Consider the following 57,671-nt stretch of genomic DNA (forward strand, 5'->3'; position numbering starts at 1 on the left):
AATTAAACCTAGATAACCCAGATCTTTACGAACAAGTTCAAAAATAGAAAACATAACTTCTGTTTTGCAAATAAACAGGTGTTAGATTAATCATGACAACATTATCTAAATCATTAACAGCAGGAGGCGTAGGTCTAGGAATTGCAGGTTCTGTAGCTACCTATCAATTAACTAAAAGCAATTCTGAAGAATCAAAACAACAAGTAAACACAGATGAAGATAATGAAAATGCCAGTCAAGATAGTTTACAACCTAAAGCAAAAGAAGCTCCACAAGAAGAACATAAAGCTCAAGCTGAACAACCAAGCGCTCCTGCTCAAAGAGGAACTTCTATTGCTGATATGAGAGTTAGTTTTTTCGATAGAACAATAGACAACAGACATTTAGAAAAAGAACCGATTAAATTTAAACCTATAAAAGGAAAAGATAGGCCAGACTGAATAAGTACATCAAGAAATGAAAGAGGAATCTGTAAAGATGATGATGGTTCTAGATGTGAATGAAGTGATTTCTTAAAAGCTAAAGTGCCTAAGGGAGAGAAAGAAAAATTAAGAAATTCCGCTACAAATCATGCAGAAAAAAAGTGTAAAGAAATCAAAGGTAAATTATCAAACGATCCAGAAAACAATCAGCAAGGATGAACAATATGTACTTACTCAGAAGGAGTAGAAAGCAAAACTACTGGTTTCTACGAATTAAATCTAGACAACGAAGATCTATATCAAAAAGATAAATAAAACAACATGATCACAACAACTAAGTCAACAATAGCAGGAACAACTACAGTATTAGGAGCAGGAGCAGCCGTAACTGCCTATCAGCTAACCAAAGATAACTCTCAAGATTCAACTGAAAAAATAGAAGCTTCTAAGAGTAATGAAAATAAAAATATTGATAACAAACCTAAACAAGAATTAGATAAACAACCAAAAGAAGTTGCAGTTGAAGACAAACAAAAATCTGAAGAAAAATTTGATATTTTCGACATAAGAAATAAATTCGGACCACAAAAAGAAAGCAAAATAAAACCAATTGAATTTAAACCTCTACCCGGAAAAGTTAGACCTGATTGAATAGATACATCAGGAAAAGACAAAGGAATATGTGCAACAAACAAAGATGAAAGTAAATGCGAATGAAGTGATCTACTAAGAGCCAGAGTTCCTAAAGAGAAGAGAGAACAATTAGAAAGATCTGCTCAAGATCATGCTGCAAGTAAATGTAGTTCTATTCACGGAAAAATGGAAGACGATACAAACTCAAATCCAAAGGGATGAATAACATGTACTTATTCAGAAAGTCTGTATGAAAAATCAGCCAATCTGTACGACTTAAACCTAGATAATGAAGCTCTATATTCAGAATAACAATAAATAAAAAATCAATTTACCCTCTATTCCTTTTTAGAAACTAAATAAGAAATAAAAATATATAGATGACAAAGTTATTAGACTGATCAGATCTTAAAAAATATCATGGCCATACTAACTAAATTAACGTAGTTTTCTTATTATTTCAGAATTGATTATTTCTAAAAACTATCCCTGTGTCATAAAGGTCTTCATTTCATAGAGAAGATCCAAATTCCTTTACCTGAGAAAGAAGAGCATTTATTCTGGACTGTAGACTTTTCTTTATATCTTTCTTGTTTTGAGATACATGATCATTAACAACAATATATTTATCTACATTAGTCAGATAGTCATATAGGTTAGTCTTTTTAAATTGATAAGGATAGTAATCCGGAGGAATCTGTAAGCTAAGTAGCAAGTCAGCTTGGCCATTGTAATTGACCATAATCTTGTACTCAACAGTAGATCCAGTTCCTCCAAAGATACCTATAGAAGAAGCTGAAGGAACTGCGATCTTGAGTATGGTTTTCTTATTTATTAAAAGTGAACTAAAAGGGAAATCCAAAAATACAAAGAAAAAACTCTTTAAATATTTAAATTAGTGCGAAATAAAAATTTATATAAATAAAGAGTTTGTTAATTGGGTTTAGATATGCAAATAGAACTGAAAGCTATTCAATAATTGAAGATGGTTTTGTACATTGTGATTATATCTTTATTTATAAGAACTTAAAAGATATATAAAACTAAAGTTGAATAAAGGATTTCAAAAAAATGAAATTAGACTTACTCAGCAAATAAACTCATTTTTCCCAGGATTTTAAAATTAGAAGTTTACTAGTATGAATAGTTTTTATATAGCCAAGAAAAATCTAAAAACTGCAGGAAGACTTGACATAGTCTGTGTTATCTGCTGAAGTATTCTTATATTTATATTTGCTGTATATCACTTTGCTTTTCTATTAAGAAATGGCCAATATCATACATTAAAAGATGGTTCAAACACATCTGGAGAAGGTACATCAGTACACACTTACTTAAGCACTTATGTAGCTTCAAAAGGATACAGTGAACTATTCAACGTAAAAATAATCGATTTCATAATATTTAGACTAACCCTTTGAAGCATAGTTCTTATACTATTCATAATTTCTGTTGCTGCCTTTATAGGAAAAGTATTATTGGGTTTATTTTCCTTAGTTAAATTCTTTAAAGCTAAAAGTATTCAACATATATATGCCGCATTAGCTGTTATGTTTTTCCCAGGATTAGGAGGAATTATTGCTATCAATACATACAAAGCAACAACAAGTAGATTGGCTCCTAAATATATTGCTTCTAATTCATCTATTAGATTTAAGTTAAGAGGTATGTGAAACAACTTCTCTAATAGTGATACTTTCTCTCCCGAAATTAGAAATAAAAAGAACTTAATTAGTAAATTAGAAAATGTCTAGTTACATAGGTGTTAACAGTAGACAAGACTTAGAGCTAGAACAGTACTTTGGAAAAATCAAAGCTACTTGTGCCAGAAAAATAATAGTCACTCTATTTGACCTTATCTATATATGTACAGTAAACCTACCTATCTTTGTTATGTTTGCTTACTTTGAACCAAAGGAAGGAATAATTCAGGCATTCCATGATCTAGTAGACAGAGAAAAGACAATTCCAGCTTGAAGATGCCTTCTCTTCTCTCTATGAATGTTCTTTTGCTGTTACATCTACTTTGTACTAATACCATCAAAAACTAGATACCAAACATTCTTCTCAAGTCACTTGGGAATGAAAGCTGTTACTCTAGATGACAGCCTTAACTGAAGAGGTAAATTAACTCAAGGACAACTATTCAGAGCTAACTTTATTCCTGTTTTAATTCTTCCTCTATTAAGTGCTTTATTCTTCTTTGGTGCTTGGATTACTAATGACAATAATTGATGAAGTCAATTGGTTCAAAATCAAGATAACCCAATAACTAACTTCAATGCAAGAAGATCATGAATCTACGGAATGAGAATAATTGTCGCAATTGTTTTCTTCCTGCAAATCCATCATTTATTCACAGTTGGAGCAAGCAAAAGAGCTTTAAATTGATTCACTAAAAGCAACAGAATAATCTATGTGAATGTAGAAAGAGCTCTTGTAATAATGAGCACAGAAGACTCAGCTCTTCCTACTGAAGAAACATTAGGAGAAAGAATCATAATTCCAAAAGAAGAAGAAGCAGAGTTAGAAGCAGAAGCTGCTCAGGCAGAAAACCCACAACTTGAATACTACGAAACAATCAATTTTGCGGAAGAAATAGAAATGGATAACGATGCCTTCTTAGAAAAAATCAAACTAGAAGAACAAGGAAGTTTAGAAGAAGGTGAGCAGGAAGCTAAATAAAGAACAGTTAGAAGCAATAAAAGCGCCTAAAAAGCCTATACTTGTCATAGCCGGCGCAGGAACAGGAAAAACAACAGTTTTAATATCAAGAGTAATCGAACTTATAGAAACAGGAATAGAACCCAGAAAAGTATTAGTTATCACCTTTACCAACAAAGCAAGAGATGAAATAGTAGGAAGAATTAGAGAAGAAATAGGTTCAGAAAAAGTTCCCTCAAATATATTCACCTTTCACGCTTTCTTCCACAAGCTATTAAAGAAAGATATGGAAAAAGTAAATCCCTATCTAAGAGACTTCAAACTATTAGATGAGAGTGACCAAAAGGGGATAATAAGAAGGCTAATAAAAGAACTATTAATAGAAAACCTAGAGACCAAAATAGCCTCTACAGCAATAAGCCTTCTAAAGATCAACAACTATGACCTATCAGACAAAGTCTATCTAAATCAAATAGTAAAGACATACAAACTAGATAGAGAAGATATAGAAACCCTATACAAGAAATATATAGAAGAACTAACTGTAAACAAATTTCTAGACTATGACGATCTAGAAGTCTACACACTTAAAGCACTAAATATTCCAGAAGTAAGAGACTACTGAAAGAACTGATTTAATGCTGTTCTAATTGATGAGTTCCAGGACACAAGTACCATCCAAATGGAAATCATCAAAAAAATAGTAGATAAATCTAATGGAAATATATTCTGTGTAGGAGATCCAGATCAATCTATCTACGGCTTCCGAGGAGCTAAACCAAAAGTATGCAGTGAATTCCTAGAGTACTTCGACAACTCAATATGCATAAAACTAGAAGAAAACTACAGGTCAACTAAAAACATACTTCAACTAGCTAACCACATAATTAACAAAAATCAACATGAACTATCCAAAAACCTATGAACCAGAAATTCTGAAGGGAACAAGATTAAATGCACTAAATTCAGAACAGATTGAGATGAAATAGAGTGAGTATTAAACGAAATAACAACTATAAGAGCAATCAACCCTAACTCATCCTTAAGGGACTTCGTAATTCTCTATAGAAACAACTCAATCGCAAAACTATTCGAAATTGCCCTAAAGAAAAAAAATATAGATTATGCAGTAACTAACTCAGTAGAGTTCTTCTCCAGAATAGAAATCAAATTTATAGTTGCTTTTCTAAGGCTCTTATTTTTCTGTGATGAACCAGGAAGTGCCATATACATAAAACCAATAAATGATGCTGTACCAATGGGCATAGGAGATTCATCTAGCTCAACTTTTCATAATTTCTTAAGTGAAAACAAATACTCATTCATGCAAGGAATAGAAAACATAGATGAATGCACAGCAATAAACACTAAATCTAAAAAAGCAATACTTCGTCTAGGAGAAATAATAGAAGAGCTAAAAGAATCTAGAAATAAAAGTCTACATCTAATAATTCAAGAGATAATCAAGAAAACAAATTACGAGGAATACGTAATAAACAAAAAAGAGGAAGGAAGGCTAGAAAACTTAAGACAATTTGGAACAGCTATATCAGAAAACTTAGAAGGAAAAACAAATAGGGAAATAGTTGAAGAGATCTCTCTAAGAGCCAAAGAAGTTAAGAGAAACAAGACAGATGATTTCCTTCTATTAAGTACAGTACATCAAGCCAAAGGTCTTGAATACAAGTATGTATTCCTAGTAAAAATGAGTCACACAGTCTTCCCTTCATTCCTAAGCAAAAGTCCAGAGGATACAGAAGAAGAAAGAAGATTAGCCTATGTAGCTATTACCAGAGCCAAAGAGAAATTGTATATGTCCTGTTCTCCAGTAATAATAAGATCATTAGATAAACCGAGTACAAAAGAATCTATATTCATGGATGAAGCAAAAGAATTAAGCAATATAGTTGAATTTATAGATAGATCCTATTCTTTCGCAATCTACAACAAAAAATAATTTTTTTCAATTACAACTGCTCATAAATATACGAGCATAGGGAAAATTAATCTCCAATTTCAAGAATCTATAAATTATTCTTCGCTTTAATGGTTAAATAATTATTGAAACATTTAATATAAAATTTAAATTGCTTTCTCTATCGCGGGGTGGAGCAGTTTGGTTAGCTCGTCAGGCTCATAATCTGAAGGTCGTAGGTTCAAATCCTACCCCCGCTACCATTATTTAGGGCTTTTAGTGTAGAGACCTAACACACCACACTGTCACTGTGGAGATCACGGGTTTGAATCCCGTAAGGCCCGCCATGATCGGCTTTATAGCTCAGTTGGTAGAGCAACGGTCTGAAGAACCGTGTGTCGGTGGTTCGAATCCGCCTAAAGCCACCATTAAAAGTTAAAATCACAATTAAACATGCCTAAATTAAAGTTCAGACTGAAGTGTAGTGATTGTTCAAGAATAGGATATTTGTCCAGAAAAAATCCTAAGAATAATCCTGACAAAATAGAACTTAAGAAATATTGCAAGTGATGTAAAAAATCTTGCTTGCATAAAGAAACTAAAGTTAAATAGTCCCCTAAAAAACGAAAATCTGCTACTTTGATAACGCTTCCTCTTCAAGGAGAAGTAAGTATTTCTGTGATGAATACAAAAGGGTTTTTGGTAAGGCTAGAGATCTAGAAACAACTGTCAAGCTATTCAGAAGAGCAGAAAAAAGAATAGCTAAGCTGTTTGGAATAACTAAAAGTGATGAACTTTATGTTACATTCCTACCAAATGCGACATATGCAATAAATGAAATTGCCTATTCTCTTACACCAAATCAATCATTAATAGAACCAGAAAAAATACAAAAACAAATATATTTAAGTGATGCGGAACATGCTTCTAATCATCTAATATGGCTTAAATTAGCTGAAAAACCAATCGAATATTTACCCCTAAAAGATTTTCAAAATTGAAAATTACCGGATACTCCCTCTATATTCTCATTCTCTCTACTCTCTAATCTAGAAGGAATAGAAGTTAATCCTTGAGATGTAGACAGAAAATTTAAAGAGCAAAATCACATATGCATTGTTGATGCTTCACAATACATGCAACATGAAATTCCAAGCCTTAAAAACTCATCAATAGACTATTTCTTTTTTACAGCCCACAAATTTTTTGGTCCAAATGGAATAGGGGTTATCTGCTCTAAATTACCAACAGATATAGGAATCAATCAATACAACTGCGAACAAAAATTAAAAACCTATCTACTAGATCTAGATGCTCTAGAAGCCTGAATCAAGTGTCTAAACGTAATAGAAGAATTGTTTATAAGTGGTTTTATAAGTAGAGAAGTAGAGAGATTACATAAATACTTTGTAGAAAACTTCCCAAAAAAAAATGAGTATGTAGAACTGGTAAATCCTGAGTCTAAGTACTGTATTTTCCTAATAAGAGTAAAAGATCCAAACATTTCATGTCATGACTACTGTCACTATCTAGAAAAATTTGGAATAATCACTAGATCCGGTAACTGCTGTTCATGGCTATCTCAAGAAAGATACGACGTAAACAAAATTTTTAGAGTGTCTTTGAGCGCTTTCAATCTAGTGGAAGAGATAGATAGATTCTTCTATGCCATAAATAATTTTTCACCTTCACTATGTCTTTAGTGTTATAATTTTTTACGTTAATATACAAAGACCTCATGAAAAAAATCGCAATCAACGGATTTGGAAGAATTGGTAGACTAGCTTTCAGAGAATTAATTAAAAAAAGTGATGTTCAAGTTCTAGCTATTAACGATTTAACAGATTGCAAAACTTTAGCTCATTTGCTTAAATATGACTCAGCTCATGGTACTTTAACAGATTGAGATATTTCTTGCGAAGGGGATAAGTTGGTTCTGAGACAAGAAGGGAGAACAATTGAAGTTAAAGTTTTTGCAGAAAGAGATCCTGCAAACTTACCTTGACAAGCTCTTTCAATTGATTGTGTAATTGAAAGTACAGGTAGATTCACAGATAAAGATTCAGCTTCTTCTCATATCAAAGCTGGTGCTAAAAAAGTAGTTATCTCAGCTCCTGCTAAGGGTGATCTTAAAACTATCGTTTACAACGTTAACCATAACGTTCTTGAGGCAAGTGATCAAATTATCTCAGCCGCTTCATGTACAACTAACGCTTTAGCTCCTGTTGTAAGTATTCTTCATGAAAAATTTGGAGTTGCTTCTGGATTCATGACAACAATTCATGCTTACACAGCTGACCAAAGACTACAAGACTCTCCTCACTCAGATTTAAGAAGAGCAAGAGCTGCTACTTTCTCAATTATTCCTACTTCTACTGGTGCTGCTGCTGCTATTGGTAAAGTAATTCCTGAATTAAATGGTAAATTAGATGGAGTTGCTCACAGAGTGCCTGTTATTACTGGTTCTTTAGTTGATCTAACAGTAAGACTAGAAAAAGCTGCTACAGCTGATCAAATTAACGATGCAATTAAAAAAGGTGCAAGTGAAACTCTTTGCTACGAAGCAGCTCCTATTGTTTCAGCAGATATTATCTGTCACACAGCAGCTTCAATTTTTGACTCTCTATTAACTAAAGTATTGCCTACTGGTGAAGTAAAAATTTACACATGATACGATAACGAATCTTCATATGTAAATCAACTAGTGAGAACAGTTTGCTACTTCTCCGGCCTGTAATCCCTAAGTGTCTATTTCATACAAAAATAAGAAAACTTTAGGAGACCTAAATTTAACACAATACAAGAAAGCTGTTGTTAGATTAGATCTAAACGTTCCTATAGATAAAAAAACTCTTGCTATTACTGATAAACACAGAATAACTCAAGCTCTTCCTACAGTTAAAAAACTACTAGATAGCAAATTAAAAGTAATTATTCTTAGCCATATTTCAAGAATCAAAAGCTTAGATGACATCAAGTCAGGTGCTAAGTCAATGAGTATTGTTGCTAAAGAATTACAAAATCAACTTTCAGATAAGAAAGTAGTATTTATTCCTTCCTTTGATAATTTTGAAGAAGTAAGAGGTGCTATTAACAATCAACCAGAAGCAGATGTGTATGTTCTAGAAAACACTAGATATTACGATATCGATACTTCTGGAAATATTGTTAAAAGAGAATCTAAAAATGATCCTGATTTAGCTAAGTTCTGAGCATCTTTAGGAGATGTATTTATAAATGATGCTTTTGGTACTTGCCATAGATCACATGCTTCTAATGTAGGTATTGCTGGTTTCTTGCCTTCAGCTATTGGTTTATTAGTTGAAAAAGAACTTCAATTCCTATCAAAAGCAGTTGAATCTAATGATCATCCTAAAGTATTGATACTAGGTGGTAGTAAAGTTTCAGACAAATTGAAATTAATAAATGCTATTACTCCTCAAGTAGATAGAGTATTGGTTGGTGGAGGTATGGTTTATACATTCTTAAAAGCTATGGGTAAACCAGTTGGTAAATCTATTGTTGAGGAAGACATGATTGAAGAATGTAAAGATATGTTGAATAAGTACAAAGATAAGCTTGTTCTTCCTGTTGATCATTTAGTTGCTCCGGTATTCCAAGATATTCCTGGAGAAGTTAAAGGCGTTGATGAGGCTGGATGAGATGATCAAATGGCTCTAGATATTGGCCCTGAGTCAGCAAATATTTATGCTTCTAAATTAGATGATGCGAGAGTAGTTATCTGAAATGGCCCAATGGGAGTATTTGAATTTGATAATTTTGCATCAGGAACTGCTGTTATTGCTCTTAAATTGGCTGAAATAACTAAAAAAGGTGCATACACTGTTATTGGTGGTGGTGATTCTGCTGCTGCAGTTCTTAAATTTGATTTAAGTTCTCAAATGAGTTTTATTTCTACAGGTGGTGGAGCTTCTCTAACTTTCTTTGAAGGAGCTCCAATGCCAGGAATTGAATGTATCTCAGATAAATAAATTCTTGTTATAAAGAATCTATCTGTACATAATAATCTCTCCCCAATTTTTAAGTTGATTGAGTTGTCTGCACGCTAATAAACCTTAATAAGGCTTTATAATTCAAATTGTCTATGAAATATTTTGATTTACAAGCTTTTGCTTCCAAAAAAGGGGTTGGTTCTACAAAAAACGGTAGAGATTCTAGACCTAAATATAGAGGTGCAAAACTAGCTGATGGCCAGTTTGCTAATGCAGGTCAAATTATCTACAGACAAAAAGGTAACTTAATATATCCAGGATTTGGAGTAGGTCAAGGAAATGATTTCACACTATTTGCTGTTAAATCAGGAATAGTCAAATACAAGAAATGAGGTAAAGATAAGAAAAGAGTAATAATAGAGGAAGTATTATCAGAACATGGCAGAAGTTAAAAGACCTAAGAAAAGAGTAGCTAAATTAGAGCTAATCGGAGGACAAGCAAAACCAGGGCCAGCGCTAGCTTCTCTAGGTATAAACATGGGTCAATTCACTAAAGATTTCAATGAAAAAACTAAAGAAAGAAATGGTGAAGTAATACCTGTAGTGTTTACTATTCTCCCTAATAAATCCTTCACCTTTGAACTAAAAACAACACCTGTTCCAATTCTCCTTAAAAAAGCTTTGAATATAGAAAAAGGAGCTTCTAACCAAAAAACTCCAATAGGTAAATTAAGTAGAGCAAAGTTAAGAGAAATGGCTGAATACAAAATGAAAGATACCAATGCAGCAAGTATAGAAGCTATGGAAAAGATGATAATTGGTACTGCAAAACAAATGGGAATTGAATTAGAGAATGAGTAAAACAAAATACACTATATCTTCAGCTATAGACATGCTGAGCGAAGTAAAAGAAAGAAAATTTAAAGAAACTGTTGAAATAGCTGTAAAGCTGAATCTAAATACTAAAAAACCAGAACATAATTTCAAAGACCTTTGTGTATTGCCTCATTCACTTGACAAAAAAAGCAAAATATTGGTTGTTGATGATTCTCTTTCAAATGAAGAAATAAAAGCTCTTGATGTTGATTACTGCGGAGGAAAAGAAATTATTGAACAGATAAAAGAAGGTTGAGTTGATTTCGATGTTGTATTAACAACAGCAAAAATGATGCCTATGTTTTCTAAACTAGGGAAAATACTTGGGCCTAGAAACTTAATGCCTTCCCCTAAACTAGGAACTGTAGTTACTGATATTAAAAAAGCAGTTGCTGAATTCAAAAAAGGAAAAGTATCGATTAAGAATGACTCATTCGGTAATGTTCACTTTGTAATAGGAAAAAGAGACTTCCCTAAAGAAAAATTAATAGAGAACTTTAACTTTGCTATAGATCTAATTAAGAATAAGAAACCTAAGACTTTAAAAGGTAAATATATAGAAAAAGTTTTCTTGACTACTACAATGGGACCTTCATTTTCTATAGACATAACAACAATTTAGTTGCTTAAATTAAAAGATCTTGCATTAAAAGAGAATTTGCAAGGTCATGTTTGGAATCTCCAATAGTAATCTCGGTTTCTTCTTATTATTCTGTTTAAGCTGTACTGGAAGCATCCTATTAGCTAAACATTTAACTAGTTCAGGTAGTAGTCCACAACACAGACAAATAACTTCAAAGACCTCAAATATAACTATCAAACCCTATGTACCTGAAACTAAAGAAACAGATCTTGTTCCTAGTTCACAATAAATACGTAATTAATGCTTGACTTTCATTGCTTTTATGAACTTAAATGTATATAGTTAAATTAAATATAGATAAATACTGATAGACTTACTTGTAAACATGTCAACACTAGCTAAAGCAGCTACAGGCTCCCTAATAATCGGTTCCGGAATTGGTGTAACTGCTCATCAATTGAGCGGAAAAACTGCTGAACCACAAGAAAACACTTCTTTAAATGAAGGTTTAAATAACACAAATATATCTGAAACATCTACAGAAATTAAAACTCCAGTTTTAGAAGAAGAAAAATTAGAAGAAGCAAGTCCTGCTCCTGCTGCAGTTGAATCTAAATCTACTGAAACAAAAAGAGATAACTCTTTCTTCATAAACAACACTTTCGGATGAAGAACAAGTGTAAGAACGCCAAAAGATAAAGATCCAGTTGTATTTAAAGGTTTATATGGAAAAAACAGAATTGATTGGCTGGATACAACATCAAACCCTAGAGGTATTTGTAAAGGTGATAATGGTTCTAAATGCGAATGGAGCGGATTCTTAAGAGCAAAAGTTCCTGTGGGTCAAAAAGCAAGATTAGAACAATCAGCTAGAGATCATGCTTACAAAAAATGTCGTGAAATTGGAGGAGGTCTTTCTGATAGTGGTGAAGGATATCCAAAAGATTGAAAAACATGTACTTACTATGAAGGATACAACAGAGAAACTGCAGGATTCTATGAATTAAACCTAGATAACCCAGATCTTTACGAACAAGTTCAAAAATAGAAAACATAACTTCTGTTTTGCAAATAAACAGGTGTTAGATTAATCATGACAACATTATCTAAATCATTAACAGCAGGAGGTGTAGGGCTAGGAATTGCAGGTTCTGTAACTACCTATCAATTAACTAAAAGCAATTCTGAAGAATCAAAACAACAAGTAAACACAGATGAAGGTAATGAATATGCCGATCAAGATAATTTACAATCTAAAGCAAAAGAAGCTCCACAAGAAGGACATAAAGCTCAAGATAAACAACCTGCTGAACAACCAAGTTCTCCTGTTCCAACAGGAACTTCTATTTCTGATATAAAAGCTAGATTCTTTAATATAGATCCAAACAAAAGACCTTTAGAAAAAGAACCGATTGAATTTAAAGCTCTAGAAGGAAGAGATAGGCCAGACTGAATAAGTACATCAGGAAAAGAAAGAGGAGTATGTGCAAATGACAACGACGACAAATGTGAATGAAGTGATTTCTTAAAAGCTAAAGTGCCTAAAGGAGAGAAAGAAAAATTAAGAAACTCCGCTATAAATCATGCACATAAAAAATGTGAATCTATAAATGGTAGATTGTCAAACGATCCAGAAAACAATCAAAAAGGATGAACAATATGTACTTACTCAGAAGGAGTAGAAAGCAAAACTACTGGTTTCTACGAATTAAATCTAGACAACGAAGATCTGTATCAAAAATAAATAAAGCGCCATGACCACAACAACTAAGTCAGCAATAGCAGGAACAACTACAGTGTTAGGAGTAGGAACAGCCGTAACTGCCTATCAGCTAACCAAAGATAACTCTAACGATTCAACTGAAAAAATAGAAGCTTCTAAAAATAATGAAAATAAAAATATTAATAACAAACCTAAACAAGAATTAGATAAGCAACCAAAAAAAGTTACAGTTGAAGGCAAACAAGAAGAAAAACCAAACAACATCTTTGATATAAAGCATAAATTCACTCGCAGAGAAAGCAGCATAAAGCCAATTGAATTTAAAGCTCTAGAAGGAAAAGGTAAACCTAAATGAATAGATACTACAAATCATCCTCAAGGTATATGCGCAACAGACAATAATGAAAGTGAATGCGAATGAAGTGATCTACTAAGAGCCAGAGTTCCTAAAGAGAAGAGAGAACAATTAGAAAGATCTGCTCAAGATCACGCTACTAAAAAATGTTCATCTATTAAAGGAACAATGAAAGACGATACAAACTCAAATCCAAAGGGATGAATAACATGTACTTATTCAGAAAATCTATATGTAAAATCAGCCAGCCTATACGACTTAAACCTAGATAATGAAGCTCTATATTCAGAATAACAATAAATAAAAAATCAATTTATCCTCTATTACTTTTTAGAAACTAAATAAGAAATAAAAATATATAGATGACAAAGTTATTAGACTGATCAGATCTTAAAAAATATCATGGCCATACTAACTAAATTAACAATTGGTTTGTTAACCCTAATAATTGGAACAGCTATCACTGCTCATCAGCTGACAAATAACAATTATGTTTCAGAACAACCAGCTATAACAAAAAAAATAGATTTAGAAATAACACAAGAAGAATTAGAACCAGATCCAATAGAACAAACTTCAGAAGATGACTCTGATACCAAAGAAACTAAATCTCAAAGACCAAGAGAAGGTTCAACCATAGATAAAAGTACCTTTTTCTTTAGACCAAACCACACTGTTGAAAAACAACCAATCAAATTTCAACCTATAGAAGGAAAAAAGAGACCTACTTGACTAGATCAACTAAATAACACTAAAGGAAGTTGTCAAGATAACAATACATGTGAATGAAGTGCTTTATTAAAAGCGCATGTGCCTGCAAATAAAAAAGACTTCCTAGAAAAATCAGCTATTGCTCATGCATATAAAAAATGTGAAGAAATAAAAGGAGTAATTTCTAATAGTAATGAAAGATATCCAACCGGATGAAAATCATGTACTTACTCTGATCTATCAAGAACTGAAGAAGCTACTTTCTATGAGTTAAATCTAGACAATCAAGATCTTTACGAGTAATTTAATAAGTAATTAATGCTTATGCTGCTGCCGCAGCAGCTGCTGGTGTTCCTGTTCCAGGAGTTGTTGTGCCACCAGTAGAACTTCCACTTACTTGATCAGTTGACTGTGATGAATCAACTACTGTTCCAGCTTCTCCTGTACTTCCTTGACCTGCAGATCCTGCGGCACTACCTTTTCCTGATGTATCTTGCGCATCTCCCTTACCTGTAGATTGACCTGCTTGATCTCCTGTATTTAAAGTTGCTGTATTAGCTGTGTTTGAAGTTCCGGGATTATCTGCTTGTCCATCTCTAAGAGTTGGATTCTTAACTTCCTCAGTTGAACTATCCTTTTTAAAAGCTTGATAAACTGCAAAAGAGGTAGCCCCTACTGCTGCTGTTCCGCCTACGACTCCTGCACCGACTGCTACTGGGGATGCCATAATTAATATTTGTCTTTAATAATAACTAAATCCTAAAAATCTAGTATTTATTTAACTACTTTTAGGAATTACACAAACTTCACTGAAGATCTGTCAATCTGAATTAGCTTTAAGAGTAGTTTTTGTTCACGCTTTACCGTCTTTATCAGTTTTCTTTTTAGTTACCTTGCATCAGGCTTTAGTGAAAGTTGAAATTTCGCCAGATTTCTCGAGAGCAGTATTGGAAGCGGTAAATGCCACTCCTGTTGGCTTAGTCTTGTTTGTTCCATCTGTAAGTGTCATAACTATTTAGAAATTAAGATGCTGCAGGTAAAGGATTGCTTGTCGGTTTTGGCGCTGGAGTAGTTACAGCAGGTATTGTTTCTTCCTGAGAATTTCCTTTCGTACCGGCAGTTCCTGGATCTGTAACTTCAGCATCATTCTGAACAGGTGTTTTAGGAGAAACAGGCAATTCCTCTGTATTACCATCTGTCGCTCCTTTTCCTGTCGCATCTGGTATAGCAGAACCTGCATCATTAGTTCTTTCTTGCAATTGAGTATCTGTTTGTTGTTCATTCTGAGTTTGGCCAGGTTGAGAATTTGGCGCTTCTTTAAGAGTTGGAGTTTCTTCGGATGTTCCTCCTTTATTAAAAGCTTGATAAGCTGCAACAGAAGTTGCTCCTACTGCTGCAGTCCCTCCTACTACGCCTGCTCCGACAGCTGCTGGAGATGCCATAATTGATTAATCTTTTTGTTTATAAAGTGCAGAATTTTTCCACATCTGCAGAAGGATAATTTTGTGTATCTGTTGTCCCAGATTCATACGCCTCCTTACAAATAACTCTTATTTCTGACCTAGAATTTTCTGATGATTTAACTTTAAATTCATTAGAAGAATTATCAGTTACTTTAGACTTAGATTTATCTCCATCTCCATCTGTGTAAAATTCTTCATTTCTTACTTGTCAAAATTTATCATTCCCATTTACAGCTACAAACTTTTTAACATTTGCATCTTCTTTACCTTTAGTATTGGAGCCATAAGCTTCTTTAGCTTCACTAATAGTTTTTACTTCTCCTAATACAGAACAGTATTTAAATAAATCTCTTTTTAATCTGGATTGATTGTCTGGAGAACTTTCTAAAGTAGTAATCGTACTCTTATTTTGCTTATAAACAGCTTCACAAACTTTGTTTAAAGCTTTAGGAGAGGTATTTGAAGTAGCAGTACTATCAGAAAAATCCGAACTTACTTTATCTTTATTTTTAAATTCATCACTTAAATCATTATCTGTCTTTCCAGAATCTGCTTGTCATCTTTTATAAGATCATTCTCATCATTTTTGATTATCGGTTTTTAGATTTCCTTCACCTTTAGAACCTATAGGAGCTACCAAATAATTCTTATATTCTTTTCCTATTCAATCAGCAGTGGAATATACTGAAGAAAAGTCAGTTTCATTTACCAAAAGAACTCTATTTGGTTCTACTTCAACTTCTGAATCGCCTTTACCTTCAAAAGCTCCTGCTAAATAAGCACCTCCAACTCCTATAGCTGCCGCTCCTAATGCTCCTCCTCCTATTGCTGCTGGGGATGCCATAAATATTTAATAAATTAGTAATATATAGATCTTCGTAAACAAAAAATAAATATATAGTGTTAAATGCAAACTTGGTATTAGTTATCCCTTTTTAAAAAGAATTTTTTGTTTATAAAGTGCAGAATCTACTTACTTCGTCATCAGGATAACCATTATCGCCTGATGTATTAGATTCATAAGCTTCTCTGCATATTTCTTTTATTTCTGGTTTAGGATTTCCTGCTGACTTAGTTTTAAATTTAGAAGATGAGCCTGTTGCTTGAGATTTAGATTTATCTCCTGCGCCTGCATAGAATTCTTCATTTCTTTTGGCTCAAAATTTATCGTTGCCTGTTGTAGCTATAAACTTTTTAATATTCGCATCTACTTTTCCTTTAGTATTGTCTTCATAAGTTTCTGTACTTACTTCACCGATAGTTTTTAATTCTCCAAATATAGAACAATATTTAAATAAATCGTTTTTCAGTCTTATCTTATTATCTGTAGTCCCTGGTTCGAAAGCTAATAAACTCTTATCCTTTTTATAAACAGATTCACAAACTCTATTTAAAGCAGTAGAAGAATCGGATTCAGTGGTACTATCTGAAAAAGCTTTACTTACTTTATCTCCATCTTTGAATTCGTTACTTAAATTCACTTTTGCTTGCTGATTTTCAAAATCTTTTTTTCATCTTTTATAAGATCACTCCCATCATTTTTTGTTGTCAATCGTTACTTTCTCTTTTGTTTTGGAGCCTATAGGGGAAACCAAATAATTCCCATATTCTTTTCCTATTAAACCAGCATTTGGATAAACTGAAGAAAAATTATCTTCAGAAGACAAAAGAACATTTGTTGGTTCCATTTCAACTTCTGAAGAACCTGATCCGTCAAAAGCTCCTGCTAAATATGCACTACCTACCCCAACCGCTCCTGCGCCTAATAAACCTGCTCCGGCTGCTGCTTGTGGTGTCATATTTATCTATAAAACGCAAAATTTATTTATCTCAGTATCAGGATAATTAGTAGAATCTGATTTCAAAGATTTATATGCTTCTCAACAAATATCTTTTACATTTAAATTTTTTTCTGAATCAGATTTAAATTTAGAGGAAGGGGTCTTTGCTTGAGATTTAGATTTATCTCCTTCGGCTGCGTAAAATTCATCATTTCTTACTTTTCAAAATTTGTCATTTCCTTCTACAGCTATAAACTTTTTAGAATTCGCGCCATCTTTTCCTTTAGTGTTATCGTTATAAACTTCTCCAGCTTCACTAATAGTTTTTACTTCGCCCAATATAGAACAGTACTTAAATAAATCTCTTTTTAATTTAGCTGTAGAAGTTATTTTGCTTTTCTCTTGTTTGTAAACAGCTTCACAAACCTTATTTAAAGCCTTAGAAGTATCATTTGAAAAAGCTTTACTTACTTTATCACTGCCCTTAAATGCATCACTAAAATCGTCACCCCGTTTTCCTGAATCTTCTTGTCATCTTTTATAAGATCATTCTCATCAATCCCTATTATTGATTGTTACACCTCCCTCTTCTCTAGAACCTATAGGGGATACCAAATAATTTCCATATTCTTTTCCTATTAAAGAACCAGTTTCATAATCTGAGATTAATGTAGAATCCTTATACAAAAGAACCCTTGCCGGCTCAGAAGGATCTAAACCTCCAAAAGCTCCAGCTAAGTATGCACTACCAACCCCTATAGCTCCTGCTCCTAGTAAACCTCCTCCTACTGCTGCTTGTGGTGTCATATATTATTGTTATTCCGTTGCTTTAGTTCAAAAACAAGCTTTATTAAATGCATCTCATGTATTCTTATCTCCTGAATCAACAGTAGGAACTGCAGATAAAGGTTTATTAGCAGTATGCTCGCATCATCTACTTGTGTAACCAGATATTTCTGTTTTTCTATTTTCATCTATTGCTTCTTTAAATAACGCATCTTTGTCTGTGCTCGGCTTATTTAAAGAAGTTCCTGAAGGATCTTCTGTCATTTTTTCTCACGCCCCTTTTAAAGTTTCTGAATACTTAGGAGTGTTGTTATCTCCTAAAAGAGTTTTAATTTTGTCGTTACTATTTCCAATATATTCTTTAATTGGACTTGAATTTTCTTTTAAAGCTTGAGATAAATATGTTGGTTCTTTATTATTAGTTGTTTTGTTTTCTGTTCCTTTAAAAGCTCCAGCTGCATAGGCAACAGCAGTACCTCCTGCTCCTGCGGCAGCTAAACCTCCTAATCCTGTTCCTATTGCTGCTTGTGGTGTCATATTTATCTAAACAGAAGATCCTTCAGGTTTAGGATTGCTTGCCTGTGCTGGTGCAGTAGGTTCTTCTGTTTTATTTACAGAAGGTGTTGTTTCTCCTTGAGGTTCTCCTTCTTGACCAGAAGTCTCTAGTGTTTTCGGAGCAGAATCTTCAGTACCTTTTTGCGCAGGCGTTTGTGACGAAACATCTGCTACTTCTTTATTCTCTTCAGTTACTTCCTTTCCTTTCGAAGTTGATGTATCAGCGTCTGCGTCATCAATTCTTCCTTGTGGTTGGACGCTTTCTTGTTGTACATCCTGAGTTTGGCCAGGTTCAGGAGTTGGCGCTGTTTGCAAACCTTTAGTAGTTGGAACTTCTTCAGCTGTTCCATTCTTATTAAAAGCATGATAAGCAGCAACTGAAGTGGCTCCTACTACCGCTGTTCCTCCTACCACTCCTGCTCCAATTGCTGCTGGGGATGCCAAAATTAATTAATTTTTCTGCTTATAAAGTACAGAATTTACTTACATCAGCAACAGGATAATTTGTTGTATCTGACGTTGAAGACTCATATGCTTTTTCGCAAATATCCCTTACATTTGGTTTTGTAGTTGTCTGTGGTTCAGTCTTAAATTTAGAACCTTCAGTTGCCGAAGAATTAGACTTGTCTCCAGAAGTTGCATAGAACTCTTTATTTCTCTCTTCTCAAAATTTATCATTTCCTTTTATAGCTATAAATGTTTTTTTGTTGGCATCTACTTGTCCTTTAGTGCTATTGCCATAAGTTTTTCCAACTTCACTAATAGTTTTTACTTCTCCCAATATAGAACAATACTTAAACAAATCTCTTTTTAATTTAGCTTGATTATCTGGAGAAGTCCCTGAAGAAGTTATTTCGCTTTTATTTTTTTTATAAACAGCTTCACAAACTTTATTTAAAGCAGTTGAAGAATCTGAAGCATCAGAAAAAGCTGAACCTACTTTACTTCCACCTTTAAATTCAGTACTTAAGTCGTTATCTTGTGGCTTAGAGTCTTTTTGTCATCTAGCATAAGATCATGCTCATCATTCCCTATTATTAGTTTTTGAACCCTCGGCTCCCTTAGAGCCTATAGGCGCTACTAAATATTTACTATATTTTTTTCCTATGAAATTATTATCCGTATAGTCTGTATTAAAGCCATCATCCTGATGCAAAATAACCCTTACAGTTGGTTCTGATCCTAAAACTTCCTCTCCTCCAAAAGCTCCAGCCAAATATGCTCCACCAACTCCTATAGCTCCTGCTCCTAGTAAACTTCCGCCTACTGCTACTTGGGATGCCATATATTATTGTTGTGCTGCTTTAGTCCAAAAACAAGCTTCTTTGAAAGCTTTTAATTTTTTACCTTCATCAGATTCGTTTGTTGGTTTAGTTGTTAATGTTTGCGCTGAAACAGCTTCACATCACTTGTTAATGTAATTTACAACATCATCCTGCTTATTGTTCCCTTCAATATCTGCTTTTTTAGGTTGTTCTATGGACATCCCGCCTTGTTTATTCATATTTTCTCAAGCTCCTTGCACGCTAGTCAAATAATTACTATCTTTTTTGCTTGCATCATATAAAAGTTTCTTAATTCTCTCGTCAGTATTTTTTCCTATGTACTCTTTATTTTCATTTTTTAATTCCTCTTCTGCTTGTGCTTTGTATGTTAAAGAAACAACACTAGTATTATCGGTATTAGTTGATTTATTTCCATCAAAAGCTCCAGCTGCATAAGCAATAGCAGAGCCCCCTGCTCCTGCAACAGCTAATCCCCCTATTCCAGCTCCAGCTGCTACTTGTGGTGTCATGAATATTTAAAAAACTAAGTCCCTTCAGGTTTAGGACTTTCTGAAGATTCTAAAGAAGTTTTGTCTGGCTGAGTTCCGCTAACAAGAGCTTGTGAATCTCGTTTTTCTGAATCAGCGTTTGTAACACTATTTGGTTGCGGTTGAGCAACTACATCAACCCCATTTCCGGTAGACACATTCGGTTTAGAAGATTCGCCAGACGATCCAGAACTTCCATCATCAGTTATTGCTTGTTTAGGTTCTGCCCTCGCATTATTATTTTCAGCAGCTGCTGCTTTCTTGCTAGGCTCTTTTGTTTGATTATCCGCTCCATTTTTATTGAAAGCATGATAAGCTGCCACTGAAGTAGCTCCAACTGCGGCTGTACCGCCTACCACTCCTGCTCCAACAACTGCTGGGGATGCCATGATTGATTAATAAAGTTAGTAATATACAGACCTATAAAAGTAAAAATTAAATATATAGTACCAAACGCAAACTTAGTGTCAGTTGCTCCCCTTTAAAAAGATTTTTTTGTTTATAAAACGCAGAATATATTTACATCCGCAATAGGATAGTTTGTTTGCTCTTCTTTAGTAGATTCATACGCCCCTTCGCAAATTTTTCTTATTTCTGGCTTATCAGTTTCTGCTGACTTAACTTTAAATTTAGAAGATTCTCCTGTTGCTTTAGATTTACTTTTCGCTCCATTGCCATCCGCATAAAATTCTTCGTTTCTTATTTTCCAAAATTTATCGTTTCCTGTTACGGAAATAAATGTTTTTTTGTTTGTAGAATCGCCACCTTTTTTATTGTCGTAATTTTCCCCAGCTTCGCTAATGGTCTTTACTTCTCCTAATATAGAGCAGTACTTGAATAAATCTCTTTTTAATTTAGTTGGATTATCTGGAGAACTTTCTGAAGTAATAATCGTGCTTTTATTTTGTTTGTAAACAGCTTCACAAACTTGATTTAGAGCTTTTGTAGAATCTTCTGTGGCAGTAATACCAGAAAAAGGAGAATTAATTTTCTGAGAATTTTTAAATTCAACACTTAAATTATTGCTTTCCTTTCCAGAATCTGCTTGCCATCTTTTATAAGATCACTCTCACCACTTTTGATTATTAATTGTTGTTCCCCCTGACTCTTTAGAATCTACAGGGGACACGAGATAATTTTCGTATAACTTTCCTACTGTATCACTTGTGTACGTTGAAGGAGTTCCATTATGAGACAAAAGAACGTTTGCCGGTTCCACTTCAACTTTTGAAGAGTTTGTTCCTTCAAAAGCCCCTGCTAAATATGCGCTACCAACTCCTATAGCTCCTGCACCTAGTAAACCTCCGCCTACTGCTGCTGGAGATGCCATGTATTGCTATTATGCTGCTTTAGTTCAAAAACATGCTTCGTTAAATGCATCTCATGCATTCTTCTCGCCGCTATCAGTAGCAGGAATTACAGATAAAGGTTTTTTAGAAATATGCTCACATCATTTACTTGTATAAGTAGATATGCTTTCTTTATTTGTCTCTTCTATTGTTTCTTTAAATAATTCGTTTTTGTCTGTACTTGGTTTACCTAAAGAATTTCCTGAAGTATCATCAGTCATTTTCTCTCATACATTTTTTAAAGCTTCTGAATATTTAGGTGTTTTGCTTTCGCCTAAAAGTGCCTTAATTCTATTGTTATCGTTCTTTCCAATATACTCTTTACCTTTTTTTGAAGCAACTTCTAAAGCTTGAGATAAATAAGTTGGTTGCTCTTGTTCATTAGTTTTCTTATTTTCTGTTCCTTTAAAAGCTCCAGCTACATAGGCAACAGCAGTACCTCCCGCTCCTGCAACAGCCAATCCACCCAACCCTGTTCCTACTGCTGCTTGTGGTGTCATTTCTATTTAAAAACTAAGATTCAAGATTTACCTGTGTTAAAGGTTCAGCTCCATTGCCTAATTCTCCTGTAGGTGTTGAGACTGATCCTGATTCTACACCTACAGGAGCACTTGATAAAGCGTTATCTTTTGTTTTTGTGTCTGCTACATCAGCAGGTTCTTTTTTTCCTTCCACAAGTTCTTTCGATCCAGGTTTAGATGCTTCTACGTCTGTCTGCTCTAAAGTTTCTTCTACTACAGCTGGCTTCTCAGGCGCTTGAATACCATCAACTAACTTATCGTTAGTTTGATCAGATCCAATAGTTGATCCTGTTTTAAGATCTGGACTTTTATTTTCTTCAGCTGTTCCATTCTTTTTAAAAGAATGATAAGCAGCAACTGAAGTGGCTCCTACTGCAGCCGTTCCTCCTGCTACTCCTGCTCCAATAGCTACTGGGGATGCCATAATTGATTAATCTTTTGGTTTATAAAACACAAAATATATCTACTTCTCCGGAAGGATATTCAGATGTATCTGATGTCTGAGAATTGTATGCTTCCCCACAAATATCTCTTATTTTGGGTCTAGGAGTTTCTGCTGATTTAGCTTTAAATTTAGAAGAGTCGCCAGTTGCTTTAGACTTTGATTTTGCTCCATTGTCATTTGCATAAAATTCTTTATCTCTTATCTCTCAAAACTTATCATTCCCTATTACAGAGACAAACTTTTTAGCATTTGTCTCGTCTTTTCCTTTAGTGCTATTGTTGTAATTTGGTTCTCCTACTTCGCTGATAGTTTTCATTTCTCCCAATATAGAGCAATACTTAAATAAATCGTTTTTTAGTTTGATTTTGTTGTCTGGAGTTCTGTCTGCAGGAGTTATTGTATTTTTATCTTTTTTATAAACAACTTCACAAACCTTATTTAAAGCTGTTGTTAAAGAACTTTCGGCAGAAAAAGCTGAACCTACCTTACTTGCGTCTTTAAATTCATCACTTAAACTATCCTTTTTTAACTTGAAATCTTTTTGTCATCTTTCGTAAGATCACTTCCACCATTTTTCATTATTTGCTGTTGCGTCACCTACTGCTTTGGATCCTATAGGAGCTACTAGGTAACGTCCGTATGTCTTTCCTATTCAAGAATCAGTTGTATAGGTTGAAAATGTAGAGTCCTCAGACAAAAGAACGTTCGCTGGTTCTGCCTCAACTTCTAAGGAACCTGAACCTTCAAAAGCTCCGGCTAAATATGCACTACCAACTCCTATAGCTCCTGCGCCCAATAAACCTCCGCCTACTGCTGCTGGGGATGCCATATATTACTGTTGTGCTGCTTTAGTTCAAAAACAAGCTTTTTTGAAAGCTTTTAATTTTTTACCTTCATTAGAAGATTCAGTTGTTGGTTTAGTTGATAATGTTTGCACTGAAACAGCTTCGCATCATTTATTTATGTAATCTACAATGCTATCTTGTTTATCAGAATTCTCTATATCATCTGATCCTGGTTGGTCTTCTTGCATCTTATCTTGTTTATTCATATCTGTTCAAACGCCTTTTACACTAGTCAAATAATTACTATCTTTTGTACTTGCATCATATAAAAGCTTTTTAATTCTGTCCTCTAAGTTGTTTCCTATGTACTCTTTTTTCTCAGTTTTTAATTCTTCTTCTGCTTGTAATCTGTATGTTAAAGAAGCAACACTAGTATTATCAGAATTAGTTGATTTATCTCCGCCAAAAGCTCCAGCAGCATAAGCAACAGCAGTACCTCCCGCGCCTGCTGCAGCTAAACCACCTAATCCTGTTCCTACTGCTGCTTGTGATGTCATGTAACCTAACTATTCAATAATCCTATATAGCACAAAATTTAGTTATTTCTGCTAAGCTAGGGCTTGCATCTGTAGATTCGGTTGAACTAGATTGTTTCCTATATGCCTCTTCACATCTTCCTCTTATATTTTTCTTTTCATTCTTATTATCGACATAAAATTTTTTAAAGAATTTGCTGGTATCATCATCTCCTCTTTTGCTCCCTTTGTTTGAATAAAATTCCTCGCTTCTTTTGTTTCAAAACTTATCATTGCCTGTTATAGCTACAAATTTCTTAGCATTCTCAGGGTTTCCGCCATAATTAGTATCATTTCCGTAAGTCTCTTTACTCACATCACTAATAGTTTTCACTTCTCCTAATATAGAACAGTACTTGAATAAATTATTTTTTAATTTAACCTCATTGCCTGCGGGATTGGCGCTTGGAGTTATTTTGCTTTTATCTTGTTCATAAACAAATTTACAAACCTTATTTAAAGAAGTAGAAGAATCTGATACAGAAGTACTATCTAAAAAAGCTTTACTTACTTTATTTGTACCGTTAAATTCTTCACTTAAAGTTCCTGGACTGTTTGCTAAATCTCTTTTTCAGTTCTCATAAGATCACTCTCATCATTTTTTATTATCAATCGTTACATTCCCTTTTGTTTGGGAACCTATAGGAGAAACTAAATAATGCCCATATCCTTTTCCTATTCAACCACTAGTTGCATAGCCTGAAGAAAAGTTAGCTTCAGAAGACAAAAGAACGTTCGCTGGTTCCGCCTCAACTTCTAAGGAATCTGACCCTTCAAAAGCTCCTGCTAAATATGCGCTGCCAACTCCTATAGCTCCTGCGCCTAGTAAACCGCCGCCTACTGCTGCTGGGGATGCCATAACTATTCTTTAAGCAACATTTCTACCAACAAAACAAATTTTTTGGAAAATGCCAAACTCTTCTGTCTTGCTTGGATCATAAACTGTTTCTTTTTTAGTTTCACATCATTTTTTAGTGTAGTTGTAAGTTATTTCCGCTTCTCCGTCTTCTAAATTATCAGGCTTTTTCAATTTACTAATTGTGCTCTCTGTAGGTTTATTATCTTCAGTCAAATTCATACTTTCTAAAGCGCTTCCTAAATCTTGCTTGTACTTTGTTTCTTTTTCTTTTGACTTCATCCAAACTTTAACTTTCGAATCTTGACCGTTCTCGCCTATATATTCTTTATTCAATGTCACAGTTTGTTTTGATGCCTTAGATAAATAAGTCTCTTTTAAATTCTCATCTGCCTTCTTCTTTTTTGCTTCAAAAGCCCCAGCTGCATATGCAACTGCAGTACCTCCTGCTCCTGCAGCGGCTAATCCCCCTATTCCAGCCCCAACTGCTGCTTGTGGTGTCATATTTATCTAAACTTAATGCCCTTTTGATAAAGGATTAGATGGTTCTGTTTTAACAGTCGGACTTGATCCAGTTTCTGCAAGTGTTGTTCCTTCCTGAGATTTTCCTACTCGATCAGCAGCCTCTAATATTTTTGAAGTCGAACCTTCAGTGCCAGCTTCGTTAGGCATTTGTGGAGAAACAACTTCTGTTTCTGCATTATCTCCAGTTGCGGCTTTTTCCTCCGCAGTTGGCGTACTAGAGTTAGTTCCTCCTTGTGATTGAGTATCTTCCTGTTGTGCATCCTGAGTTTGGCTAGTCTCAGAAGCTGGTGGTTTTTTAAGAGTTGGATTTTCTTCAGCTGTTCCATTCTTATTAAAAGCATGATAAGCAGCAACAGAAGTCGCTCCTGCTGCTGCTGTTCCTCCTATTACTCCCGCTCCAACAGCTACTGGGGATGGCATACTAATTAATATCTTTGTTTATAAAACACAAAACCTTTCTACATCTGCAATAGGATAATCTGCTGTATCTGATGTCCCAGATTCATATGCTTGTGCGCAAATATCCCTAACATTTGAATTCGGATTTCCATCTAACCCATTTTTAAATTTAGAATTTCCTGTTGCTTTAGATTTTGATTTCTCCCCATCTCCACCCGCATAAAATTCTTTATTCCTTATTTCTCAAAATTTATTATTTGCTGTTGCCGCCATAAATTTTTTTGAATTTGTAGGATCTGCTCCTTTCTTATTAGCTCCAACATAAGTTTCTGTGACTACTTCACTAATAGTTTTTAATTCTCCCAATATAGAACAGTACTTAAATAAATCGTTTTTTAATTTTGTTTTATCTTCTGTGGAACTGCCTGCAGGAATTACTGAGTCTTTAGTTTTTTTGTAAACATCTTCACAAACTTTATTTAAAGCTTTGGGAGAATCTGATGTAGCAGCACTTTTAGAAAAAGCAGAATCAATCTTCTTTGAGTCTTTAAATTCATCACTTAAATTATCATTTTGTTTATCAGAATCCGCTTTTCATCTCTTATAAGACCATTGCCATCAAGCTTCATTATTTTTTGTTACTCCTTCCTCTTCTCTAGAACCTATAGGAGCTACTAAATAATTCCCATATTCTTTTCCTATATTGCTGGTGTTTTTATATTCTGTATCAAATGTAGAATCCTTAGACAAAAGAACCCTTACTGGTTCTGAAGAATCTAACCCTCCAAAGGCTCCAGCTAAATACGCGCCTCCTACTCCTATAGCTGCTGCCCCCAATGCTCCTCCACCTACTGCTGTTGGGGATGCCATATATTATTGTTATGCTACTTTAGTTCAAAAACAAGCTTTATTAAATGCATCTCATGTATTCTGGTTAACTCCAGTAGTAGGAACTTCAGATAAAGGTTTTTTAGAAATATGCTCACATCATTTACTTGTATAGGTAGATATGCTTTCTTTATTTGCCTCTTCTATTGTTTCTTTAAATAATTCATCTTTGTCTGTATTTGGTTTACCTAAAGAGTTTTCTGAAGTATCATCATTCATTTTGTCTCATACATTTTTTAAAGTTTCGGAATATTTAGGAGAAGTACTATCTGCTAAAAGCGTTTTGATTCTACTATCTTTATTCTCGCCGATATATTCCTTACCTGCATTCGAAGAAGCCGCTAAAGCTTGAAATAAATAATTTTTAACTTCCTCATCTTTCTTAATTTCTTTTTCTCCAAAAGCTCCAGCAGCATAAGCGACTGCTGTTCCGCCTACTCCTGCAGCAGCTAATCCACCTAATCCTGTTCCTACTGCTGCCTGCGGTGTCATATTTATTTAGAAGGATTTACTGATGTTCCTGATTGATCCACATCTGACTTTGTTCCAGTAGATGCTGCTTCTAATGTAGATTTTTCTCCACCGCCGCTATTTCTTTGACCTTTATCTAATTGCTGTTGAGATTGTAAATTTGTTGAATCTTCTGTAGGTGTAATATCTCCTTTAGGAGCTGCTGTTTCATCAGTAGTTTCTCCTCCCGTTGGAGAATCTGTAGGTTTATCTTTAGTTTTACTATCATCTTCCACTTTCTTATCTGGTTCTTTTATTTGTTCAGGTGTTCCGCCCTTGTTAAGGGCTTGATATGTTGCAAAAGAAGTAGCTCCTACCGCAGCTGTTCCGCCTATTACTCCTGTTCCAATTGCTGCTGGTGATGCCATATTTATCTAATGAATATATAAAAGTATTCTTACCTATAAAACACAAAATATATTTATTTCTGAAATAGGATAGCTTTCATCTTCTGATGTTTGAGATTTATATGCTGCTCCGCAAATATCTCTTATATTTTGTTTTGAATTTCCTTCTGAATCAGTTTTAAATTTAGAAGACTGCCCAGCTGCTTTAGATCTGGATTTTTTATCAGAATCCAAACCTTCATAAAATTCTTTGTTTCTTATTTCTCAAAACTTATCATTTCCAGTTACAGCGATAAATCCTTTATTTTTCGTAGAATCACCGCCCTTTTCAGTAGCGCCATAAGTTTTTGTACTTGCCTCACCAATAGTCTTTACTTCTCCTAATATAGAACAATACTTAAATAAATCATTTTTTAATTTGGTTTTGTTTCCTGAAAAATTTTCTTCAGGTGTTATTGAATCTTTCGTTCCCTGATAAACAGCTTCACAAACTTTATTTAAAGCTTTTGGTGAAGTACCTTCGGAAGGAGCTGTTTCTGAAAACGAAGAATTTATTTTCTTATCGTCTTTGAATTCATCACTTAAACTACCCTTTTTTGACTTGAAATCTTTTTGTCATCTCTTATAAGACCATTCTCATCATTTTTTATTATCAATTGTTGCATCCTCTTTTGTTTGAGAACCTATAGGAGAAACTAAATAATGCCCATATTCTTTTCCTATTCAACCACTAGTTGCATAGCTTGAAGAAAAGTTAGCTTCAGAAGACAAAAGAACATTTACTGGTTCCACTTCAGCTTCTAAGGAACCTGAGCCTTCAAAAGCTCCAGCTAAATACGCACTACCAACTCCTATAGCTCCTGCTCCTAGTAAACCTCCACCTACTGCTGCTGGGGATGCCATATTTATCTATATAAGGACTCTATAAAACACAAAATATATTTACTTCCGCAGAAGGATAGTCTGTGCTTTCGTCTTTTCCAGATCTATAAGCCTCTTCACAAATATCTCTTATTTTGGGTCTAGGAGTTTCTACTGATTTAGCTTTAAATTTAGAAGTCCCTACAGTTGATTTAGATTTTGATTTCTCTCCAGAATCATCGCCATAGAATTCTTTATTTCTTATTTCTCAAAACTTATCATTCCCTTTTACAGCTACAAACTTCTTAGAATTTGTCGCATCTTTCCCTTTAGTGTTTTCTCCATAATCTGCATCTTCTACCTCACTAATAGTTTTAACCTCTCCCAAGATAGAGCAATACTTAAATAAATCATTTTTTAATTTGGTCTTATTTTCCGTAGCGTTCCCTACAGGGATTAGGGAGCTTTTATCTTGTTTATAAATATCTTCGCAGACTTGGTTTAAAGCTTTTGGAGAAACTGTTGGGGAAGGGATGGTAGAAGAAAAGGCAGAATTAATTTTTTTATCGTTTTCAAATTCAGTGCTTAAAACGTTGTTCCTAGACCCGGAATCCGCTTGTCATCTCTTATAAGATCATTTTCATCAAGCTTCATTATTTGTTGTTACGCCTCCTGTTGTTTTAGATCCTATAGGGGCAACTAAATAATTTTTATATGCTTTGCCTATCTTGTCGCCCTCTGTATAAGCTGAAGAAGATTGAGAATAATCAGATAAAAGAACCCTATTTGGTTCTGAAGGATCTAATCCTCCGAAAGCTCCGGCTAAATATGCACTACCAACTCCTATAGCTCCTGCGCCTAGTAAACTTCCGCCTACTGCTGCTGGGGATGCCATGATTAATTAATAAAGTTAGTAATATACAGACCTATAAAAGTAAAAATTAAATATATAGTACCAAATACAAACTTAATGTCAGTTACTCCCCTTTAAAAAGATTTTTTTGTTTATAAAACGCAAAATCTACTTATCTCATCGTCAGGATAATTATTAGCATCTGACTTATCAGATTCATATGCTTCTCTGCAGATATCTCTTATCTTAGAATTAGGATTCGCCTCTGATTTTTCTTTGAACTTAGAAGAATTTCCTTTTGCATTGGATTTAGACTTATCTCCATCAGCTGCATAAAACTCTTTATTTCTTATCTCTCAAAACTTATCGTTTCCTGTTACAGCTATAAATATTTTTATTTTCGCAGAATCAAATCCTTTTTTAGTATTTGCATAAGTTTCTGTACTTACCTCGCCAATAGTTTTTAATTCTCCAAATATAGAACAATATCTGAATAAATCATTTTTTAATTTAGTTGGATTATCTGCGGCATTCGCTTCATAACCCAACGAACTTTTATTTTTTTTATAAACAGCTTCACAAACTTGATTTAGAGCTTTTGGGGAATCTGATGTAGCGGCACTGCTAGAAAAAGGCGAATTAATCTGACCATTTTTAAATTCAGCACTTAAGCTGTTGTTTGCAGATTTAGAATCCTCTTGCCATCTTTCGTAAGATCGCTTTCATCATTTTTGGTTATCAATTTTTGAATCATTCTCCCCTCTAGAACCTATAGGAGCTACCAAATAATGGCCATAATCCTTTCCTATTAAACCAGCAGTTGCATAAACTGAAGAAGAATTAAATTCATTTAACAAAAGAACTATTTCTGGTTCTGTTTCAACCTTTGAAGAACCTGATCCTTCAAAAGCTCCAGCTAAGTATGCTCCACCAACTCCTACTGCAGCCGCTCCCAATGCTCCTCCGCCTACTGCTACTGGTGATGCCATATACTATTGATTAACCTCCTGCTTTAGTTCAAAAACATGCTTTATTAAATGCTTCCCATGTATTTTTATCTTTTCCTTCAGAAGTAGGAACTGTAGATAAAGGTTTTTTAGCAATATGCTCGCATCACTTACTTGTATAAGTAGATATTTGATTCTTGCTATCTTCCGTCAATTTAAACAACTCATCTTTACCCGTATTTGGTCTGTTCAACGTTGTTCCTGGAGTATCATCAATCATTTTGTCTCATGATTCTTTCAAAGTATCTGAGTACTTAGGAGTTTGATCAACCCCTAAAAGATTTTTGATTTTGTCGCTCTCATTCTTTCCAATATATTCTTTTGTGTTATTTGGATCAAGCTTCAAAGCCTGAAACAAATAAGTTGGTTCTTGATCATTATTTTTTTTATTTTCTGTTCCCTTAAAAGCTCCAGCTGCATAAGCAACAGCAGTACCTCCTGCTCCTGCAGCGGCTAATCCCCCTATTCCAGCTCCTACTGCTGCTTGTGGTGTCATATTTATTTAGAAGGGTTTTCTGTGGGTGATTCAGGAGTTTGAACTGATCCAGCTGCAGGAGAAGCTTGTGTATTTTTTCCTGATGTTGAAGGAGATAAATTCGTTCCTTCTCCAGGAGATTTATTTACTACAGAAGGCTCGCTTGGAGCTTCAGATCCTCTACCTTTATCTGTTTCTTGTTCTTCATTATTTGCTTGTTCAGTCTGTGGACTACCATCTCCAGGTTTCCCTACTTTCTGACTCGGCTCTTCCAGTTTTTTGGTTTCTCCATCTTTATTAAAAGCATGATAAGCTGCGACTGAAGTAGCTCCTACTGCAGCTGTTCCCCCTACTACTCCTGCGCCAATTACTGCTGGGGATGCCATAATCTATTAATAAATTAAATTTTTGCCTATAAAGTACAGAATTTATTTACATCATCAGAAGGATAGTTTGTGTTATTAGAACTAGAAGATTTATATGCTTCTCTACAAATATCCCTTACACTTGGTTTTGAATTTGTCTTCGGTTCAGTTTCAAACTTAGAACCACTACTCGCTTTAGATTTGTTTTTCTCCCCGATATCGGAAGTTGCATAAAACTCATCATTTCTTACTTTTCAAAATTTATCGTTTCCAGTTACAGCTATAAATTTTTTAGTATTCTCAGGCAAGTTTCCATAAGTAGAAGCGGTTGTGTAAGTCTCCTCCGATACTTCACTGATAGTTTTTACTTCTCCTAATACAGAACAGTACTTGAATAAATCTCTTTTTAATCTAGCTGGATTATCTGGAGAACTTCCTGTAGAAGTTATTGTGCTTTTCTGTTGTTTGTAAACAACTTCGCAGACCTTATTTAAAGCCTTGGAAGAATCTGATTCAGAAGTAATATCTGAAAAAGCTTTACTTACTTGATTGCTGCTTTTAAATTCATCGCTTAAATCGCCGCTTTTAGATTTGGAATCTGCATGTCATCTCTTATAAGATCATTCTCATCAATCTCTATTATTAGTTTTTGTTCCTCCTGTTCCGTTTTCTCCTATAGGAGCTACTAAATAATCTCCATAATCTTTTCCTATCTTATCTCCAGTTCCATAGCCTTCATTAAATTTAGAGTCCCGAGACAACAGAACTCTTGTTGGTTCTGAAGGATCTAATCCTCCGAAAGCTCCGGCTAAATATGCACTACCAACTCCTATTGCTCCTGCTCCTAATACTCCTCCGCCTACTGCTGCTGGGGATGCCATATCTATCTATATATAAAAATCCTCTAATTTATAAAGTGCAAAATATATCTACTTCAGCGGTTGGATAATCTATCTGATTATCTTTTGAAGATTTATATGCCTCTTGACAAATATCTTTTACGCTTGATTTTAAATTCCCTTCTAATCCAGTTTTAAATTTGGAAGTTGTGACAGTTGATTTAGATCTAGACTTCTCTCCGGCATTAGAAATATCATTGAATTCTTCATTTCTTTTGGCTCAAAACTTATCATTTCCATTTACAGCTATAAACTTTTTAGCATTAGCATCCTCTTTTCCTTTGGTGTCAGTGTTATAAACTTCTTCAGCTTCACTAATAGTTTTTACTTCCCCTAATATAGAACAGTACTTGAATAAATCTCTTTTTAATTTAACTTCATTGCCTGTAGAGCCGGTATTTAAAGTTATTGTGCTTTTCTCTTTTACATAAATAGATTTACAAACTCTATTTAAAGCAGTAGAAGAATCTGATACATCGGTACTATCCGAAAAAGCCTTGCTTACTTTACTGGTATCTTTAAATTCTTCACTTAAAGTTTGTGAACTGTTTTCTGAATCTCTTTTTCAATTTTCATAAGATTGTTCTCATCATTTTCTATTATTTTCTTTTATTTGGCCATCCTTAGATGCGGAAGTATCTCCAAAAGGGGCTACTAAATAATTTCCATAATCTTTTCCTATCTTACCGTCAGTCCCATATTCTGTTTTAAATTCCGAATTCTGAGACAAAAGAACTATTTTTTGTTCTATTTCGACTTCTGAAGATCCTAGCCCTTCAAAAGCTCCAGCTAGATATGCTCCGCCAACCCCTACTGCAGCAGCTCCCAATACGCCTCCGCCTACTGCTACCGGTGATGCCATAAATTATTTGCTAAACACTTATGCTTTATTTCAAAAACACGCTTTATTAAATGCTTCCCATGTATTTTTATCTTTTCCTTCAGAAGTAGGAACTGAAAATAAAATTTTTTTAGCAATATGCTCGCATCACTTACTTGTATAGTTAGATATATCGTCTTTGTTATTGCCTTCTGCTATTTTTTGGAATAATTCATCTTTTCTTGTGCTTGGCTTACCCAATGTTGTTCCTGAATCATTATCTTCCATACTATCTCACGCCTCTTTTAAAGTATCTGCGTATTTAGGAGAGTTGTTTTCCCCCAAAAGTGTCTTAATTCTATCTTTATCATTCGTTCCAATATATTCTTTATTTTCTTTTGAATTAAGTTTTGAAGCTTGAGATAAATAAGTTTCTCCTACTTTCTCCTTTTTCTTGCTTTCTTTTCCATTAAAAGCGCCAGCAGCATAAGCAACTGCAGTTCCACCTGCTCCTGCTAATCCTCCTATTCCGGCTCCGGCTGCTGCTTGTGGTGTCATAACTATAAAAAATTAAGAAGCTTGAGGAGAAGAATCTGTTAATTTTGGCGCAGAAGTTTCAACATTTGCAGTTCCCGATGGAAGGGTTTCGCTTTCGCCCGGAATAGGTTGGGAAACTGGAGCTGGGCTGCTCTCAGTAGATGGCGAGCCGACAGATACTTTTTCTGAATCAGGTGTTCCTGATTTTTCTTTATTTGGTTCCTCTCCCTCTGTTGTAACTTGTGCGGCAGGAAGATTAGTGTTATCAGTTAGTTGTCCGCTTTTATCTTGACCAGACTCAAGAACTTGTTCTCCTTTAGGAGTTGGATTCTTAACTTGCTCAGGTGTTGCATCTTTGTTAAAAGCATGATAAGCAGCAACTGAAGTAGCTCCTACTGCAGCTGTTCCGCCAACTACTCCTGCTCCGACAACTAACGGGGATGCCATAATTAATTAATTTCTTTTATAAGACACAAAACTTATTTATTTCTGCATCAGGATAGTCTGTATTATTTGTTTTGGCAGATCCATATGCTGCTTTGCAAATATCTCTTATATTTGGCTTTGAAGTTTTCTTTGATTCACTCTTAAACTTAGAGCTTTCAGATGCTTGAGAATTAGATTTATCTCCAGAATCTGCATAAAACTCTTTATTTCTTATCTCTCAAAACTTATCATTTCCAGTTACAGCTATAAATTTCTTGACATTTGTAGAATCTCCTCCGTAATTAGTGTTAGGATCATAACTCTCTCCACTTACTTCACCAATAGTTTTTACTTCTCCTAATATAGAGCAATATTTGAATAAGTCATTTTTTAGTTTTGTCTTATTGTTTGAAGCATCTTCAAAAGTTATTTCCGAATTTTCTTTTTTATAAATAGTTTCACAAACCTTATTTAAAGCTTTTGAAGAATCTGGTTCGGAAGCATTATCTGAAAAGGCTTTACTTACTTGATTGCTGCTTTTAAACTCATTACTCAAATCATTATTTGTAGGCTGGGAAGCTTCTTTTCATCTTTTATAAGATTGCTCTCACCACTTTCTGTTATCGGTTTTTGAATCGCCATCGCCTTTAGAACCTAATGGAGCAACTAAATACTTACCATACAGCTTTCCTATTAAATTGGTATTTTCGGCAGAAAATGTAGTATCTTCAGACAAAAGAACTATTGCTGGTTCTTTTTCAGCTTCTGAAGATCCTAGCCCTTCAAAAGCTCCAGCTAGATATGCTCCGCCAACCCCTACTGCAGCCGCTCCTAATGCTCCTCCGCCTATTGCTGTTGGTGATGCCATAACTAATTATTAACTTCTAGTTTCCTATAAGCAATTTAACCTTGCTGCAAAGCCAATTGTTTTTCTTTTTCCCTCTCTGAATCGCTTTTGTAACCCCAAAGACGTGCATAATCTATTCTGTAAGAAGGGTTATATCTCCTATACTCAACTGCGCATTTTTTATAAGATTCCGTTCCTGCCTCTGGCAAATGACTTATATGATAACCTTCTAATTCCAAATGAGCCGTTTCATCAGTTTCAGTAATTTCAATATCAAACTTGTTGCATATTCTCTTACCTTCATCTAGAGTTTTTATTTCATATCCACCATAATCTCTAACTTTGTTCAATGCATTTTTCTTTTGACAATATTTGCCTACAACAGAAACAGGCACAAAAAAATGTTTTGAATGATTAAAGTTAACTGATATTAATACATCGTTTCCTTTTACAAAATGCCAATAATCCTCTATTTTGAATACATGTCCACATAAATCAGTTACCCCATCATTCATTACCGCTTCATCTAATTTTCTTTCTATTTCATCAGCTGTTGCAACAACTCTTCTAACAACCATATCATTAATTAAATAACCACCTCCTACTCCGCTAGCACCCACACCAAATGTAACGGCTCACCAAGCTGGATTCATATTATTTATTTCGGCAATTTTAATTAAAAACTATGCTACAACGCCCGCTACTTCAGAACCTCCTATAGGGGTTGATGCTGCTGGTTCTAAACTTGAACCTGCTTCACTAGAAGGTTGTGGATCAGAAGTTCCTCCTCCGCCTTTTGTCGTTTCAGCTTCTGTATCTCTATCTGTTTGTTTGACTTGATCTTGACTAGACTCAGATGCTTGTGTTTCATTTACTTCAGGAATCGGGTTGACAACAGGTTGTTCCTGAGGAGTAGTATTCTTATCGTCTGGTGTTACAACAGCTCCATCCCCATCATTGACTCTCCCTCTTTCTGCTTGAATATCTGTTTGTTCATTTTGCCCATTACCATTTTCAGATCCTCCATCTTTTAAATCTGGTGCTTTAGGTTTTTCAAAAGCTCCAGCTGCATATGCAATACCAGTTCCGCCAACACCCGCTGCAGCTAATCCTCCTAATCCTGCTCCAGCTGCTGCTTGTGGCGTCATATAACTCAATTATTAGATAGTCCTATATAGCACAAAATTTAGTTACTTCTCCTAAATTAGGACTTTCATCTGCAGATGCAGCTGTACTAGATGGTTTCTTATATGCTTCTTTACATCTTTCTCTTATGTTTTTCTTCTTAGTTTTGTTTTCATCATAAAATTTTTTGAAAAACTTGCTTGCACTATCATCTCCCTTTTTGTTCCCTGTGCTTGAATAAAATTCCTCATTTCTCTTAGCTCAAAATTTATCATTTCCTGTTACAGCAATTAATGTTTTAGAATGTGTATTGTCGCTTCCAAAATTTCCTGACCCATAATTACTTTTTTCTTCTTCTACTTCACTAATAGTCTTGAAAGATTCTCCAAATATAGAACAGTATTTAAAGAGGTCATTTCTTAATTTTGCTTTGTTGTTTGGAGTATCTTCAGAAGTTATTTCTGTCTTTGCTTTCTTATAAACAGCTTCGCAAACCTTATTTAAAGCAGTAGAAGAATTAGAAACATCAGAAAAAGCAGAACTTACTTTACTTTCATTTTTGAATTCTTCACTTAAATTACTATTTTGATTTGCAAAATCTCTTTGCCACCTTTTATAAGATCAATCTCATCAAGCTTTATTATTAGTTTCTACAGTCCCTGTTGTTGTAGATCCTACAGGAGCCACCAAATAATTCCCATAATCTTTTCCTATTAAATTATTAGTTGAATAGTCTGTATTGAATTTAGAATCCGCAGACAAAAGAACCTTTGTTGGCTCTATTTCAACTTCTAAAGAACCTGAACCTCCAAAAGCTCCAGCTAAATACGCGCTACCGACTCCTATTGCCCCAGCTCCTAAAGCGCCTCCAACTACTGCTGCTGGGGATGGCATAACTAATTAATCTCTTTTATAAAACACAAAATCTACTTATTTCTGCATCAGGATAATAATCCGTGCCATTGGATTTCTCAAATTTATATGCTTCTTGACAAATATTTCTTATATTTTTTTTGGAAGTTCCATCTGAGTCTGTTTTAAATTTAGAAGAGTCGCTAGTCGCTTTAGATCTAGATTTTTCTCCAGGATTAGAAGTTGCATAAAACTCTTGATTTCTTATTTCTCAAAATTTATCATTACCTGTTATAGCTATAAATTTTTTGATATTTGTAGCGTCAGCTCCTTTCTTGTTAGTTCCATCATAAGTTTCTGCACTTACTTCAGCAATAGTTTTCACTTCGCCTAATATAGAACAATACTTTCATAGATCATTCTTTAATTTAGTTTTATTTCCTGAAAAATTTTCTTCAGGTGTTATTGAATCTTGATTTCCTTTATAAACATCATCACAAACTTGATTTAAAGCTTTTGGAGAGGCATTTGAGGTAGTAGTGCTGTCAGAAAATGCAGCATTTATCTTCTTATCATCTTTAAATTCAATACTTAAACTATCACCAATCTTTTCGGAATCTCATTTTCATCTCTTATAAGACCACTCTCATCAATCTTTATTATCAGGTCTAGTAACATTTTGAGAAACTCCATTACCTCTAGAACCATAAGGAGCCACTAAATATTTACCATATAGTTTCCCTACTCCATTAGCATTCTCATAAGCTTGACTAAAACCATCTATACCAGACAAAAGAACCCTTGTTGGCTCTGATTCAACCTTTGAAGAGCCTGATCCTTCAAAAGCTCCAGCCAAATAAGCGCCTCCAACTCCTACAGCCGCTGCTCCCAATGCTCCTCCGCCTACTGCTGCTGGTGATGGCATATTTTTAAAAAACAGGTATTTTATCTATTTAAGTAATTATTAACCAACTAATACAAGCAAAACTTAACAAATAAGTCCTAACTATCCTATAGGGGCAGTACAAATTGTGCAATAAAAAATCTCTATTTGTTTTTTATTTAATCAAACAAACTTCCTCAAATACTTTTCAATCTTCATCTGCTGTAAGAGTATCTTCAGTTCATTTCTCATTATTTCCAGGAATCTTGTCTTTCTTCACTTCACATCATGCCTTTACAAACGCAGAAATATCTGAAGATTTATCCAATGCCGCATCACTAGATTTAAATAACGCAGATGCCTCTTCTGATGGTTTGGTAGGTTTAACTGTTCCAGTTAAATCTGAATGTTTCATCTTTCCTCATTCCGCAGACAATTTATCTCTGTAACCATTCTTTTGACTGGTTTTATCTTCATCCAACAAATTCTTGATTGAATTATTTGCTGTATCTTCTAATCCCCCAATATAAGTTCAGTTCTTACTTCTTACGTATGCTTCAAAGTTCGCATAAGTAACTACTTCATCTTTTTTATTAAAAGCTCCTGCAGCGTAAGCAATTGCTGAGCCTCCTGCTCCTGCGGCGGCTAATCCTCCTAATCCTACTCCAGCTGCTACTTGTGGTGTCATGTCTATTTAAAAGTTAGGCTGCTTGAGCTGGTGCTCCAGCAGATAAAGCAGTTCCGCCCGCACCTGCTGCAGCTGCTCCTCCTACTACTCCTGCTCCAATTGCTGCTGGTGATGCCATAAATAATTAGTAGGTGTATAAAATTTCTTATCTATAAAACACAAAATATATTTATTTCCGAAGAAGGGTAACTTGCATCTTCTGATGTCTTAGATTTGTATGCTTCTTTACAAATATCTTTTATGCTTAACTTCTTACTATCTGCTGAATCAGTTTTAAATTTAGAAGAAGTTCCAGTTGTTTTAGATCTAGATTTATCTCCGGAATTTTTATAAAATTCTTCATTCCTGATCTCTCAAAATTTATCGTTTCCTGTTATTGCTATAAACTTTTTTGAATTTGTATCATCTTTTCCTCGAGTGTTATCGTCATACTTTTCTCCAACTTCAATAATTGTCTTTACCTCTCCCAATATAGAACAATACTTTCATAAATCATTTTTCAACTTAGTTTTGCTGTCTGAAGAATTTCCTTCGTAAGACAAAAAATCTTTATTCTTCTTATAAACAACCTCACAAACTTTATTTAAAGCAGTAGAGGAATCTGATTCAGTATCACTATCTGAAAAAGCTTTACTTACTTTACTTCCTACTTTGCTAAATTCATCACTTAAAGTAATGTTTGTATTTTGAGAATCTTGTTGTCGCCTCTCATAAGATCATTTTCATCAAGCTTCATTACTAGTTCTCTCAGCTCCTGTTCCTTTTTCTCCTACAGGAGCAACTAAATAATGTCCATAATTTTTTCCTATCCAATTGACATCTGTATAGACCTCAGCAAATTTAGAATCTTTAGACAACAAAACTCTTGCTGGTTCTGGAGAAATTGATCCTCCAAAAGCTCCGGCTAAGTATGCGCTACCTACCCCTATCGCTCCCGCTCCTAAAACTCCTCCGCCTATTGCTGCTGGTGATGCCATATACTATTAACCAGATACTGTCGCTTTCTTCCAAAAACAAGCCTCATTAAATGCATCTCATATATTCTTTCCATCTCCTGCAGCTTTAGGAATCTCTATCAAGGTTTTTTTGGCAGTGTGTTCGCATCATTTACTTGTGTAAGTAGATATTTCGCCTTTTTTACTTTCTAATTTTGTTTCTTGAAATAAATCACTTGTGTTTCCTCCCGGCTTACCCAATAATGGATTCGCATCATCAACCATTCTGTCCCATGCGCCTTTTAAAGAATCTAAATACTTAGGAGTTGTTCCTGTTTTTTCAGACAAAAGACTTTCAATTTTTTTATTGACATTCCTACCAATATATTCCTTGTTTTGTTCTGAAACAGCCTTTAAAGCTTGAGATAAATAAGTCGGTTCGTTTCCATTGAAAGCTCCTGCTGCATAGGCAATGGCAGAACCTCCTGCGCCTGCTGCGGCCAAACCACCTAATCCTGTCCCTACTCCTGCTTGTGGTGTCATGAATATTTAAAAGTTAAGCTGTTGCAGATGGCTGAGAAGATGTTGAACCAGTCTGAGGCGATTCGCCAGTAGATTGGGCAGTTCCATCAATATTTCCAGTTAATTTAGAACCTTCAACACCAGTCGCTCCACTTATTTCTGATTTTTCTTGAGCAACTTGATTCGGAACAGATACATCATTTATTCCAGAAGAGCGATCTCCTTCTTCAGTTCTAGCTTGTGAGCCGCCAGACACATCCCCAGATTCTTCCTGGCCGATCTGAGTATTTCCACTATTAACTCTTTCTGGATCTTTTGGTTTCTCAAAAGCTCCTGCAGCATAAGCAATACCAGTTCCACCCACTCCTGCTGCAGCCAATCCTCCCAATCCAGCTCCAACTGCTGCTTGTGGTGTCATAATTTCTAATTCCTATCTATGTCCTAAGAACTGCCTTTAAGCTCATTGTTTTCACGCTATTTTAATTAAGAGAAACTATGATTGAGAGTCTCTTTCTGTTCCTAAATTATTTGCTTCAACTGAAGCAGGGGTTGATGGTTGTATATTAGAGTCTGCCGCATCTCCTCTAGAAGAAGATTCTGGAAGAACTGAACCTTGCGAAGCTTCAGAAACAACCCTTCCTACAGTTTTCTCATTTAATCCCGTATTAGTATCTTGTGTCTGCAATTTAACATTTGCTCCTCCAGAAACTTCATTTGTACCAGTAGAAGATGGTTGTTTTGGTAATTCTGTGACAGGTTTTTGTTTCTCATTCGTACTTAAATCCGGTGTTGTTGCTTTTTTACTTTCTCCAGTACCATTAATCACATAATAAGTTCCTACTGAACCAGCCCCTATAGCTCCGGCTCCTAATACGCCTGCTACAACTACTGCCCCTGGGGAAGCCATAAATTATTTATTTGACTATCAATAATAACGAATTGCTTAATGGCCTGTACTGATCTTGGTTTTAGCGTGCTCTAGTTTTCTCTAATATTTAAATTTCTACTAATTTATTCTTATGACTGAACTGCTGTATTACTTCCGCTAAATACACAAACTTCTTTAAATGTTTTTCAATCTTCATCCGCTTTAAGAGTGTTTTCAGTTCATTGCTGCCCCTCAGAAGGAGATTTGTCTTTTTTAAGTTCACATCATGCTTTAGTAAATTTAGATATATTTTCAGATTCACTAAGTTCATCGCCTGTAACTAACTTATCTTTAACGTTTGTTGGTTTAGTAACTGTGACATTGTCCTTTCCATTTAAACTTGTTTCGACAATACTATCCCATCTGCTCTTTAACTTATCTCTATAACCATTTGCATTACCAGTCTTGTCCTCATCCAATAACTTCTTTATTGAATTAGCTTCTTCATCACCTATATTCCCTATATAAGTCAAACCTATCTTTTTTGCGTATTCTCCAAAATTCGCATAAGTAGTCTCTTCATCAACTTTATTAAAAGCGCCTGCTGCGTAAGCAACTGCAGTACCTCCTGCTCCTGCAGCAGCCAAACCACCCAGTCCTGTTCCTACTGCTGCTTGTGGTGTCATATTTACCTTCTAAGCATCGCTATTACTAACAAAACAAACCTTTTGGAAAATATCAAACTCTCCTGTCCTGCTTGAATCATAAATTACTACTTTTTTAACCTCACATCATTTTTTAGTGTAGTTGTAAGTTGTTTCTGCTTCGCTTGCTTCCAAATTACCTGGAGTTTTTAATTTATTAATCATTTCATCAGTTGGTTTGCCAGTATCTTCAGTCAATGTCATCTCTGACAAACTATTTCCCAAATCTTGTTTATACTGCGTTCCCTGATCTGATGACTGCAATCAACTTTTAACTCTTGTATCTTGACCGTCTTCTCCTATATATTTTTTGTTTGCTGATAAAGTTGGTTTTGATGCCTTAGATAAATAAGTCTCTTTTGAAGACTCATCTGTCTTGCTCTCTTTTCCGCCAAAAGCTCCAGCGGCATATGCAATACCAGTTCCTCCAGCACCTGCTGCAGCTAATCCTCCTAATCCAGCTCCAACTGCTGCTTGTGGTGTCATTTCTATCTAAAACTAAGATCCTGGAGCAGGGTTTCCGCCTGATGTTGATGATGTAGTTTCAACAGATGTTGCTTCGGGTAAAGAAGTTAAATTGCCTGCAGTAGATGCATGCGATGAGCCAGATGGTGCCGCCTCTCCGGAAGAATCCACATGACCTTTACTTGTTGTTTGTGCCGAAACATCTGGATCTCTCTTGTCTACATTCTCTCCCTCTGACACAACTTTTGTATTAGGAGAGGGAGAAGTATTCTCTGTTTGCTGTCCGCCTTTAGCTTGAGCAGATTGAGAAGTCTTTGGGTCTTGATCAGTTAAGTTTTTATTTTCTTCAGGCTTGTCATCTTTATGAAGAGCTTGATAAATAGCAGTTGAAGTAGCTCCTATCACAGCTGTCCCTCCCACTATTCCTGCGCCAATTGCTGCTGGTGATGCCATACTTATCCTCTAACTATCAACATCATTCACAAAACAAACTTTTTTGAAAATATCAAATTCAGTTGTTGAATTTACATCATAAGTTAAGCCTTTTTTAGCTTCGCATCATTTATGTGTAAAGTCATAAATTTTTGTTGCAGCGCTTTCATCCAATTTGTTTGGAGTTTTCAAATTATTAATCATTTCTTCAGTTGGTTTATCGTTAGAAGCACTTCCAGATAACTCCATACTTCCCAAATTATCTCCTAAATCTTTTTTGTATTGTTTTTCTTTGTCACTTTCTTTCAATCACTTCTTAACTTTCACATCCTGACCATCTCCGCCTATATATTTTTTGTTTGCATTCGTATTATCTTTTTTAGCCTCAGTGAAATAAGTCTTTATTGTATTTTCATCTGTCTTTTTCTCTTTTCCTTCAAAAGCGCCAGCAGCATATGCAATGGCTGAACCTCCTACTCCGGCAGCGGCTAATCCACCTAAGCCTGTTCCTACTGCTACTTGTGGTGTCATGAATATTTAAAACCTAAGCTCCACCCCCAGAAGAAGTGGTCTGTACGGTTAAGCCAGTTTGAGATTTTTCTCCAAGAGCTGAGGCAGCTCCATCAGGATTTCCAGTTGATAAGGAATCTGCAACACTAGGTTCTTCGCCTCTTGCCGATTCCGGTTGGACAACTATATTTGATCCTGATCCAACAGGAGCTTCAGGAGAACCAACGCCTTCTTTAGCTTTTTCTTGAGAAACGCCAGCTGTTCCTCTAGAACCTGCTTGTTCAGTCTGAGTTGTACCTCCAGAAGCGCCCTGTGTTGTTGACCTATCTGGTTCTTTTGGCTTCTCAAAAGCTCCAGCAGCATACGCAATACCAGTTCCACCTGCACCTGCTGCAGCTAATCCTCCTAATCCAGCTCCGACTGCCGTTTGTGGTGTCATAAATATCTACTTAGAGTTTTGTGCTCCCACTATAGTAACTAAATCTTTCATATTCAACCTTACTTTCAGTTCTATCTCTTATCAATCTATAAACAAGTAAAGTTTTTATTTAACTTTTCTGCTTTTTTCATTTATTAATTTGAATCTGAAGAAGATCCAGTATCTTTAGTAGAAATTGTTTCCGGTTGCAAATTTACTGTATTTGACGCATCAGACTGTACACCTGTTTGATCACTACCATTTACATTTACTTGAGAAAGATTTGAAGTTTCCAGTGTTAAAGCAACATCTTCAACAGGAGAAGTTTGTCCAGTAGGTGAATTAGTTTCTAATGAATCAGATCCTGTTTGTGCATTATTTGACTGACCTTCTCCTGTTTGAACACTTGCAGCTTCATGAGATTCCCCGCCCGTACTTTCTTTAACAATTGGCGCTTCCTCTTGACCTTCGCCTTCTTCAAAACCCAATTGAGATGTATCTCCCGCATCTTCTGTCTCTAATCTATCAACAGATTCATTAGTTTCAGGTAATTGAACTTGATTTCTTTTTTGATCTGCTGGATTTACTAAAGTTGGATTGGTCTCATTTCCAGGTTTATTTATTGCATAATAAGTTCCAACTGAAGTAGCTCCTATTGCTCCGGCACCCAATACACCTGCGGCAGCTAATGCTCCTGAAGAAGCCATAAATTATTTTTTTGATTATGAATAATAACGAATTGCTTAATGTCCTGTTCTACTCCTGGTTTCTTCCTGTTTTATTTTTCTTTGATATTTAAATTTCTATGAATTAATTTCTATTTCTGACTTGCTTTCTCAATTAAACAAACTTCTTCAAATATTTTTCAGTCTGCATCCTTTTTAATAGTGTCTTCGGTTCATTTTTTGTCTGTTCCTGAAGTTTTACTTTTCTTAAATTTACATCATGCTTTAGTGAATTTAGCAATGTTGTCCAAATCATTAAGAGAATCACTCGGGATCAATTTTTCTTTAACTTCATTTGGTTTAGTAATTGAATCTTTATTCTCTCCCTGCAATCCTTGTGCATCCATACCGTCTCATTTATCCTGCAACTTTTTCCTATAACCATTAGAAGAATTAGCATTCTTATCTTCCTCCAATAATTTCTTTATTGAATTAGGTGTTTCATCCTCTAAATCTCCTATATAAGTTAAGGCTCTCTTATTTACGTAATCTCCAAAGTTTGCATAAGTAACCACTTCATCTTTTTTATTAAAGGCGCCTGCTGCATAAGCAGTTCCTACACTTATAGCTCCGGCTCCTAAAGCGCCTCCACCTATTGCTGCTGGGGATGGCATATTTCTGAAAAAATAGGTATTTTATCTATTTAAGTAATTTTTTTGAAATTAATAAAGCTAAATAAATTATTCCTGAGCAACTGAAGGATCTGCTGTTAATGATTTAGGTTGTAAATTTAATGCATCAGATTGAATTTCTGCTTGATCTTTAGCGCCAGTTGCAGAAGAATCTCCGTCGCCAGTTCTAGATTGTGAGGCAGAACTTTCTAAATCCAAACTAGATCCCTTACTTGAATCTTCTACAGATGAACCTAAAGGCAACGAAATAGAAGGTGCAGGATCTCCATTTTGACCTTCAACATTATTTCGTCCTTGTTCATCAACACTTAACTGTGAAGAAGCTTCTGTTTCTCCAGTAGGTCGAACATCAGTTGATGGCTCCTGTCTTGTGTTTTGTTCAGATTCTGAATCTTCTACTTGATTATTTGTAGCTGTAGCTGTTACATTCTCAGATTCACTAGTTCCATAAACTGCATAATAAGTCCCTACCGAACCAGCTCCTAAAGCTCCTGCACCTAATACACCCGCTCCCGCAATTGCTGCTTGTGATGCCATATTTAATATGTTTTTAATTTTTTAGAAGAAACTAATAACTAACTTGCTGCTCTCTGCTCTAGTCTCTCCATCTGGTTTTTGATCTGCTTCAGCATTTACTTCTACTCGAACGCTAGTACTAGATGCAACTGTAGATAATCCTTCGCCATCTTTTTCTGCGCCCGGCTCTTCTATAACTTTAGGAGTTTCTAAACTAGACGGGTCTAAAAAAGATTCTTCTCGTTGCTCTTGAGTAACCTGTTTTTCATTTTGTGCAGAATCTCCTCCCTCATCAACATTAGTATTTTCATTTGAAGGTAGTTGTTCCGCGCCTTCCCTAGTTACTGAATTGCTAGGCTGATCTGATCCTTCTGAAATAACTGCAGTAGGTTCTGCCTCAACTCCAGGTTTATTTATTGCATAATAAGTTCCAACTGAAGTAGCTCCTATTGCTCCAGCACCTAGTACACCTGCTGCAGCTAATGTTCCTGAAGAAGCCATAAATACTTACTTGATTACCAATAATAACGAATTGATTAATGCCCTTTACTGCTCCTGGTTTTTTCTTGTTTTATTTTTCTTTAATTTTTAAAAATTTCTATGAATTAATTTCTATTTCTGGGTTGTTTTTTTAATTAAACAAACTTCCTCAAATATTTTTCAGTCTGCATCCTTTTTAATAGTGTCTTCGGTTCATTTCTTGTCTGTTCCTGAAACTTTACTTTTTTTAAGCTCGCATCATGCTTTAGTAAATTTAGCGATATCTTCTGACTTTTCAAGGGTATCACTAGGCACTAACTTATCTTTAACATCCGTTGGTTTAGTAATTGCTTGTCCGCCTTTTTCTTTCAAATTAGTTTCATCCATACTTTCTCATTTATCTTTCAATTTACTTCTATAACCGTTTGAACTACTCGTCTTATCTTCGTCTAACAATTTTTTTATTGAGTTATCTACTGTATCTTTTAGGGATCCTATATAAGTTAATTCTTTCTTAGTTACATAATCCCCAAAGTTTTCATAGGTAATTACTTGATCAGCTTTATTAAAAGCGCCTGCTGCATAAGCGGTTCCTACACCTATAACTCCAGCTCCTAAAGCGCCTCCACCTATTGCTGCTGGGGATGGCATACTTTTAAAAAAATAGGTATTTTATGTATTTAAGTGATTTTTCGGCAATTAAATTGAACTAATTTGATTGAGCAGCTGGAGTTTGTGTCTGTCCATTACCAGAAGTTGCTAGAGATGTTTGTGATTCTGTATTTGTTGGAGAAGAACTAGTTGTAAGATCTGTAGAAGTTTCGCTTGCTTCAGGAACTGAACCAGCTTGTTCGCCAGTAGCTGCTTCTCCTTTAGATGATTCTGTTTCTCCAGTTGGATTTCCTATAGATGTTCCTTCTTGAGTGCCAGATGTTGAACCCGATGGAACTGTAGAAGTGTCCTCTCTACTCTGTCCTGCAGAATCGCCTCCTCCTCCTTGTGCTTGAGAGCCTGAACCTCCAGAAGCTCCATTTGTATCTCCAGTTGCAGGTTGCTGCTCTCTACTATCTGTTCCAGGTTCTACAATTTTTGATTGGCTTACCTCCGCATTTTCCTGGCTTTTACCAATTCCATTTACTGCATAATATGTGGCAACTGAACCAGTGCCTACTACAGCTGTTGCCACTGATACTCCTACTGCAATTTCTCCTGGAGATGCCATATCTAATTTATTTATTGACAATAATAACTAAAGCCTTAATTCCCCGTTTGGTTCCTACCTTAAGCTTTTACTAACCCTATATTTAATATCCCTAAATAAATTCCTTAGAACAACAAAAACTTCTACTCCAATTACTACTTTCCCTATATCCCTTCAACTAATTAACTAAACCAAACAAACTTCTTCAAATATCTGTCAGTCTGAATCTTTCTTAAGAGTGTCTTTAGTTCATGTCTCATTTTCCTCTGAGACTTTACCTTTCTTAGACTCACATCATGCCTTAGTGAATTCCGCTATTTTTGTTGACTCTGCGAGTGTAGTACTACCAGAAACAGGCTGAAATAAAGTAGATATGTCTCCATTTGGTTTTGTAACCGTATCAGTTCCTTTCTTAACAGATTGAGGCATGCTTGTTCACTTTCCAGATAATCTATTTCTGTAGTCATTCTTATCCTTATCTAATAATTTCTTTATTGAATTCTCATTTGCATCAGGTATATCTCCTGCATAAACCAAATCATTACTTTTCACATAATCTTCGAAATCTAAATATTTAGATGTAAAGGCTCCGGCAGCATAAGCAGTTCCTGCTGTTATAACTCCTACTCCCAAAATTCCTCCGCCTGCTACTGCTGGTGATGTCATATCTAATAACTACTGAGTTCCTGTTGCTCCTTCCTTAGAAGCTATCTGTTGTGGTTGAGAACTAGGTTGTGTGTCTGATTGTTCTGCAGTCATAGTAGAAGAAGTTTCTCCCCTTGCTCCAGATTGAGGTGAACCAGATGTTGCCTGTGGTAACTGAGCTGCTAAACTTCCGGTAGAGTCTTGTGCACTGGAACCTAGATCTCCTCCACTTGAAGAATCTTGAGAACTCAAATTTTCATCAACATTCACAGATCTATCATCAGAATCTGACAACCCTGCGCCTGCAGCTTCATCGCGATGATCTTCTTGTGCGGAATCGTTTTGACCAGCTTGAGTATCTGGTAATTCATCATGCGCAACTTGTTTATCTTTATTCTTATCAGTTCCATTTACTGCGTAATATGTAGCTACTGAAACAGTACCAATTGCGGCTGTTCCTCCTACTGCAGCTGCTGCTATTGAAGTTGGTGTTGCCATATCTAATAACTACTAATTTCCCGCTCCTCCAGAAGATCCTTGCCCCTCTTGAAGATTTGAAGCAATCGATGCAGAATCTCTTGCTCTTTCATTATTTACACCCGAACCTGATGGTAACGCAACTCCATTATCTGTACTCTCCTGAGAAGCTTTACCTGCAGAATCATCTGATTGAGTTTCGCCAGTACCTACATTAGACTCTGGTTGATGTCCTGAATCAGCTCTGCTTGCAATATCTCCCGTATCCCGAGTTACAACATCTGACCTTCCAGAATCTCCTGTTTCCAAAGAAGGAATTTGATTCTGGTCAGGCTGCTGATTCTGATCATTAACAGAAGATTCATTTGCGTTTTTAACTTTGTCAGTTCCATTAACTGCATAATATGTAACGACTGAAGCGGTACCAACTACTGCTGTTCCTCCCACTACTGCAGCTGCAATTGAAGTTGGTGTTGGCATTTCTAATTTCTTATTGAGAACCTCCTACAGTGCCAGAATTAGATGTGGAACTTACATCTGAAACAGTATTTCCTCCTCCTGATGTTCCTCCTAATTGCTGTCCAACAACAGTATCCTGTCCTTGTACCCCATTGCCGACTGCTGGTACTGAAGGAGAGCCGCTTGTTGATGCCCCTTCTCCTCTTTGACCATCAGTGCCATCATTAGACGGTTGAGAAGCTACATTTCCTGCATCTACGGCACTACTTCCTCCTCCAGACCTTTCTTCCTGTGTTTCTCCGCCTTGTCTTGTTTCTGACTCGCTTCCACCTTCTACTGCTTCTCCTTTTTTCTCCTCAGAACCACTAAATAAGTAATAAGCACCTACTGAAGTAGCTCCTACAACTGCAGTACCTAATACACCTATTCCTAAAACTACTAATGGAGATGCCATATCTAAACTAAACAAACTTTTTCGAATGTCTGTCAGTCTGAATCTTTTTTAAGAGTGTCTTCAGTTCATTTCCCAACTGCTGCAGGAGCCTTATTCTTCTTCTTTGTTTCGCATCATGCTTTAGTGAATTTAGCGATTTCTGTTGATTTCGCAAGTTCAGTATTACTGGACTTAAACAATTCCGCTGGTTCTCCTGCCGGCTTTTCAGGCTGATTTCCAGTTAAATCAGATTGATTCATGCTTGATCATTTTCCAGATAACTTACTCCTATAACCATTCGAACTACCAGTCCTATCCTCGTCTAACAATTTCTTTATTGAATTAGATTTTTCATCAGATATACCTCCTACATAAACCAAACCGTTCCTATCCACATAATCTTGGAAATTTACATATTTAGACGTAAATGCTCCAGCAGCATAAGCAGTTCCCACACCTATAACCCCTACTCCCAAAATTCCTCCTCCTATTGCTGCTGGTGATGCCATATCAAATAATTACTAACCTACCGCTCCTCCAGAAGTTTCTGCACTTGATAGAGTATCTGAGTGACTGGCTACAGGGTTTGAAACGGTTAATGAAGAAGTCGCCGCTCCTTCTTCACCTACACCTGAACCGGGAGATAACACAACTGCATTGTCAGTTCTCTCCTGAGCCTCAGAATTTCCTGATTGAGTTTGGGCAGTGCCTACATTAGATTTTGTTTGTTGTTCGGAATCAGATCTATCTTGAGTTCCAGCATCCAATTGACCAGAATCTCTTGCATCCGAAATTTGTGTTTGTTGTGTTTGGTTCTGACCCTGATTATCAAAAGCAGGCTCATTTACATTTTTAGCTTTATCAGTTCCATTAACCGCATAATATGTAACCACTGAAGCAGTACCAATTACGGCTGTTCCTCCTACAGCTCCAGCTGCAATTGAAGTTGGTGTTGGCATTTCTAATTTCTTATTGAGATGATAATCCTGTTGCAGTACCAGGGTTTGCTTGAGCACCTACCCCAGATCCAACGCCTCCTCCCGATGCTTCTCCCTGCTCAGCAACATTACTCTGCCCTTTTCCTAAAGAACTGCTTCCCAATTCTGCTGTCTGTTGTCCGCCGCCAGAAGTACCTCCAGTAGATAGTTGAGAAACTTCATTTCCACCGCTACTCTCTTCTCTATGTTCTGTATTCTGCTCTTCTCCTCCTGACCTTACTTCTTGAACACTTCCACCTTCTACTTCTACTGTTCCCTCTTTCTGATCCTCAGAACCATTAAATAAGTAATAAGCACCTACTGAGGTAGCTCCTATAACTCCAGTGCCTAATACACCTATTCCTACAACTACTAAAGGAGATGCCATACTCTATTATTTGTTTGTTCTCAACATAATAACAAAACACTTGTTTCCCAGCATTACTAGCTGGTTTCCATGCACATCAACTACTTAAGAAATAAAAGACCTAAAGCCTAAAAATAACTCATACCCATAAAAAACAGTTAATATGGTTGACGTAAGCATCTAATTCATGTCATTACTAGCTAAATCTGCTATAGCTGCAACAGTCATAAGTGCTGGTTCAGCCGTAACTGCTCATCAGTTAATCCAAAACAAAGGCAGTGATTCTACTTCTACACAACAACCAACTGATTCAAATACCTTAGAAGTAGAAGAACAAAAGAAAGTTGAACCTGAACAACAAATAACAAAACCTCAAAAACCAACTACAAAAAGAACTCCTCCTGCATTACCACCAAGACCTTCTACTTCCCAAAGACTAGAGCATACTTCTAAACCAGCAATATCTGCAGCTTCAATCCCAGCTGGTTCAATATTCGACAGAAGTCGTTTCTTTGGCCACAGTGGAAAAAATACTCCTTCCAGAATAAATTCAATTGAATTCAAACCTATAGAAGGAAGAGATAGACCTACTTGATTAGATCAATTGCCAAATACTAAGGGAAGCTGTCAAGATGATAACGGTATTAAATGTGAATGAAGCGATATATTAAAAGCACATGTTCCTAAAGAAAAAAGATTGAAATTAGAACAATCCGCAATGGATCATGCAACCGATAAATGTTCAAAGATTAATGGAAGAATGCACGACGATACCCAAACAAAAAGAAAGGGATGACAAACATGTCACTACTCAGAAAACTACTACGCTAGAGAAGCTTCCTTCTATGACCTAAATTTAGATAACAAAGAACTTTACGAATAATTCTTAATTAATCTCCAGGATAAGTACAAATCTCACCATAAAAGTCTCTATTAGTCTTTCAATTCAGACGTGTATAGTTCTTTAACTCTTCTTTTATTTTTCCTTTCTCATAATCCTGACATCACTTCATTACATCTCTAGCTCTTTCTTTACCTTTCTCAGTTAACGCTTCTCCTATTGCTCCGCCAGAATCTTTATATTCTTTTGTATTCCTTAACCAAGTTTTCTGATCATCTTCAGCATTATTGTTATCCTCAATCGGATTACTACTTAAACTAGGTCAAACTCTTTTTCAATCATCTGAATCATCATTTAAATTCCTCAAAGGCGCATCTGTTCCTCCATCAACATCATCTTCATTAGTAAACCACTTCTCATGATGCGATTGCCTTATTCTCCTGTTATATGTATTTCCGTCCTGATGAACAAAAGGAGTATTTAAATACTTCTCAATTTCAGGATCTAATCTTTCTCCAGAATTACCATGCAGTACAGCTCCAGTTATAGTGCTGCCTATAACTGCTGCTCCTGAACCTAATTTAACAGCTAAGTTTATTTTTGATTCCATAAAAATAGATTACTACAAACAAGTTTATTTTTAGCAAATAAAGCTAACAAAGATCAAAATCAACCTATTTAGAAGCATAAAAAAATTAAATACCTCAATCTACATATCAACCATGGTACCCAAAAATTCCAGGTTTAATTTTGGTTTTCTTTATGTCTGATTTAAGCAGATAAAAATTTCTTGTTCTTTTTCCTAAACACCCCTTACCTTCATCATTTTTACGAAATTAATAGAACTAAGTTGGTAAAGCAGCTGAAGTTTGTGTTTGAGCTCCTGAAGGAGCAACAGAAGATGCTCGTGAACTTTACGAATAATTTTTAATTAATCTTCAGGATAAGTACAAATCTCACCATAAAAATCTCTATTAGTCTGTCAATTCAAGCGTCCAGGATTCTTCAACTCTTCTTTTATTTTCCCTTGCTCATAATCCTGACATCATTTCATAACCTCTCTTGCTCTTTCCATGCCTTTTTCTGTTAACTTCTCCCCTGCTGTCTTATTAGGAGCTGTATATTCTTTTGTATTACTTAACCAAGTTTTCTGATCATCCTCAACATTATTCTTATCTTCAATAGGATTACTACTTAAATAAGGCCAAACTCTTTTTCAGTCATCTGAATTATCATTTAGATTCTTCAAAGGAGAAATTGTTCCTCCATCATCTTCTTCACTATTAAATCATTTCTCATTATCTGATTGTCTTACTCTCTTCTTATATGTATATCCACCTTGAGTAAAAGGAGTATTCAAATATTTCTCTATCTCAGGATCTAATCTTTCGCCAGAATTACCATGCAATACAGCTCCAGTTATAGTACTACCAGCAACTACCGTTCCTAAACCTAATTTAACAGCTAAATTTACTTTTGATTCCATAAAAATAGATTACTACAAGTAAGTTTATTTTCAACAAATAAAATTTACAAATACCAAAATTAAATCTATTTGAAAGCATAAAAAAACAAAAAAATTAATACGTTTCAAACAACTTAAATTTGCCCTATCCAAATAAATTTCTAAAAAACTAAATCCCTCAATCTACGTACCAACCGTAGTAACCAAATGTCCCAGGTTTAGTTCTTTTCTTTTTAGGTTGTTCTTTTGGTTTAGGAGTATCAGTCTGAGGTGTTGGTTGTGGGTTATAAAACTTTCATTCAACCTTAGGTTTCTTAGGCATTTCTACCCTTTTAGGTCTTTTTCCTGTTTTTTGACTTTTATCTCGTTGAAGGCCATAAAATTTCATTCTTTTATGTCCTGCTTCTAATGGATCAGTTGGATCTTTTTTATCGTCACTTAACTTTCATCATCATGAGTAGGCTTCTCCGCAAATATCTTCAAGTCAATCTTCTGATCCAAAACCACAACCTAAACCATCTATAAAACCTGAATAAGATAAGTCTTCTTTTAGAGGATCATATACTTCCTTAAATCCTCCTAACTTCTTAGCTCTTTCTTTTTCATCATAAAGTTTGCTAAATATTTCTCTTCTTCCTGGTAAATCATTCTGATTGCTTCTTTCTTTCTCTTGTAATCATCACAAAAACTTTCTGGCATCGCCACAAAACTTTTTCTCTCAACCATCTAAACCATCTCCAGTGCCGCAACCTAATTTATCCATAATGCCACTTATGGATGGATCATTTAAAAGCGCAGAAGAACCTGTAGGCAACGCATCAGCGTCGCCAACTATTAATTCAGAACTGTTAGGTGAGGGGGGGTACTATCTTTACTTCCTGTTTTAGTAATCATGAATACAGAAGAAACAGCTGTTACTAAGAAGAATAGAAAGGGTAAAACAAATGCCATAATCTAACTTAAAGATGCCAAAATTTTATACGTATAGTCAATTAAAAACAAAAAATTAAATTCCTCAATCTACATATCAACCGTAATAACCAAATGTTCCTGGTTTAGTTTTTTTCTTTTTAGGCTGTTCTTTCTGTTTAGGAGTTTCAGCTTGTTTTGGAGCTGTAGGCTGATCGTAGTAAGTCCAAACAACCGTAGGTCTCTTAGGCATCGGTACTCGTTTTCGTTCTTCTCCTGTGTTTTTCCTTTTATCTCGTTGAAGATCGTAAAATTTTGTCTTTTTATGTCCTGCCTCCAAAGCCTCATTTGGATCCTTTTTATCGTCACTTAATCTTCATCATCATGCATACGCTTCTCCGCAAGTCTCCTTATCTCAATACTGTGCCCCGAAACCACAACCTAAACCATCTATAAAGCCCTCAAAAGAAAAATCTTCTTTACTTGGATCATATTTATTCTTCAAGCCTCCTTCTTGTCTTGCTCTCTCTTTTTCTTTTTTAAGTTTGTCAAATATAGCTGATCTTCCTGATAAATCATTTGGCATACTCCAACCTTTTTCTTGCAACCATCACCATCAATTTCTTGCATCATCACAAAACTTTTTCTCTCAACCATCTAAACCGTTTTCACAACCTAATTTACTCATCATTCCACCTATAGATGGATCATTTAAAGATGTAGAAGCATCAGTAGGAGACGAATCAACGCCACCAACTGTTAATGTGAGACTACTAGACGAGGGGGGGTACTATTAGAACTACCACTAGTTCCAACAATCATAAAAGTAGAAGAGACAGCTGTTAGTAAGAAAAATAGAAAAGGTAGGAAAAATGCCATAACTAATTTAAGGAGTAAAAATTTTATATATATGAATAACTAAACACTAAAAAAATTAAATACCTCAATCTACATACCAACCGTAATAACCAAATGTTCCTGGTTTAGTTTTTTTCTTTTTAGGCTGTTCTTTTGGTTCAGGAATTGAAGGATGAGTTGGATCTTTTTCTCTAGCTTTCTCTTTCTCTCTTTCTAATTGTCTTCTCTGCTCTTCTTCCTGTTGTTTCTTTCTTGCTGCTTCTCTTCTTCTCTGTTCTGCAGGAGTTCCGTATATTCTATTTCTAAGGTCATAAAAACCATTTTTTCTTTTTCCTAGATCTCCAGGATCTCCCAAATGCCCCTTACCTCCATCATATCCCCACAATCAAACATAAACTTCATCGCAAATTTTTTGATTTCTGCCCTCTAAACCAAAATAGCAACCTAAACCATCTATCACATCCGGATCTTTAAAACCTCCAATATCTACTTCTTCTGAGTCCTTTATCTTTTCAGGTTTGCCTCTTTCTTTTTCTTCTTTTAATTTGTCGTATATTTTCTTTCTTGTCTCTCCTTGATCGCTGTGTTTATATTGATATTCTTCTCCTAAACCGCCTAATCAAGATTTAACATCATCACAAAATTTCTTATTTTCTCCGCTAGTACCATCACAACCTAAACCTCTTAAGATGGCATTATCTGTATAACCTCCGGCAGCAGCTGCAGTATCTCCTAAGAGACTTACTTGAGCTGCAGTAGATGATGAATAATCATCACCAACTTCTAAATCTAAGCTACTAGGTGAGGGGGGGTACTACCTTGACTACCAGTTCCGACAATCATAAAAGTAGAAGAAACAGCTGTTACTAAGAAAAATACAAGTGGAAGAAAGAATGCCATAAATTAATTTGAAGATGCCAAAATTTTATACATAAAGCGATTCAACTCTAAAAAAATTAATCTCTCTAACCTTGAAGGCCTTACCTATCTATATCAACCATTTTCTTCTTTCAAATTCTGAAAATATAAACATTTAACTATCGCGTATAAATTAATTTGTAAACAAACTAATTTAGATTATTAAAAAAATAAACATAAAAAATGGGCGTACTCAAACTCATCTGAAGCTTAAATAAATTATGCTTCCTGATTGCTAAATTAATAGCAGCAGGAGGAGTATTAACTGGTTTAGGTTATCTAGGATATGCAGGAACTAGAGCTTTTATAGATTGGATACAGAATTCTCCAGAAGGTAAGAATATAGTTGGAGGCATAAAGTCAGTTGTTGATGCTGCTTGTGAGAAAATAGCTGGAGAGAAAGACAACAATAAATGTTTAGACACGATAAAGAATAAAGTAACTGGAAAAACTCAAGAAAAAGAAGCAGCAGCAACTAGTAATGAAACAATAGATAAAGACTAATCAACAACCAAAAAACAAGGATAAATTTAATTCTTAAATACCTAACCCTTTAACGCGCTCACTCTACATACCAGCCGTAGTAACCAAAAGTTCCTGGTTTAGTTTTTTTCTTTTTAGATTTCTCTTTTGGATCAGGAGTCAAACCTCCCTTTCCTTGACCCTCTCCAGCTTTTCTTCTCTCTTCTTCTTCCTGTTGTTGTCTTCTTTGTTCTTCTTGCTTCCTTACTTTTTCTTCTCTTGCTCTTCTTTCTGCATATGAACCGTCTATTTTCCTTTTAAAGTTATAAAAATCATTTTTCCTATTTCCCTTTTCAAGAGGAGCTTGTGGATCATATTTACCGCCATCTAATCCTCATAATCATGAATAAACAGAATTACAAACCTCTTTTTTTCTACCTTCTAAACCAAAACGACAATTTAAACTATCTAAAACTCCATCATCAGTTTCTCATTCATCTCCTGTAAGAGGGGACGCCACCTTATCTCTACCTTTCTCTTTTTCTTGCTCTAATCTATTAAATATTTTTTGTCTCTTTTCTTTATCGTTTGGATTAACTGTTTTTTCATCTAATCCCCATAGTCATGAATTTATATCACTACAAAATTTTTTATCTCAACCTTGTACATCGCCCGTTCCACAACCTAATTTACTATAAATTGCTGTATTAGAAAAATCATTAGCGTCAGCTACAGTTAATGATGAAAAATCATCACCAACTTCTAAAGCTAAGCTGCTAGGTGAGGGGGGGTACTATCTTTACTTCCTGTATTGGCTATCATAAAAGCAGAAGAAGCTGCTGTTAATAAGAAGAAAAGAAGAGGGAAGAAAAAAGCCATAAATTAGATTAAAGATGCCAAAATTTTATACATATAGTGAGTCAGTAATTAAAAAAATTAATTTCCTTAATACTAAAAATTTACCTATCTATACCCATTAACCCAAGATACTTTTTAAGCTGTCTTTATTAGTATTCTTGCTTTCTTTTTTTAAATAAATAATTAAACAAAACAAATCTATTAAAAGAGATTAAAAAAATTAAAAATGAGTTTACTCAAAATTGTTTGAAGCGCAAACAAATTAAGTTTCCTAATTGCTAAGTTATTAGCAGGAGGAGGAACACTAATTGGTTTAGGTTATCTGGGATATACAGGAACTAAAGCTGTTATATACTGAACAAAAAATTCTCCAGAAGGAAAGAATATAGTTGGAGGCATAAAGTCAGTTGTTTATGCTGCCTGTAAAAAGATTGGAGGAGGTGAAGATATTAATGGCTGTATAAACCAACTAAAAAATAAAGTTACTGGATCATCTAAAGAAGAAGGAAAAGAAGCAACCACTACTACTGAAGCAGGAGCTCCAGCAACAACAACTGCAAGACAAGCAACAGAGTAACTTTAATTTTTAAATACCAAACAAAAAATATAAGTTTTCAACGCCTCTAGATTCCTCAATCTACATATCAACCGTAATAACCAAATGTTCCTGGTTTAGTCTTACCTTTCTTTTTAGGCTGTTCTTTTGGTTTAGGAATTCTAGGTGGTGTTTGTTCTTTTTCTCTAGCCTTCTCTTTCTCTTGTTGTTGTCTCTGCTCTTCTTCTTGCTTTCTCCTTGTTTCCTCTTCTAATTTTCTGGCTGCCTCTTTTCTTCTTCGTTGCGCAGTATTACCATATATTCCGTTGCTCAAATCATAGTAACTATTTTTTCTTTTTCCTTTATCTGCAGGATCTCCCAGACGTCCCTTGCCTTCATCATCTCCTCACAATCAACGATAAGCTTCGTCGCATAATCTCTTATTTCTGCCCTCTCAACCAAAATTACAACCTAATGCATCTATTACATCTTGATCTGGAAAATTATTCCTATTTAGCTCATCTTCACTCTTTAAATTAGAAGGTCTGCCTCTTTCCTTTTCTCCCTTTAGCTTCTGATATAAATCAGCTCTATCTTGTGTATTACTATCATCGTTTCTATATTTATATTTTCCTCCTAAGTCACCTAATCAATTCTTAACATCGTCACAAAACTTACTTCCAGTTCCTCCTTGACAACCTAAACCAGCAAGAATAGATCCATCAGAATAACCTCCAGCTGATGCAGCGTTATCTCCTGTAAGACTAACTCCTGTTCCGGCAGAAGTAGATGATGAACCAACATCACCAACCTCTAGAACTAAACTACTAGGTGGGGGGTACTATCTTTACTTCCTGTCTTGGCTATCATAAAAGCAGAAGAGACTGCTGTTAATAAGAAGAAAAGAAGGGGAAGAACAAAAGCCATAAGTTAATTTAAAGATGCCAAAATTTTATACATATAGTTAGCTAAAAATTAAAAAACTAAC

Annotated in this window: 88 protein-coding genes and 3 tRNA genes (1 of these 91 running past the window's edge); 23 read left to right on the forward strand and 68 right to left on the reverse strand. The window is 35.2% G+C overall.

Annotated elements, in window-relative coordinates:
- Positions 1 to 92: 92 nt before the first annotated feature.
- Positions 93 to 737, forward strand: a complete 645-nt coding sequence (locus H6411_RS00090) for a hypothetical protein (protein ID WP_216082622.1) — start codon at positions 93 to 95, stop codon at positions 735 to 737.
- Between the two features lie 6 nt (positions 738 to 743).
- The gene (locus H6411_RS00095) at positions 744 to 1,367 is read left to right on the forward strand and encodes a hypothetical protein (protein WP_216082623.1); all 624 of its coding nucleotides are present in this window, start codon (positions 744 to 746) and stop codon (positions 1,365 to 1,367) included.
- Between the two features lie 121 nt (positions 1,368 to 1,488).
- Here the strand turns inward: H6411_RS00095 and H6411_RS00100 are convergent, their stop codons facing one another.
- Positions 1,489 to 1,917 carry a hypothetical protein gene (locus H6411_RS00100; protein WP_439647229.1) on the reverse strand — a complete coding sequence of 143 codons (429 nt, stop codon included), beginning with the start codon at positions 1,915 to 1,917 and terminating at the stop codon, positions 1,489 to 1,491.
- A 277-nt stretch (positions 1,918 to 2,194) separates the two neighbouring features.
- Between H6411_RS00100 and H6411_RS00105 the strand changes: the two genes are divergently transcribed.
- The 18 genes from H6411_RS00105 to H6411_RS00195 all read left to right on the forward strand — a co-directional run bounded on the left by H6411_RS00105 (position 2,195) and on the right by H6411_RS00195 (position 14,138).
- Positions 2,195 to 2,809 carry a hypothetical protein gene (locus H6411_RS00105; RefSeq protein WP_216082624.1) on the forward strand — a complete coding sequence of 205 codons (615 nt, stop codon included), beginning with the start codon at positions 2,195 to 2,197 and terminating at the stop codon, positions 2,807 to 2,809.
- Positions 2,802 to 3,740, forward strand: a complete 939-nt coding sequence (locus tag H6411_RS00110; protein WP_216082625.1) for a hypothetical protein — start codon at positions 2,802 to 2,804, stop codon at positions 3,738 to 3,740. Before H6411_RS00105 ends, H6411_RS00110 begins: the two co-directional genes overlap by 8 nt.
- Positions 3,721 to 5,676 (forward strand): ATP-dependent helicase, encoded by a 1,956-nt coding sequence (locus H6411_RS00115; RefSeq protein WP_216082626.1) that lies wholly within the window; start codon positions 3,721 to 3,723, stop codon positions 5,674 to 5,676. The genes H6411_RS00110 and H6411_RS00115 overlap by 20 nt, the downstream gene beginning before the upstream one ends.
- Positions 5,677 to 5,819: 143 nt before the next feature.
- Positions 5,820 to 5,897: transfer RNA gene (locus tag H6411_RS00120), tRNA-Met, on the forward strand.
- Between the two features lie 7 nt (positions 5,898 to 5,904).
- Positions 5,905 to 5,981: transfer RNA gene (locus tag H6411_RS00125), tRNA-Asp, on the forward strand.
- 5 nt (positions 5,982 to 5,986) lie between these two features.
- Positions 5,987 to 6,062 (forward strand) — tRNA-Phe (locus H6411_RS00130).
- Between the two features lie 25 nt (positions 6,063 to 6,087).
- Positions 6,088 to 6,246, forward strand: a complete 159-nt coding sequence (rpmG, locus tag H6411_RS00135) for a 50S ribosomal protein L33 (RefSeq protein WP_216082627.1) — start codon at positions 6,088 to 6,090, stop codon at positions 6,244 to 6,246.
- A gap of 17 nt (positions 6,247 to 6,263) precedes the next feature.
- Positions 6,264 to 7,337, forward strand: coding sequence for an aminotransferase class V-fold PLP-dependent enzyme (locus H6411_RS05840; RefSeq protein WP_246307705.1), 1,074 nt, complete (start codon positions 6,264 to 6,266; stop codon positions 7,335 to 7,337).
- A 35-nt stretch (positions 7,338 to 7,372) separates the two neighbouring features.
- Positions 7,373 to 8,371 carry a type I glyceraldehyde-3-phosphate dehydrogenase gene (gene gap / locus H6411_RS00150; RefSeq protein WP_216082630.1) on the forward strand — a complete coding sequence of 333 codons (999 nt, stop codon included), beginning with the start codon at positions 7,373 to 7,375 and terminating at the stop codon, positions 8,369 to 8,371.
- Positions 8,372 to 8,384: 13 nt separating this feature from the next.
- On the forward strand, positions 8,385 to 9,626 hold the full coding sequence (locus tag H6411_RS00155) for a phosphoglycerate kinase (protein WP_216082724.1): 1,242 nt from the start codon (positions 8,385 to 8,387) through the stop codon (positions 9,624 to 9,626).
- A gap of 113 nt (positions 9,627 to 9,739) precedes the next feature.
- Positions 9,740 to 10,039 (forward strand): 50S ribosomal protein L27, encoded by a 300-nt coding sequence (gene rpmA, locus H6411_RS00160; RefSeq protein ID WP_216082631.1) that lies wholly within the window; start codon positions 9,740 to 9,742, stop codon positions 10,037 to 10,039.
- Positions 10,026 to 10,448: a 50S ribosomal protein L11 gene (gene rplK, locus H6411_RS00165; RefSeq protein ID WP_216082632.1), complete on the forward strand. Its 423-nt coding sequence runs from the start codon at positions 10,026 to 10,028 to the stop codon at positions 10,446 to 10,448. The genes rpmA and rplK overlap by 14 nt, the downstream gene beginning before the upstream one ends.
- The gene (gene rplA / locus H6411_RS00170; protein WP_216082633.1) at positions 10,441 to 11,085 is read left to right on the forward strand and encodes a 50S ribosomal protein L1; all 645 of its coding nucleotides are present in this window, start codon (positions 10,441 to 10,443) and stop codon (positions 11,083 to 11,085) included. Before rplK ends, rplA begins: the two co-directional genes overlap by 8 nt.
- Before the next feature lie 46 nt (positions 11,086 to 11,131).
- The gene (locus H6411_RS00175) at positions 11,132 to 11,335 is read left to right on the forward strand and encodes a hypothetical protein (protein WP_216082634.1); all 204 of its coding nucleotides are present in this window, start codon (positions 11,132 to 11,134) and stop codon (positions 11,333 to 11,335) included.
- 96 nt (positions 11,336 to 11,431) lie between these two features.
- Positions 11,432 to 12,094, forward strand: a complete 663-nt coding sequence (locus H6411_RS00180) for a hypothetical protein (RefSeq protein ID WP_216082635.1) — start codon at positions 11,432 to 11,434, stop codon at positions 12,092 to 12,094.
- Between the two features lie 45 nt (positions 12,095 to 12,139).
- The gene (locus H6411_RS00185) at positions 12,140 to 12,790 is read left to right on the forward strand and encodes a hypothetical protein (RefSeq protein WP_216082636.1); all 651 of its coding nucleotides are present in this window, start codon (positions 12,140 to 12,142) and stop codon (positions 12,788 to 12,790) included.
- A gap of 10 nt (positions 12,791 to 12,800) precedes the next feature.
- The gene (locus H6411_RS00190) at positions 12,801 to 13,418 is read left to right on the forward strand and encodes a hypothetical protein (protein WP_216082637.1); all 618 of its coding nucleotides are present in this window, start codon (positions 12,801 to 12,803) and stop codon (positions 13,416 to 13,418) included.
- A 108-nt stretch (positions 13,419 to 13,526) separates the two neighbouring features.
- Positions 13,527 to 14,138, forward strand: a complete 612-nt coding sequence (locus H6411_RS00195) for a hypothetical protein (protein ID WP_216082638.1) — start codon at positions 13,527 to 13,529, stop codon at positions 14,136 to 14,138.
- Between the two features lie 19 nt (positions 14,139 to 14,157).
- Here H6411_RS00195 and H6411_RS00200 read toward each other — a convergent pair whose 3' ends face one another.
- The 59 genes from H6411_RS00200 to H6411_RS00490 all read right to left on the reverse strand — a co-directional run bounded on the left by H6411_RS00200 (position 14,158) and on the right by H6411_RS00490 (position 49,858).
- Positions 14,158 to 14,562, reverse strand: coding sequence for a hypothetical protein (locus H6411_RS00200; protein ID WP_216082639.1), 405 nt, complete (start codon positions 14,560 to 14,562; stop codon positions 14,158 to 14,160).
- A gap of 51 nt (positions 14,563 to 14,613) precedes the next feature.
- Entirely contained in the window at positions 14,614 to 14,844 is a 231-nt protein-coding gene (locus tag H6411_RS00205; protein WP_216082640.1) for a hypothetical protein, read from the reverse strand.
- A 13-nt stretch (positions 14,845 to 14,857) separates the two neighbouring features.
- Positions 14,858 to 15,277 (reverse strand): hypothetical protein, encoded by a 420-nt coding sequence (locus H6411_RS00210; RefSeq protein ID WP_216082641.1) that lies wholly within the window; start codon positions 15,275 to 15,277, stop codon positions 14,858 to 14,860.
- Between the two features lie 19 nt (positions 15,278 to 15,296).
- Positions 15,297 to 16,142, reverse strand: a complete 846-nt coding sequence (locus H6411_RS00215; protein ID WP_216082642.1) for a hypothetical protein — start codon at positions 16,140 to 16,142, stop codon at positions 15,297 to 15,299.
- Positions 16,143 to 16,251: 109 nt separating this feature from the next.
- The gene (locus H6411_RS00220) at positions 16,252 to 17,097 is read right to left on the reverse strand and encodes a hypothetical protein (RefSeq protein ID WP_216082643.1); all 846 of its coding nucleotides are present in this window, start codon (positions 17,095 to 17,097) and stop codon (positions 16,252 to 16,254) included.
- Between the two features lie 6 nt (positions 17,098 to 17,103).
- On the reverse strand, positions 17,104 to 17,886 hold the full coding sequence (locus H6411_RS00225) for a hypothetical protein (protein ID WP_216082644.1): 783 nt from the start codon (positions 17,884 to 17,886) through the stop codon (positions 17,104 to 17,106).
- A 9-nt stretch (positions 17,887 to 17,895) separates the two neighbouring features.
- A complete protein-coding gene (locus tag H6411_RS00230; RefSeq protein ID WP_216082645.1) occupies positions 17,896 to 18,402 on the reverse strand; it encodes a hypothetical protein in 507 nt (168 codons plus the stop codon).
- Positions 18,403 to 18,408: 6 nt separating this feature from the next.
- Positions 18,409 to 18,864, reverse strand: a complete 456-nt coding sequence (locus H6411_RS00235) for a hypothetical protein (RefSeq protein ID WP_216082646.1) — start codon at positions 18,862 to 18,864, stop codon at positions 18,409 to 18,411.
- A 19-nt stretch (positions 18,865 to 18,883) separates the two neighbouring features.
- Positions 18,884 to 19,705 carry a hypothetical protein gene (locus tag H6411_RS00240; RefSeq protein ID WP_216082647.1) on the reverse strand — a complete coding sequence of 274 codons (822 nt, stop codon included), beginning with the start codon at positions 19,703 to 19,705 and terminating at the stop codon, positions 18,884 to 18,886.
- A 3-nt stretch (positions 19,706 to 19,708) separates the two neighbouring features.
- On the reverse strand, positions 19,709 to 20,215 hold the full coding sequence (locus H6411_RS00245; RefSeq protein WP_216082648.1) for a hypothetical protein: 507 nt from the start codon (positions 20,213 to 20,215) through the stop codon (positions 19,709 to 19,711).
- 14 nt (positions 20,216 to 20,229) lie between these two features.
- On the reverse strand, positions 20,230 to 20,622 hold the full coding sequence (locus H6411_RS00250) for a hypothetical protein (protein WP_216082649.1): 393 nt from the start codon (positions 20,620 to 20,622) through the stop codon (positions 20,230 to 20,232).
- A 110-nt stretch (positions 20,623 to 20,732) separates the two neighbouring features.
- The gene (locus tag H6411_RS00255) at positions 20,733 to 21,563 is read right to left on the reverse strand and encodes a hypothetical protein (protein WP_216082650.1); all 831 of its coding nucleotides are present in this window, start codon (positions 21,561 to 21,563) and stop codon (positions 20,733 to 20,735) included.
- Positions 21,564 to 21,572: 9 nt separating this feature from the next.
- Positions 21,573 to 22,082, reverse strand: coding sequence for a hypothetical protein (locus tag H6411_RS00260; protein WP_216082651.1), 510 nt, complete (start codon positions 22,080 to 22,082; stop codon positions 21,573 to 21,575).
- A 13-nt stretch (positions 22,083 to 22,095) separates the two neighbouring features.
- The gene (locus H6411_RS00265) at positions 22,096 to 22,527 is read right to left on the reverse strand and encodes a hypothetical protein (RefSeq protein WP_216082652.1); all 432 of its coding nucleotides are present in this window, start codon (positions 22,525 to 22,527) and stop codon (positions 22,096 to 22,098) included.
- Between the two features lie 19 nt (positions 22,528 to 22,546).
- Positions 22,547 to 23,377 carry a hypothetical protein gene (locus H6411_RS00270; protein WP_216082653.1) on the reverse strand — a complete coding sequence of 277 codons (831 nt, stop codon included), beginning with the start codon at positions 23,375 to 23,377 and terminating at the stop codon, positions 22,547 to 22,549.
- A gap of 3 nt (positions 23,378 to 23,380) precedes the next feature.
- Entirely contained in the window at positions 23,381 to 23,890 is a 510-nt protein-coding gene (locus tag H6411_RS00275; protein ID WP_216082654.1) for a hypothetical protein, read from the reverse strand.
- 22 nt (positions 23,891 to 23,912) lie between these two features.
- Positions 23,913 to 24,767 carry a hypothetical protein gene (locus H6411_RS00280; protein WP_216082655.1) on the reverse strand — a complete coding sequence of 285 codons (855 nt, stop codon included), beginning with the start codon at positions 24,765 to 24,767 and terminating at the stop codon, positions 23,913 to 23,915.
- 9 nt (positions 24,768 to 24,776) lie between these two features.
- Complete coding sequence (locus H6411_RS00285) at positions 24,777 to 25,268, reverse strand: hypothetical protein (RefSeq protein WP_216082656.1); 492 nt, start codon at positions 25,266 to 25,268, stop codon at positions 24,777 to 24,779.
- 12 nt (positions 25,269 to 25,280) lie between these two features.
- Positions 25,281 to 25,709, reverse strand: coding sequence for a hypothetical protein (locus H6411_RS00290; RefSeq protein ID WP_216082657.1), 429 nt, complete (start codon positions 25,707 to 25,709; stop codon positions 25,281 to 25,283).
- A gap of 18 nt (positions 25,710 to 25,727) precedes the next feature.
- Entirely contained in the window at positions 25,728 to 26,558 is an 831-nt protein-coding gene (locus H6411_RS00295; protein ID WP_216082658.1) for a hypothetical protein, read from the reverse strand.
- Positions 26,559 to 26,567: 9 nt separating this feature from the next.
- Positions 26,568 to 27,068 carry a hypothetical protein gene (locus tag H6411_RS00300; protein WP_216082659.1) on the reverse strand — a complete coding sequence of 167 codons (501 nt, stop codon included), beginning with the start codon at positions 27,066 to 27,068 and terminating at the stop codon, positions 26,568 to 26,570.
- A 2-nt stretch (positions 27,069 to 27,070) separates the two neighbouring features.
- Positions 27,071 to 27,454 carry a hypothetical protein gene (locus H6411_RS00305; protein ID WP_216082660.1) on the reverse strand — a complete coding sequence of 128 codons (384 nt, stop codon included), beginning with the start codon at positions 27,452 to 27,454 and terminating at the stop codon, positions 27,071 to 27,073.
- 33 nt (positions 27,455 to 27,487) lie between these two features.
- Positions 27,488 to 28,336, reverse strand: a complete 849-nt coding sequence (locus tag H6411_RS00310) for a hypothetical protein (RefSeq protein WP_216082661.1) — start codon at positions 28,334 to 28,336, stop codon at positions 27,488 to 27,490.
- Positions 28,337 to 28,355: 19 nt separating this feature from the next.
- Positions 28,356 to 29,189 (reverse strand): hypothetical protein, encoded by an 834-nt coding sequence (locus tag H6411_RS00315; protein WP_216082662.1) that lies wholly within the window; start codon positions 29,187 to 29,189, stop codon positions 28,356 to 28,358.
- 110 nt (positions 29,190 to 29,299) lie between these two features.
- Positions 29,300 to 30,136 carry a hypothetical protein gene (locus H6411_RS00320; protein ID WP_216082663.1) on the reverse strand — a complete coding sequence of 279 codons (837 nt, stop codon included), beginning with the start codon at positions 30,134 to 30,136 and terminating at the stop codon, positions 29,300 to 29,302.
- A 10-nt stretch (positions 30,137 to 30,146) separates the two neighbouring features.
- Complete coding sequence (locus H6411_RS00325; protein WP_216082664.1) at positions 30,147 to 30,650, reverse strand: hypothetical protein; 504 nt, start codon at positions 30,648 to 30,650, stop codon at positions 30,147 to 30,149.
- A 2-nt stretch (positions 30,651 to 30,652) separates the two neighbouring features.
- Positions 30,653 to 31,015 (reverse strand): hypothetical protein, encoded by a 363-nt coding sequence (locus tag H6411_RS00330; protein WP_216082665.1) that lies wholly within the window; start codon positions 31,013 to 31,015, stop codon positions 30,653 to 30,655.
- 26 nt (positions 31,016 to 31,041) lie between these two features.
- Positions 31,042 to 31,875, reverse strand: a complete 834-nt coding sequence (locus tag H6411_RS00335; protein ID WP_216082666.1) for a hypothetical protein — start codon at positions 31,873 to 31,875, stop codon at positions 31,042 to 31,044.
- A 28-nt stretch (positions 31,876 to 31,903) separates the two neighbouring features.
- The gene (locus H6411_RS00340; protein WP_216082667.1) at positions 31,904 to 32,755 is read right to left on the reverse strand and encodes a hypothetical protein; all 852 of its coding nucleotides are present in this window, start codon (positions 32,753 to 32,755) and stop codon (positions 31,904 to 31,906) included.
- 18 nt (positions 32,756 to 32,773) lie between these two features.
- Complete coding sequence (locus tag H6411_RS00345) at positions 32,774 to 33,271, reverse strand: hypothetical protein (RefSeq protein WP_216082668.1); 498 nt, start codon at positions 33,269 to 33,271, stop codon at positions 32,774 to 32,776.
- Positions 33,272 to 33,283: 12 nt separating this feature from the next.
- Positions 33,284 to 33,697 (reverse strand): hypothetical protein, encoded by a 414-nt coding sequence (locus H6411_RS00350; RefSeq protein WP_216082669.1) that lies wholly within the window; start codon positions 33,695 to 33,697, stop codon positions 33,284 to 33,286.
- Positions 33,698 to 33,713: 16 nt separating this feature from the next.
- The gene (locus H6411_RS00355) at positions 33,714 to 34,544 is read right to left on the reverse strand and encodes a hypothetical protein (protein WP_216082670.1); all 831 of its coding nucleotides are present in this window, start codon (positions 34,542 to 34,544) and stop codon (positions 33,714 to 33,716) included.
- 35 nt (positions 34,545 to 34,579) lie between these two features.
- Complete coding sequence (locus H6411_RS00360) at positions 34,580 to 35,176, reverse strand: hypothetical protein (RefSeq protein WP_216082671.1); 597 nt, start codon at positions 35,174 to 35,176, stop codon at positions 34,580 to 34,582.
- A 30-nt stretch (positions 35,177 to 35,206) separates the two neighbouring features.
- Entirely contained in the window at positions 35,207 to 35,671 is a 465-nt protein-coding gene (locus H6411_RS00365) for a hypothetical protein (protein WP_216082672.1), read from the reverse strand.
- 22 nt (positions 35,672 to 35,693) lie between these two features.
- Positions 35,694 to 36,542 (reverse strand): hypothetical protein, encoded by an 849-nt coding sequence (locus H6411_RS00370; RefSeq protein WP_216082673.1) that lies wholly within the window; start codon positions 36,540 to 36,542, stop codon positions 35,694 to 35,696.
- 16 nt (positions 36,543 to 36,558) lie between these two features.
- Positions 36,559 to 37,425, reverse strand: coding sequence for a hypothetical protein (locus H6411_RS00375; protein ID WP_216082674.1), 867 nt, complete (start codon positions 37,423 to 37,425; stop codon positions 36,559 to 36,561).
- Between the two features lie 133 nt (positions 37,426 to 37,558).
- The gene (locus H6411_RS00380) at positions 37,559 to 38,071 is read right to left on the reverse strand and encodes a hypothetical protein (protein WP_216082675.1); all 513 of its coding nucleotides are present in this window, start codon (positions 38,069 to 38,071) and stop codon (positions 37,559 to 37,561) included.
- A 149-nt stretch (positions 38,072 to 38,220) separates the two neighbouring features.
- A complete protein-coding gene (locus H6411_RS00385; RefSeq protein WP_216082676.1) occupies positions 38,221 to 39,048 on the reverse strand; it encodes a hypothetical protein in 828 nt (275 codons plus the stop codon).
- Between the two features lie 6 nt (positions 39,049 to 39,054).
- On the reverse strand, positions 39,055 to 39,549 hold the full coding sequence (locus H6411_RS00390; protein WP_216082677.1) for a hypothetical protein: 495 nt from the start codon (positions 39,547 to 39,549) through the stop codon (positions 39,055 to 39,057).
- A gap of 13 nt (positions 39,550 to 39,562) precedes the next feature.
- On the reverse strand, positions 39,563 to 39,946 hold the full coding sequence (locus H6411_RS00395) for a hypothetical protein (RefSeq protein ID WP_216082678.1): 384 nt from the start codon (positions 39,944 to 39,946) through the stop codon (positions 39,563 to 39,565).
- A gap of 75 nt (positions 39,947 to 40,021) precedes the next feature.
- Complete coding sequence (locus H6411_RS00400; RefSeq protein ID WP_216082679.1) at positions 40,022 to 40,435, reverse strand: hypothetical protein; 414 nt, start codon at positions 40,433 to 40,435, stop codon at positions 40,022 to 40,024.
- A gap of 110 nt (positions 40,436 to 40,545) precedes the next feature.
- Entirely contained in the window at positions 40,546 to 41,082 is a 537-nt protein-coding gene (locus tag H6411_RS00405) for a hypothetical protein (RefSeq protein ID WP_216082680.1), read from the reverse strand.
- 9 nt (positions 41,083 to 41,091) lie between these two features.
- On the reverse strand, positions 41,092 to 41,586 hold the full coding sequence (locus H6411_RS00410) for a hypothetical protein (RefSeq protein WP_216082681.1): 495 nt from the start codon (positions 41,584 to 41,586) through the stop codon (positions 41,092 to 41,094).
- Positions 41,587 to 41,598: 12 nt separating this feature from the next.
- On the reverse strand, positions 41,599 to 42,018 hold the full coding sequence (locus tag H6411_RS00415; protein WP_216082682.1) for a hypothetical protein: 420 nt from the start codon (positions 42,016 to 42,018) through the stop codon (positions 41,599 to 41,601).
- Positions 42,019 to 42,027: 9 nt separating this feature from the next.
- Positions 42,028 to 42,528, reverse strand: a complete 501-nt coding sequence (locus tag H6411_RS00420; protein ID WP_216082683.1) for a hypothetical protein — start codon at positions 42,526 to 42,528, stop codon at positions 42,028 to 42,030.
- A gap of 13 nt (positions 42,529 to 42,541) precedes the next feature.
- Positions 42,542 to 42,946, reverse strand: a complete 405-nt coding sequence (locus H6411_RS00425) for a hypothetical protein (protein WP_216082684.1) — start codon at positions 42,944 to 42,946, stop codon at positions 42,542 to 42,544.
- 134 nt (positions 42,947 to 43,080) lie between these two features.
- On the reverse strand, positions 43,081 to 43,632 hold the full coding sequence (locus tag H6411_RS00430) for a hypothetical protein (RefSeq protein ID WP_216082685.1): 552 nt from the start codon (positions 43,630 to 43,632) through the stop codon (positions 43,081 to 43,083).
- Positions 43,633 to 43,742: 110 nt separating this feature from the next.
- Positions 43,743 to 44,264, reverse strand: a complete 522-nt coding sequence (locus tag H6411_RS00435) for a hypothetical protein (protein WP_216082686.1) — start codon at positions 44,262 to 44,264, stop codon at positions 43,743 to 43,745.
- Positions 44,265 to 44,330: 66 nt separating this feature from the next.
- The gene (locus H6411_RS00440) at positions 44,331 to 44,819 is read right to left on the reverse strand and encodes a hypothetical protein (protein WP_216082687.1); all 489 of its coding nucleotides are present in this window, start codon (positions 44,817 to 44,819) and stop codon (positions 44,331 to 44,333) included.
- 21 nt (positions 44,820 to 44,840) lie between these two features.
- Positions 44,841 to 45,299, reverse strand: coding sequence for a hypothetical protein (locus H6411_RS00445; protein WP_216082688.1), 459 nt, complete (start codon positions 45,297 to 45,299; stop codon positions 44,841 to 44,843).
- A 111-nt stretch (positions 45,300 to 45,410) separates the two neighbouring features.
- Positions 45,411 to 45,929 carry a hypothetical protein gene (locus H6411_RS00450; RefSeq protein WP_216082689.1) on the reverse strand — a complete coding sequence of 173 codons (519 nt, stop codon included), beginning with the start codon at positions 45,927 to 45,929 and terminating at the stop codon, positions 45,411 to 45,413.
- A 58-nt stretch (positions 45,930 to 45,987) separates the two neighbouring features.
- Positions 45,988 to 46,500, reverse strand: a complete 513-nt coding sequence (locus H6411_RS00455) for a hypothetical protein (RefSeq protein WP_216082690.1) — start codon at positions 46,498 to 46,500, stop codon at positions 45,988 to 45,990.
- Positions 46,501 to 46,665: 165 nt separating this feature from the next.
- The gene (locus H6411_RS00460) at positions 46,666 to 47,145 is read right to left on the reverse strand and encodes a hypothetical protein (protein WP_216082691.1); all 480 of its coding nucleotides are present in this window, start codon (positions 47,143 to 47,145) and stop codon (positions 46,666 to 46,668) included.
- A gap of 9 nt (positions 47,146 to 47,154) precedes the next feature.
- Positions 47,155 to 47,622 carry a hypothetical protein gene (locus tag H6411_RS00465; protein WP_216082692.1) on the reverse strand — a complete coding sequence of 156 codons (468 nt, stop codon included), beginning with the start codon at positions 47,620 to 47,622 and terminating at the stop codon, positions 47,155 to 47,157.
- A gap of 12 nt (positions 47,623 to 47,634) precedes the next feature.
- Positions 47,635 to 48,081, reverse strand: a complete 447-nt coding sequence (locus H6411_RS00470) for a hypothetical protein (protein WP_216082693.1) — start codon at positions 48,079 to 48,081, stop codon at positions 47,635 to 47,637.
- A 10-nt stretch (positions 48,082 to 48,091) separates the two neighbouring features.
- Positions 48,092 to 48,514, reverse strand: coding sequence for a hypothetical protein (locus H6411_RS00475; protein WP_216082694.1), 423 nt, complete (start codon positions 48,512 to 48,514; stop codon positions 48,092 to 48,094).
- A gap of 2 nt (positions 48,515 to 48,516) precedes the next feature.
- Entirely contained in the window at positions 48,517 to 49,002 is a 486-nt protein-coding gene (locus H6411_RS00480) for a hypothetical protein (protein ID WP_216082695.1), read from the reverse strand.
- 12 nt (positions 49,003 to 49,014) lie between these two features.
- A complete protein-coding gene (locus H6411_RS00485) occupies positions 49,015 to 49,452 on the reverse strand; it encodes a hypothetical protein (RefSeq protein WP_216082696.1) in 438 nt (145 codons plus the stop codon).
- A gap of 10 nt (positions 49,453 to 49,462) precedes the next feature.
- Positions 49,463 to 49,858 carry a hypothetical protein gene (locus tag H6411_RS00490; protein WP_216082697.1) on the reverse strand — a complete coding sequence of 132 codons (396 nt, stop codon included), beginning with the start codon at positions 49,856 to 49,858 and terminating at the stop codon, positions 49,463 to 49,465.
- 166 nt (positions 49,859 to 50,024) lie between these two features.
- Here H6411_RS00490 and H6411_RS00495 point away from each other — a divergent pair, with 166 nt between their 5' ends.
- Entirely contained in the window at positions 50,025 to 50,720 is a 696-nt protein-coding gene (locus tag H6411_RS00495; RefSeq protein ID WP_216082698.1) for a hypothetical protein, read from the forward strand.
- Positions 50,721 to 50,727: 7 nt separating this feature from the next.
- On the opposite strand, the gene H6411_RS00500 is transcribed toward H6411_RS00495, so the two are convergent.
- The 5 genes from H6411_RS00500 to H6411_RS00520 form a co-directional block, all read right to left on the reverse strand.
- Positions 50,728 to 51,288, reverse strand: a complete 561-nt coding sequence (locus tag H6411_RS00500; protein WP_216082699.1) for a hypothetical protein — start codon at positions 51,286 to 51,288, stop codon at positions 50,728 to 50,730.
- A gap of 321 nt (positions 51,289 to 51,609) precedes the next feature.
- Positions 51,610 to 52,164, reverse strand: a complete 555-nt coding sequence (locus tag H6411_RS00505; protein ID WP_216082700.1) for a hypothetical protein — start codon at positions 52,162 to 52,164, stop codon at positions 51,610 to 51,612.
- A 148-nt stretch (positions 52,165 to 52,312) separates the two neighbouring features.
- Entirely contained in the window at positions 52,313 to 52,957 is a 645-nt protein-coding gene (locus H6411_RS00510) for a hypothetical protein (RefSeq protein WP_216082701.1), read from the reverse strand.
- 192 nt (positions 52,958 to 53,149) lie between these two features.
- Complete coding sequence (locus tag H6411_RS00515) at positions 53,150 to 53,740, reverse strand: hypothetical protein (protein ID WP_216082702.1); 591 nt, start codon at positions 53,738 to 53,740, stop codon at positions 53,150 to 53,152.
- A 246-nt stretch (positions 53,741 to 53,986) separates the two neighbouring features.
- Complete coding sequence (locus tag H6411_RS00520; RefSeq protein ID WP_216082703.1) at positions 53,987 to 54,370, reverse strand: DUF4670 domain-containing protein; 384 nt, start codon at positions 54,368 to 54,370, stop codon at positions 53,987 to 53,989.
- Between the two features lie 641 nt (positions 54,371 to 55,011).
- On the opposite strand from H6411_RS00520, the gene H6411_RS00525 reads away from it, so the two are divergent.
- On the forward strand, positions 55,012 to 55,332 hold the full coding sequence (locus H6411_RS00525) for a hypothetical protein (protein WP_216082704.1): 321 nt from the start codon (positions 55,012 to 55,014) through the stop codon (positions 55,330 to 55,332).
- 49 nt (positions 55,333 to 55,381) lie between these two features.
- Here the strand turns inward: H6411_RS00525 and H6411_RS00530 are convergent, their stop codons facing one another.
- Positions 55,382 to 55,810, reverse strand: coding sequence for a hypothetical protein (locus tag H6411_RS00530; protein ID WP_216082705.1), 429 nt, complete (start codon positions 55,808 to 55,810; stop codon positions 55,382 to 55,384).
- A 564-nt stretch (positions 55,811 to 56,374) separates the two neighbouring features.
- On the opposite strand from H6411_RS00530, the gene H6411_RS00535 reads away from it, so the two are divergent.
- Complete coding sequence (locus tag H6411_RS00535; protein ID WP_216082706.1) at positions 56,375 to 56,725, forward strand: hypothetical protein; 351 nt, start codon at positions 56,375 to 56,377, stop codon at positions 56,723 to 56,725.
- A 46-nt stretch (positions 56,726 to 56,771) separates the two neighbouring features.
- Here the strand turns inward: H6411_RS00535 and H6411_RS00540 are convergent, their stop codons facing one another.
- Positions 56,772 to 57,095 carry a hypothetical protein gene (locus H6411_RS00540; protein WP_216082707.1) on the reverse strand — a complete coding sequence of 108 codons (324 nt, stop codon included), beginning with the start codon at positions 57,093 to 57,095 and terminating at the stop codon, positions 56,772 to 56,774.
- A gap of 571 nt (positions 57,096 to 57,666) precedes the next feature.
- Positions 57,667 to 57,671: the 3' portion of a hypothetical protein gene (locus H6411_RS00545; RefSeq protein WP_216082708.1), read on the reverse strand. Its footprint extends 433 nt past the window's final position; only the last 5 of its 438 coding nucleotides appear in the window; its start codon lies off the right edge, out of view; it ends in the stop codon at positions 57,667 to 57,669.

The organism is Candidatus Mycoplasma haematohominis, from assembly GCF_902712995.1.
Classification (GTDB): Bacteria; Bacillota_I; Bacilli_A; order Mycoplasmatales; family Mycoplasmoidaceae; genus Eperythrozoon_B; species Eperythrozoon_B haematohominis.